A 56,934-nucleotide genomic window follows, 5' to 3' on the forward strand; every position below is an offset into this window, starting at 1 on the left:
CGCGGTTGCTTGAGGGTTGCAGTTCGGTGACGGTATATCCTGCACCTGATGCTCCAGGGCTAGCCGAGCAAACCCCCTATCGCCTGCTGCTTGAAAGCCGAGACGGCCATCCTGTGGCTCTGCGACACGTGAATCCGGCACTGCTGCGCGGTTTAGACGTGCTCTACGCAGGGCGCCTCTGGCATGGTACGTTGCAGTTTGGTACGCATGTAGGCCGCACGGACTTTGTTGTGTGGCATAATGAACGGCCGCACTTGTGCCTTGAAGTCGAGGTGTTCCCAACGCGCATCACCTACCGAGCCGACTATGAGGCAATGCTGGCCGACCTAGAGGCGTTTGCTTCCGAGTTGGCCTTGCGCTATGGGTCTGGATTCTGGAAGCGTGGCCAGCCCGAGCCGGATCGGACTGTTCTAGGGACCTCCGGATGGGTCGCCTTGCTTCAGGCGCACCTTGAGGCCTTGGCGCAGGCCTTTGCCCATATCCGGCGTCGCCCACTGACCAGCATGGTGCGCATGCGTACGTGGCAGCCGCTAGAGGTGGTGCGATACCCTGATCCTATGCTGCACCGCAGCCTAGTCGCCCGAGGGGGCCAAGGAGCTGAAACGCAGCTCTTGGGTTATCGGGTGCGCCGTTGGCACAGCGTCCCGCATTCCACAACGACGACCGACACGCCTGAAAACCGCTGGCTGACCTGGCAGCTGATCCAAACGCATCACCTGCTTGAGCAGGTGAGGGCACACCTGGCTTTTCGAAGTGCACCTGCACGGCAACAGGCATTGCATGCCCTAGGTGAACGGCTTGATCAGCTGCGCGCCTATTTACCCCCAGCGAGCATACGTGCTACACCTCCACCGCCTACGCAACGGCTGTTCCGCGCAGAAGGGTATCGGCAAGCTTATCGGATTTTCCAGCAACTTCGGCGGGGATTATCGTTACTCGAGGGCCTGCTTCAGTTTGAAGTCGGGCAGGTCCATGAGCTTTACGAGTATTGGTGCTACCTGACGCTGCTTCGGCAGCTAAGCCGACAAACGGGTTGTCCCATTTCTTGGCAGAGCTTGTTGAAAGAAGGGGCAACCGGGCTAGACTTGCGCTTGTGGCGAAGGCGAGGGCTCAGCTTCCCCTTACCTGGGGGAGGGCGGATTCGGGTGGTTTACAATCCGCGTTGGAGCGCACGTAAGTTGCTCGTGCCCCAGCAGCCCGACCTACTGCTGTCGTGCTACCGTCCTGGCCGGTGCACGGTGCACTACGTGCTAGATGCCAAATATCGGGTCGAGACCTCACCCGGCTACGTGCGCCGTTACGGTGTGCCTGGCCCACCCGCTGAAGCCCTAAATGACCTGCATCGCTACCGCGATGCGCTCTCCGCGTACTTTATGCAGCGGGATGGGAGCTATGTAGCACAGGCGCTGGTGCTTTACCCGTATCGAGAGGGCGAGGCAGGCACTTTTGCTGGAAGTCGGCTAGCACGGGCCGCCTTTGAAGAAGCTGTCGGTGCGCTGCCCCTCTTGCCTGGCTTTACGGTGTACCTCGAGGCTTGGCTTGAGCGCGTACTGCGCCAAGATCAAGGGGTGCACCGAACCGTATCTAGCGGGACCAAGTAGGCTGCCCCTGGGGAGGCTTCGCGGGGTACCCCAATCAAGGCAAACGCCCCATGCAGGCTTAATGCAGCGCCAAAGGCTTTTTCTCCTGGATCGATACGTCGCCAAAAGCACCAGCCTTCGGCAGCGCGTGCAAAGACGTATACGACGCGGTCGACGTTGAAGTCCAGTCCCAGCTGTTCGTCAAAGCCAGAAACGAGCACGCGCTTACCGTCGAAGGCCAACGTGGCGCCGAACCCTCCGCTTGGATAGGGCTGGGGTGGGTCGAGCGTTTCGACCAGCACCCAATGACCTTCGCCTCGGCGTTGGTAGTGACGGATGCGGCCACCACTGTGCCGTCCGCCTAGGCGTTCTCCGACCAGCAGGTCTTGCCCCTGAAGTGCCAGGGCTGGGTTAAAGTCGCGAATGCCGCCCAAAGTCGCTTCGTGTCGCCAGTTGCCGTTCACTTGCCGGCTAAAAATCAGCACGGCACTGGAGCGGTCGTAGCGGTACGAAGGGGCTGCAAGCGCAATGATCCCGTCCGAGAGCGCGACGGCACCGCCCGGCCAAGGGCCCTCGGGCGGTGCCGTCGCTGTCAAGGTGGCGACAAGTTGCCAGTTGCTGCTGTTGATGTGTTCAAACACGTAAGCCGCACCGGCAAGCCGACGGCCAGGATCACCCCAAGTACTTACAACGGCCCGTTCGCCTTCGAGGGCTACAGCCGCCCCAAAGGCTCCAGTCTGCGCCTCTGGTGGGGCCGTCAAACGCGCTGTTTGACGCCAACTGCCATCGGATTGACGGACAAACACATAGGCTGCATCGGTATGTTCGGTCCGGTAGGGCTCACCGGCAGCTGCAACGAGCACGCGCTCGCCATCAAGGGCTACGGCACGTCCAAAAAACCGACCTGGTGCGCAGTCGTTGGGTTGTAGCGTAGCTTCTAGCGTCCAAGAGCCATCCGGCAAGCGCCTGTACACATAGGCAGCACCCGAGGCCGGACCGCAACTTCGAGCGCCTCCGGCCCCAACCACGGCGTACTGGTCCCCAAGGGCTACGGCTGCTCCAAAGGCATTATCCGCTGTGGTGTCGGGGGACGGTAGCGGCCAAAGCGGTACCAGCTGGGCATAGGCCGGGAGGCTCAGCCAGGCTAAGCCAAGGCCTAGCCATCGAGGTATCCGGTTCACCTTTACTGCGTTTAGCCGTTGCTGTAGCCCGCGCATGTATCTAGCCGAAGGCGCTGCACCCCAGGATGCAGGGGTTATATCCAGCGACGGACGCTGCGGGCGTAAGTTTCATACGCCTCTCCAAACTTTTGTCTTAACGCTCGCTCTTCGGGCTTGATTTGGAAGCGCGTCAGATAGACGGCAAAAAGCCAGACGTAAACCAAAGCCAGTAGATGCGCTAGCCAAACCGCCCAGGCGAGCAAGCAGCAGAGCATGCCCAGATAAATCGGATTTCGGCTGTAGCGGTAAACACCGGTTGTAACCAGCCAACGGGTGGTGTGCGGCGCAAGCGGATTGGGTGTCGTACGGGCTTGGTAAAGTGCAAAGACGCCCGCGCCCATGATCCCTATCCCCACCAAAGCTAGGACGGCAGCCAGCACAAGCTGCAGCGGTAATGGGGCGCGCTCTATGGCCAGCTTAGGTACGCTTTGGGCCGTCAGGTACATCAATAGCGCGCAGAGGCCCCACACGACCGCGGGAGGGAGCTTGAGCTCTAGCCAGGAAAGCATGGTTCTTTTCAACATTTGCCAGAAAGGACGTTTTATGCCTCCTCTTCGTCTTCGTCAAGCAGCGCTTCTTCTTCGTCGGTTGCCAACAGGTCCAAGTCGATGAGCTCTTCCTCGGCCCCATTGGCAAATGCGGTTGTGCGGGCGAGTTCTTTGCGTAAGAAACGTCCCGTTGGGGTGTCTTGCTGCGCCAGCGCCTCGGGTGTGCCTGCAAACAGGATGTGGCCACCGGCTTCGCCGCCTTCGGGACCCAGGTCGATCACGTGGTCGGCTACCTTAATCACGTCCAGGTTGTGTTCGATGACCAGCACTGTATTACCCTTATGCACGAGGGCTCGGAGCACAGCCAGTAGATGGCGGATGTCTTCGAAGTGCAGGCCTGTGGTGGGTTCGTCTAGAATATAGAGCGTGTTGCCTGTGCCGGGACGCGACAGCTCACGTGCCAATTTAATCCGCTGCGCTTCGCCTCCTGAGAGCGTCGTAGCCGGCTGCCCTAAGCGGATGTAGCCTAGTCCGACGGCCTGGAGCGTGCGTAGCTTTCGAGCAACGTGAGGAAGATGTTCGAAGAACGCTAGGGCTTCGTCGACGGTTAGCTCCAGCACTTCAGCGATGTTTTTGCCTTTGTAGCGTACCTCAAGCGTTTCAGCATTGTAGCGATGTCCTTTGCAGCTTTCGCAGGTCACATAGACGTCGGGCAAGAAGTTCATCTCCAGCTTAACAACGCCGGCCCCTTTGCAGGTCTCACAGCGACCTCCCTTAACGTTAAAGGAAAAACGGCCCGCTTTGTAGCCCCGCAGTTGTGCTTCCGGAAGTTGAGCGAACAGGTCGCGGATATAACCAAAAAGGCCTGTGTAGGTAGCTGGGTTAGAACGTGGAGTGCGCCCGATAGGGTTTTGATCGATCGCAATCACCTTGTCGAGATGCTCCAGCCCTTCAATGCGCTCATAAGGCAGCGGAATGAGGCGGGCATTGTGGAAATGACGCGCCAAGATCGGGTACAGCGTCTGGTTAATGAGGCTTGACTTGCCTGAGCCCGAAACGCCTGTAATGCAAATGAACGTGCCTAGGGGCAACACGAGTGGATCGCCTTTCAGGTTATGGCCCCGGGCTCCATAGAGCACCAGCTGGCGACCATTCCCTGACCGCCGCTCGCGGGGTACTGGGATGAACCGCTCGCCGTTCAGGTAGGCAGCTGTCAGGCTATGCCGACCGTTAAGGGGCACCAACCGATGGGGTGGGCCAACCGCTACCACATAGCCTCCCTGCTCACCTGCACCTGGACCCAAGTCGACCACGTAATCGGCGGCCTCGATCATTTCGCGATCATGCTCGACGACCAGGATCGAGTTGCCTTGATTGCGAAGTTGTTTGAGGGTGTCGATGAGCCGATGATGATCGCGTGGATGCAGTCCAATTGACGGCTCGTCAAGGACGTAGAGCACGCCTGTGAGCTGCGCCCCAAGCTGAGACGCCAGCCGGATGCGTTGGCTTTCGCCGCCTGAAAGCGTCCGGGCTGGACGGTCCAGCGTCAGATAACCTACCCCTACGCTAATCAAAAAGTCCAAACGCTCGAGGATTTCTTTAAGGATAGGTCGGGCAATGAGTGCTTTTTGGCCTTCAAACTGCAGCTGGCCTAAAAACTGGCGCAGCGTGTAAAGGTCCATACGCGCCAGTTCAGCAATGTTCTTGCCCGCAATGCGAAAGGCAAGACTTTCGGGCTTCAGGCGGGCACCCCCACAGGCACGGCAAGTCGTCTCCCGCATAAAAGCTTCGGCCCATTGGCGCTGCGCTGCTGAACCGGCTTGCGCTTGCGCGTGCTGCAAGTACTCAAAAAGCCCTCCAAAGCGATGTTGGTAGCGCAGCTCACGGTCTTTATAGCGATAGGTAATCTCAAAAAGGCGGTCGCCCGCGCCTTCAAACAGTACTTGACGCTGCTTTTCGGTGAGCGTCCCCAGGGGCGTGTCGAAATCAAAGCCGTAGGCTTCGGCTACTGCCCGAAGCTGGCTAAAAATCCAGATGTCACGTGGCTTTCCCAGCGGGGCTAAGCCCCCTTCATTGATCGACTTTGAGGGATCCGGGATTACCAGTTCGGGGTCGATTTCTAGCCGGGTGCCCAGCCCATTACACACGGGGCAGGCACCGTAGGGCGAGTTGAACGAAAAGGTATTCGGCGAAGGATCGTTGTACGACACGCCGTCTTCAGGACAGTAAAGGTGGCGGCTAAAGACGTGGTCGGTGCCCGAGCCGTCAGCATGGAGCACGTGGGCAATGAGCACGCCATGGCCCAGGCTAAGGGCAATTTGAACGGACTCGTGCACCCGAGCACGAATGTCGGGACGCACCACAATGCGGTCAACCACCACCTCAATGTCGTGTGTTTTGTAGCGGTCGAGCTTCATGCCTGAGGAAATCTCGCACAGCTCGCCATCGACGCGTACGCGCTCGAAGCCCTGACGGGCGATTTGCTCAAACAGTTCTCGGTAGTGGCCTTTGCGGCCGCGCACGACTGGGGCCAAGATGAGCAGCCGCGTACCCTCAGGAAAGCCTAAAAGGTTGTTAATGATCTCGTCCTCGGTCTGCCGGCGCATAGGGCGACCCGAGAGGTGTGAGTAGGCGGTGGCCACGCGCGCATAGAGCAGCCGCAAAAAATCGTAAACTTCTGTTACGGTACCTACTGTCGAACGGGGATTTTGACCTACGGTTTTCTGCTCAATGGCAACCACGGGCGAAAGGCCGTCGATGAAGTCCACATCGGGTCGCTCGAGCATGCCCAGAAACTGGCGGGCATAAGCGGAAAGACTTTCCAGGTAGCGCCGTTGCCCTTCAGCGTAAATCGTGTCGAAGACTAGGCTTGATTTGCCTGACCCAGAAAGACCAGTAATGACCACCAGCCGCTCTCGGGGAATGTCCAAATCGATATTTTTAAGGTTGTGCTCCCGAGCTCCGCGAATCGTGATAACTTCCTGCATAGGCCCGACTTGCCAGGCACCCGTTCAAACATGCTCCAACAGCAGGCGCAACGCTTCGTTCCAGACGTTTTTTGCTTCACGCGAAGGAACGAAGGCTGCTGCCGCGCTTTGGGTCCAAGACGTAACTCAGGTTTGCAAATGAACGCCTACATTGAAGCCTTTTTGCCGCTTTTTGTCGCGATCAACCTGCCAGGTATTCTGCCCTTTTTTATCGCGCTTACCGAAAAACTTTCGGCCGCTGATCGGCGACGGCTACTGATGCGGGCTGTGGTGACCGCCTTTGTTGTGGCGGTGCTCATTCTTTTTGCTGGCCAGTTTATCTTTCAGACGCTGGGCATTACGCTGAACGATCTGCGCGTTGGGGGTGGCTTAATTTTGCTGGTGCTGAGCATTACAGACTTGGTTTTTGCGGATTACCGGCGTCGCAATCCTTCAGCAGAGCAAGACGCGGCTGATGTGGGCGTGGTACCCCTAGGCATTCCGCTCATTGTAGGCCCCGCAGCGATCACGACAATTTTGGTCGCGCAGCAAACCTATGGCTATTTGCCTACCCTGGTGTCGCTTACAGCGAATTTGTTGCTGGTAGCTGTAGTGTTTTCTATTGGTCCTTGGTTGATTCGTACCCTGCGACCAGTGGCGGTGCGCGCCATTGCCAAAGTGGCTAGCCTCTTTTTGGCAGCGATTGCTGTAGCCATGATCCGAGCCGGCATTACCGGCATGCTTGGGGGATCTTAAGCAAAGGAACCTTCCGTAAAGCCTTGCATTTATGTGCTTCCGCACGCCAACCCTACCTAATGGATCGGATTATGGCGCTGAAGACGCTCGACATTGACGCGCTGGCTGCAAAGACCGGTAACCTTTACGAGACCGTTGCCATTCTCTCAAAGCGGGCCCGCCAGATTGCCACGCAGCTCAAGCAGGAGCTCGATGAAAAGCTTTCTTACTTTGAAGGTCTAGGACCGGAGTTTGAGGATCCCCGGCACCAGGAAGAGCAAGCCCGCATTTCTATTGAGTATGAAATGAAACCGGAGCCCACAGAAATCGCCATTGAAGAGATGCTCCGGGGGGAGATCTATTACCGCGACGCTTCCAAAGAGCGTACAGAAGAAGAGCTGTCCTGAAGCTTTTAGCGCTTTAGGTAGAGCGTTAGGGTGACCGGGTGATGGGCTTTCAGTTGGAGTTGCGCTTCGGTTGGGGTTTGGAGGGGGAGGGGTGTCCCATCAGCTAGCGTTAGGGCTTCAAGGCCTCGGCGCACGCGTAACGTAAGCGACTGGTCTTTTCTAGCGTTTAGGGTTACTTCAAGACGCCGTGCAGGGAGATCCCAGTGCAGTCGGTCTATTTGCAGCTGGGTGCGTGCTTGTGCGCCACGCAACGTGCCACGAGGTAGCCGTTCGTCTATGGCCGGCAAGAGCTCCAGCAGTCCTGGCCGGCTGTAGATCAGCATCTCAATCACAATGGCTGGGAGGCTGTTGATTAGGTCGGCGTTGTAGACGTTGCCTGGGTAGTGGAGCGAAAACAAGCTCGGCAGGAGGTATCCGTTGCGTAGCAGGTCGCGCAAGCTGCGGTAGGCTAGCTCTGGGTCTTTAAGGCGAGCGCCGATGAGGGCCAAGTGCACCAGGCCATGGGCTGAGTCGTTTTCGTGGCCCCGTAGGTAAGCTGCGTTGCGGGCAGCTGCAAACAGCTCGGGCGTTGCTTCAGGGGTGATTTCATGTCCGGGCCAGACCGGATAGAGGTGGGATAGATGCCGGTGATTGTAGTGGTCGGTTAGGCCCTCATGAGCCCATTCCTTGAGTGCTCCGTCTTCATTAATCAGGTAGGGAGGCAGTTGGCGGAGCAGGGCCTTCCAAGAGGGTAGGTTTTCGGTTTCCAGGCCTCGGGTTTCGCACAAGGCGATGAGTGTTGAAAGCACCTCGCGACAAACGGCAATGTCCATGGTCGCGTTGATGCTGCCCGGTGTATCGAGGTTTCCTGGGTGGTTTTCTGGGGAGTAAGAGGGGACAAAGACCACGTGGCCTGCGGTGTCGGTGACGGTTAGAAAATCTTTATAGAAGTGAGCGATTTCTTTGAGGTAGGGCAGTAAGTGCTGGTGCACGTAGGTTTCGTCGCCGTAAACGTCCACGTATTCGTGCATCGGATGGGCGAGCCAGCCGGCGCCTGCTGTCCAGAAATGCAGCGGATAGTCTGCATTGAAGTGGGTGTGCCAGCCGCAGCGACCATCGGTCCGAGACCCCGAAAGCACGCCACCGCAGCCGTAAAGTTGGCGGGCATTGTCGCGCCAGTCGTCCAGCAGCCCTTCAATGAGTCGGGTAAAACTAGCGACGGCTTCGGGTAGTGCACCGATATTGGCAGCGGCCATCTGCAGGTTTAAGTTGGCGTCGAGCGTGAAGTCGCCTGACCACGGCGGTCGCCATTCGCCTGTCCAGAGCGCAACCAGGTTGGGAGGCCAGTGGCCGCAGGAGCTTATCAGCACATAGCGGCCCATGTCGAAGAGCTTTTCCAGCAGCGCGGGAAGGATGTGGTCTTGGGCCTGCTGTTTGGCTAAGAGTGTTTCGCTGCTTTGTTGGCGATCTTCGCCCCCTTCAAGGTCTAAGGCCATGCGGTGAAACAGGCTGCCGTGGGCTGCGGCATGTGGGGCAAGCAGGGTTTCGTAGTCTGCAGGTAGGGTCGCCAACGCGGCGCGTTCGGCTTCTCGTCGTGGGGTAGCCGCGTTATCGAGCGGCCACACGCGAGCCAGCAAGAGCACCCGTTGTGCTCCTTGGATGAGCAGGCGGCCGTTTTGGAGGGTTTGCGTGCCACCTGTAGGCACAACGCGCACCAGCCCTTCGTAGCCGCGGTGCGTGTGCACGTAGGCACACCGGTAGTACAGCCAGCCGGGTTCAGCAGTGATTTCGGGGGGATGGTAGCCCTCGCGTTGCTCTGGGGGTCGCAGGTCCTGCACTTCCAAGTGCATGGAGACCAGCGGAAGCACCCCGGTTTCGGCCGCCAGCTCAAGGACCACCACACCATCGGTGCGTGAGACGAACGCCCGGCGGGTGTAGACGCCGGTCTCGGTTTGCCAAAAAACGCCGATCTCTCCGGTGTCGAAAGCCGTGCGTCGCAGGTAGTCCAGTGGTGTTGCTGGCGGCATTTCCATCACAAGCGCAAAGGCAGGATGGTAGGGGTCCGTCCAGAGCATCCCTGGCCAGCCTTCGCGCTGCGCCATTTCTAGGGAGTAATGCACGGCCTCGCGATAGCGTCCTTCCAGCAAAAGTGCACGGATGTGCGGCAGATAGGGGGCTAAGTGGGGTGGCGGTACGCGCTCATCGCGGAGCGGCTCGTAGAGCAGTTCATGGTTGAAGATGATGCGTTCTCGGAAAGGATCGCCGTAGACCAGGATGCCCAGCGTGCCGTTGCCAGCCACGAGCGCTTCTTCCCAGCGTGTGGCTGGACGCAGACTGTACATGCCTCGTTGAGGTATTCGGGCGCTCACAAAAGGCGAACGTGCAACAGCGGCTTCGCCGAACGTCTGCCGAAACCAGAATGGCCCAGCTGCCAGCGCCAACCCTGTGCATTTTAGAAAATCTCGGCGATCCATGCGTTTTTAGGACTTAGCATAAAACAAAACCGGACCGTCTTTTCGAAAAGACACGGTCCGGCTTGCTGCACCCTATTTTACCGCTCACGCCAGTTGATTTCAGGTTCGGGTTTATTGGCGAGGATGGTTTCAATGCGCTCCAGAACGTCTGGGGTCAGGCGGGCAGCTACTTCCAAGGCTTGCATATTTTGCTGCACTTGCTCGGGTCGCGAAGCCCCAGTGATGACGGTGCTTACGTTGGGGTTCTTTAGGCACCAAGCAATGGCTAGCTGCGCCATGGTACACCCCAGGGCTTCAGCAATGGGCATAAGCTGCCGCACTTTTTCGCGTTGTTGCTTCCCCTCCTCGCTTTCCAGCCGTTTGCGCAACCACTCGTAGCCCGGAAGCGCCATACGGCTACCAGCTGGAATGCCGTCGTTGTACTTGCCTGTCAGTATACCACTGGCCAGTGGACTCCAGGTTGTTAGCCCTAGGCCATAGTCTCGGTACAAGGGCACATATTCGCGCTCAACGCGCGCCCGGTGAAACATGTTGTATTGGGGCTGTTCCATCGTGGGCGGAATGAGGTGTTCACGGCGCGCAAACTCGTAGGCATACCGAAGCTGTTCGGCACTCCACTCACTGGTGCCCCAGTAAAGGGCCCAGCCCTGATCCAGTACGTAGTTCATTGCCCATACGGTCTCTTCGATTGGCGTCTCGGGATCGGGACGGTGGCAGAAGATTAAGTCGACGTAGTCGAGCTGTAGCCGTTCAAGGGCTGCCTTGGTGCCTTCAATGATATGTTTGCGCGAAAGACCCACATCATTAGGTCCCTTGCCGCCCCAGAAGATCTTCGTGGAAATGACCAAGTCCGAACGTTTCCAGCCAGAGCGCTTGAGGATGTTCCCCATCATGATCTCGGCTTTGCCTCCGGCGTAGGCTTCAGCATTGTCAAAAAAATTCACCCCGGCTTCGTAGGCAGCGTGCATGCAGGCTTCGGCCAGTCCCTCATCGATTTGGTCGCCAAAGGTTACCCAAGCACCGTAGGACAAAGCCGACACTTTTAGCCCAGAGCGTCCTAGATGTCGATATTCCATAGCCATACGTACAACGAAAGGTTAAGTGAACCTAGGGAAGATGGTCTTGAAGTTTGCAACAGGTAGCGTATTTACGCAACCTGTAGTTTCGGCAAGGGGCTGTTTGTAACGGTAAGTTCAAGAAGCGTACGTAGCGTTTGGAGCAAACGGTAGCGAATAGGCTGTGCTTCGCGTGCAAACTGGGCTTGGCGCTCGCGGTACTGATGCCGCCCTTGGGGAGTTTCGATGGGGATTGGCTCTAGGCCGTAGGCGCGCAAGTCGTAAGGGCTGGCCTGCATATCCAGCACCCGGATGCGGTAGGCCAGAAGGAAGGCATCGGCGATCAGGTCGCTACCTACCCAGGGGTAGAATTTGTAGGCCCAGCGGTAAAGATCCATATTCGCATGCAAGCAGCCCGGTTGTTCCAGTGCAAGCATGGTGTCTCGGGTAGGCTGAAATCGATTGCGCGGGCGGGCGGCCTCGGTGAAAAAACGAAAAGCCTCGAAGTGGGTACAAGCTATAGGCCTTGATTCCACAAAAGCGTCCAGTGCGTCTGGAGTCATGCGGAGTGGAACGTGTGCATGGCGTGGGCGGTCGGCTCGGTAAAGCATTGCCCACTCATGCAGGCCATAGCAGCCCAAGTGTGGAGGGCGCGCGGCGGTTTGTTCCAGCAATGCCACCACCCATTGTAGGGAAGGCACGCGATGGGCTGGAAAGCGGCTGGGATCTACTGTTACCCCTTTGGTAGTTTCTACAAAGTCCGGATCTGCTAGCCATTTGCGGGCTTCGCGACCTTGTACGGCTATGCCAAGCCCTGGCCGCCAGCGCAAAAGCCGACTGGGTCGAAATGTGTAGTACTCAAAAAGGAAGTCGACCACCGGATGCTTGGCGCCGCGCCGCCGCGCTTGCAGATAAGGCTCGAGCAGGGGCCGCAAGCGAGCTGCATGCGCCGCAGCCCGCTGCCGCGCTTCGGCTTCGGTAAGAATGGTGTGGATGTAGCGCATGGGGTCCCCCAAAATCGCGGTGGTACAATGCACAAGCTTTCCTGCGCGTTCCGCGAATCCGAACGCCTGGCTTTGCGTTGCTTAAAGCAGCCTTGCCTTGTGCTAAAGGTATGCTCCAGATGCGCCGCTTTGCACGCGCCTTACTGCTTTCGGTGATCACCACCAGCCTGCTGGCCTGGATAGTGCATTGGCTCCGACGAGGAATACCAGCACGGCGGACTTTCACGGTGGATGCCGATCGGCTTTTGCCCGAGGTGCAACAGCGACTACTAGATGAACTTGATCGGCTTCTCTAATCGGAAGCGCTTGCAATTGGTGGGTCAATTATTAACTTTGAGTTGTAGTAGGGCTACAACTTAGCGGCCTATTGCCACGTATGCTGCAACACCCACTTAGCCTGTAAGAAGCTATGCGTCAGCGAAAATCCCTTGTCATTGTGCTGGGGCTGCTGTTTTGCAGCCCATTGCTCGCTTTTGGGCAGGCGACGTCAGATAACCCTGCACTGCCCGTTGAAATCCCTTACCAGAAGTTTGTGCTCGATAATGGGTTAACGCTCATTGTCAGTGAAGACCATAAGGCCCCCATTGTAGCTGTTAACATCTGGTATCATGTGGGCTCAAAGAACGAAAAGCCTGGCCGTACAGGTTTTGCCCACCTGTTCGAACACCTGATGTTCAATGGGTCCGAGCACTTCAATGATGATTGGTTTCAAGCTCTAGAGCGCGTAGGCGCTACTGATCTGAACGGCACGACAAACCGTGACCGGACAAACTACTTTCAGAATGTACCGGTCAATGCCCTTGACCTGGTACTGTGGCTTGAGTCGGATCGCATGGGGCACTTGCTTGGGGCTATCGACCAAGCCAAGCTCGACGAACAACGGGGCGTGGTGCAAAACGAAAAACGCCAGGGAGAAAACCAGCCCTATGGCAAGGTCTGGAGTCTGATTGCACAGCATACCTATCCCGAAGGGCATCCTTACTCCTGGCCAGTGATCGGTTACATGGAAGACCTAGACGCGGCCACGCTCGAAGATGTGCATGAATGGTTCAAGACCTACTATGGTCCCAACAACGCTACTATTGTTATTGCTGGTGCTATTGATGCCCAGACGGCTCTGGAGAAGGTAAAGCAATATTTTGGCGCCATTCCACCGGGGCCACCGCTGGCGAAACCCAAAGCTTGGGTGGCTAAGCGTACAGGCGAGCAGCGCCTAACCATGGAAGATCGCGTCCCACAAGCTCGCCTCTACAAGGTTTGGAATGTGCCCGAGTGGGGCAACCCGGAACGGGATTACCTCGAGCTAGCTGCAAATGTGCTTGCGGGTAGCAAAACGTCGCGCCTTTACCGCCGTCTGGTCTACACCGACCAAATAGCCACAGATGTAAATGCGTTTGTGTCTACTGGCGAAATTGGCAGCCAGTTCATCATTGTTGCCACTGCAAAGCCGAACGTGCCCCTCCCTCAGGTAGAGCAAGCTGTCGATGAAGAGCTGGCGCGCTTTCTTCAGGAAGGTCCCACACCTGAGGAATTGGATCGGGTGAAAACAGACTACATTGCTAGCTTTGTGCGTGGCGTAGAACGCATTGGGGGCTTTGGTGGCAAAAGCGACATCCTGGCTCAATATGAGGTCTATGGTGGCGACCCTGGGCTGTACAAAGTGACCTTGCAGCGCATGCAGCAGGCCACAACGGCTCAGGTGCTTGCCGCTGCGCAGGCCTGGCTGAGCGATGGCGTCTTTGTGCTGGAAGTGCATCCTTATCCCCAGCTTCGGGCTACGGGCCAGGATGTTGATCGTTCGCGGCTGCCAGACGTAGGCACGCCTCCAGTAGCCGTTTTTCCTGAAGTGCAGCAGGCTACACTGTCGAACGGTTTGAGGGTACTTCTTGTCGAGCGCCACGCCATCCCGGTGGTCAACTTTCGGCTTTTGCTGGATGCGGGCTATGCCGCCGACCAGTTTGCACACCCCGGTACGGCCATGCTGGCCATGAACATGCTCGATGAAGGAACCACGACGCGTTCGGCGCTAGAGATCAGTGATGCACTAGACCGACTGGGTGCCCGTCTAAGTACCGGCTCGGATCTGGACGTTTCGTACGTCTCTTTCTCTGCATTACGCGATCGGCTAGATCCGTCCCTGGAACTGTTTGCCGATGTGGTGTTGAACCCTGCCTTCCCCGAAGCCGACTTTCAGCGGCTGAAGCAACAACAACTCATCGCCATCCAGCGGGAAAAAGTTACGCCTATGCAGATGGCCTTACGCGTCTTCCCGCGTTTGCTCTATGGCGAAGGGCATGCTTATGGGCTGCCGTTGACCGGCTCGGGTACGGAGGCCTCTGTTGCCCAAATCACCCGTGAGGATTTGGTGCGTTTCCACCAGACCTGGTTTAAACCCAACCATGCCACGCTGGTGGTTGTGGGTGCTATCTCGATGGAAGAGCTCTTGCCCAGGCTGGAACGCCTGTTTGCGGGTTGGAAATCTGGAGACATTCCTAGCAAAAACATTCGTGAGGTAACACACAAAGAGGCCTCGGTGGTCTACCTTATTGATCGTCCTGGATCCGAGCAGTCCATTATCTTTGCTGGGCACGTAGCCCCTCCCGAAGCCAACCCGCACAAGCTGGCCATCGAGGTAATGAACACGATTTTAGGCGGCACCTTTACCTCACGGATTAACATGAACCTGCGGGAGGATAAAGGCTGGTCCTATGGGTCCCGCAGCATGCTGATGAGCGCCCGTGGCCCCAGGCCGTTTATCGTCTATGCACCTGTGCAAACCGATAAGACGGCTCCGGCCATGATGGAAATCAAAAAAGAGCTTGAAGGCATCGTAAACGGCCAAAAGCCTATTTCTCTGGAAGAGCTCGACAAGGTGCAGCGTAACTTAACGCTGCGCTTGCCTGGTCGCTGGGAAACGGCCAATGCGATTTTGAATGACCTGAGCTACGTGGTTCAGTTTGGATTGCCGCTGGACTACTGGCGCAGCTATCCAGAAGCCGTGCGTTCCCTTAGCCTGGCTGACGTATCCAGTGCCGCCAGTACTGTGCTGCACCCTGACCGGCTGGTGTGGGTGGTGGTAGGCGACCGTAGCCGTATTGAAGGCGAAATCCGTCAGCTTGGCTTCGGTCCCGTTCACGTTATTGATACCGAAGGCAACCTGCTGGCTGTACGCCCCGAATAAAACCGGGCACCCGATAGCCGAAGTCGAGTAAAACAAAAAGATAAAAAAATCACTCTAGCCTGCGTGTGCCATGTCGCTTTGGGTTCGATTCAAACGCTGGGTGCGTTCGCTCTTTGGTGGCGCTATTGCTGCTTTAGAAGATCCACGCCTGATTTTAGAGCAAAACATTCGGGAGCTGAACGATCAGGTCCCGAAGATGAATGAAAACATTGCCACGGTGAAAGCAAACGTGCTGCTTTTACAAAAAGAAGTACGGCGCAATGAACAAGAAGTCGGGCAGCTGGTGGCCCGTATCAAGGCAGCTATTCAAGCCGGCCGCGACGACATTGCCCAGCAGTACGCCGTTCAGCTCGAACGAACCCGAGAAACGCTGGCACGCACCAAAGAGCAGCTTCAGTATGCCGAAGCGGCTTATGAAAAAGCCCTCCAGGTGAAGCAGGCCTTTTTACGCGAAAAAGAACGCAAAATTCAGGAAGCCAAAGAGGCACTGCGGGCGCACGAACGGGCCAAATGGCAGGCCAAAGTGGCCGATGCGCTGGAGCAGTTTGAAGTTGGCGGGCTAGACCAGACGCATGAAGAGATGATTCAACGGCTGCGCGAAGAAACGGCCCGAAGCGAAGCGCGGCTAGAACTGGCACTCGATAGCGTGGACCTGGAAGCCCTGAAGATCGAAAAGGATGCGGAGGCCCTACGAGCGGCAGAGCTAGTACGGCAGTTTAAGCTTGAAATGGGGCTACTTGAGCCAGAACCCCGGCCGGCACTGGAAGCCCCTGCACCGGAGAAAACAGTAGAACCTGCTCGCGAAGGCGAGGAAACCAAAACAATAGGTCGGCAGCGAACACGCTGAAGGCTATGGATGCGGAATCCTACCAGCGGCTTAAGGAGGCCGAAAAAGAACACTTGCGCGCGCTGCGTCGCTTAAAGGAAGCCGTTCGGTTACTTAAGCGGCGCAGTGCGCTAGATCAGGCGCTTGAACGCTTGACCACCCAAACGCAGGCGGCACTGGAGGCCCATGCTGAAGCACTTGAGCGACTAAAGCTGGAGACGGCGTATCAAGAAGCCCGTCTGGAGCTAGCGCTCGAGCATCGTACGCCATCGCCCACGGTGCTGTCCGATACGACCCAACCCCCTCTTCGGGTACAGGACGTACGCGAGCCGCGGCCGTGCGACCCTGAGACGGAGACCGCGGCCCAAGCGCCCGTTCCTGAAAAAACGTTGGGACGGTTTCGCCCAGCCGGAGCCTAACAGATACAGCTGGCATGAACGAGCGACCAATTAACTACACGCGCGAAGCCTTTCTGCACCCTTGGAACCTCACGTTCCTCATTGCTGCGTTGGGCATGGCGTTGGGTGTTAGTTTTGCTGGCAGCCCTTCGTGGCTGTTTGAGACGGTATTGTTGTTTACGGCCGCGCTAGAGCTGCTCTACCTAGGCATCATGCCTCGCCAAGAGCGGTTTCGCCGAGCTGTTCGCGCACGCCGCGCAACAGAACATGCCCGGCCACCTTCCCAAAAAGAACTGTTTCAGCTTCTTAGCCGAACTAGCCAGCGCCGCTACATCCGCCTGCGAAACCTGGAACAGCAAATCCGAACCAACTACCATAAACTCAGCTATGCCTCGCAAGGACTGCTCGAAAGCCACTTGCATAAGATCGACAACTTGCTGCGCTCCTACCTAAATCTGCTGTATCAAAAAGAGCGCTACGAGCAATACTTGAGCAACACCAGCGAGGACCGACTTGCTGAGGCGCTTCAACTGCTCCAACAAGACATGGCCGACGATGCGCCGCGCGTGCGGGCCATCAAAGAACGGCGCAAGCGCATTCTGGAGCAGCGATTGGAGCGCATCAAGAAAGCCCGCGAAAACCTGGAAATCATCGAGGCGCAGCTCGACACCATCGACGACGTCATCCAGTACATCCATGAGCAGTCCCTAACGTTGCGCAACCCCGAAGAAATCACCTTCCAGCTTGACACCCTACTTAGCGAAGTGGAAGAAACCGAATCAACGGTGGCCCAAATCGAAGACATTTTTACAGCCCCTATGGCCTTGGCCGGTGAGCTGGATGCCTTAGCCCTAGAATCCTCACGCTTGACATCTGAAACCCCCGAGGCACCCGAGCAGCCCCCGCCCGAACCCTTGCGTCGGCAGCGGCTCCGGTCTTGAGCTGTATGGTTTCTGAGGAAGCTGCCGCCTAAAACGTGCTGCAGATGCACGATTTTCGGGGGCTTCACTACACGCCCTGTTGCCCGGGATCAATGAGGTGACCGTTTATGGCAGGGATTGCTGCAGACGGTCGGCAGTGTGCTTGTCCGTTAAACCCCTAGCAACTTCCCCCACAGGTTTATGAGTCGTGAACCAGAAGCAAGCTCAGCACAGACCGTTCGCTACGAGGTGGATAGCGAAGGCATTGCGCTCATCACGATCCACCGGCCAGAAAAACATAACGCACTAAACCGGCAAGTGCTGGCCGAACTGGACCGGTATTTCTGGCAGGCTCGCCAGGACGAAGACGTGAAGGGAATTATCCTGACGGGTGCGGGCGACAAAAGCTTCTGCGCAGGCGCTGACGTGCAGCAGTTTACGGAGCTGGATGCTTATAGCGGCCATCGCTTTGCCCTTTACGGTCAGGCGGTCTTCAATCGGGTAGAAGAAATGCCTAAACCGGTCGTTGCCGCGGTAAATGGATATGCCCTGGGGGGAGGCTTTGAACTGGCGATGGCGTGCCATCTGCGCGTAGCTGCCGACCATGCAGTGTTTGGGCTGCCGGAAGTGAGCCTAGGATTGATCCCTGGTTTTGGGGGAACGCAACGACTGCCGCGGCTCATTGGACGCGGGTTGGCTACGGAGCTCATCCTAACAGCCGAGCGCATCAGCGCGCGCCGCGCTTTTGAAATCGGCCTGGTGAATCGGGTTGTGCCCATTGAGCACCTGCTCGACAGTGCCCGTGAGCTAGTGCATGCGATTGTTAGCAAGGCCCCGGTGGCGGTTGCACTAGCCCTGGAAGCCCTACGGCAGAGTGATTTACCGTTGCGACAGGGATTGCGCCTGGAAGCGGCGTTGTTTGGTCAAGCCTGCGCAACAGCAGATTTCCGCGAAGGCGTATCGGCCTTTTTAGAACGGCGTAAAGCTTCATTTAAAGGACGCTAATGTCGCTTTTGTGGCTTATTGGAGCGCTCTTGCTGGCAGCCTTTTTCACGGCAACGGAGGCTGCGCTCACTGCTGCTAACCGGCTACGCCTGGAGGTGATTGCGCGTCAGGGTAGCCGCAGTGCGCAGATTGCCCGCGCGCTACTGGAACGGCCCGCACGGGTACTAACCACAACGCTTGCGGGGCTGGTCTTGGCCCAAGTGCTGTTTGCCTTAGGCCTCAGCGAACCCCTGCTCGCTAGAACGACGCAAGCCATGACGACCTGGACGCAGGTCGTGGGCACGGTGCTTTTGCTGGGGCTACTGGTGCTCTTGGGGGGTATGGCCTTTTTCTTGGGCGGTATCCTGCTTCCTATGGCCGTGGCCCGTGAGCAAGCGAATCGACTAGCTCAGCCGATGGCCGGCTTGCTTAATGTAGCCCGCTATGTGCTCGCTCCGCTTATCGGGCCAGCACGGTGGCTTTCGGAGCGTCTGGCACGTCGACTAAGCGTCAGCGCCGACACCGTAACCCTCCTGATGCAGCGTGACTGGGAGCGGCGCGTGCAGGAACTCGAGGCAGAAAGCGCTCCAACACGCGATCTTGACGAAACCGAAAGTCGACTGCTCGCCAACGCCCTGGCGTTTGAGTCGCTCCGGGTGCGCGACTGCATGGTCCCACGCACCGACATCGTGGCCATAGAGGAAAAAACAGACCTTGAAACGCTACGCCAGCAGTTTATCGAAAGCGGCTACTCAAAGCTTCCTGTCTATCGGGAACACATCGACCAGATCGTCGGCGTCGTGTTTGCCTATGATCTGTTTCTGGAGCCTCGCTCCTTAGCCGAAATGCTCCGTCCAATTCGCTTTGTGCCTGAATCCAAACCCGCACATCTTTTGCTGAAAGAGTTTTTGCGGACCAACACCTCGATTGCCATTGTTATCGATGAGTACGGCGGTACGGCAGGACTGGTCACCCGTGAAGATCTGCTTGAGGAACTGTTAGGCGACATCCAAGACGAGTACGACGAAGAAGAGGACGAAGAATATCTGCTGCGCCGCTTAGACGAACGAACATTTGTCGTGAGCGGGCGCGTAGAAATCGAAGAACTGCGCGAAGCAGGCATTACGCTTCCCGAAGGCAACTACGATACAGTAGCCGGTTACCTATTGGAACACCTGGCTACAATCCCAGCACCTCAGGAAGAATACGAGCTCGACGGATACCGCTTTACCATCCTTAAGGCAACTCCAAACCGCATCGAACTGGTGCGTATTACCCGTCTTTAAAAGTAGCCTTATCTCCGTGCTTCAAGGGGGAGTACCGAACGCTCAGCTGGACCCACGTAACGGCTGAGCGGCCGAATAATTCGGTTATGGGCAAGTTGTTCAATAACATGCGCCGACCAACCTGCAACGCGGCTCATCACGAAAATCGGCGTGTAGGTTTCGATGTCAAAACCCATCATGTAGTAAGCTGGACCGGTCGGATAGTCCAGGTTGGGATAAATGCCTTTTTGTTGCACGACGACTTCCTGAAGGGCATCGTAAATCGCCATAAGCTCTCGATGGCCTAAGCGTTCGGCTAACTGGCGCGTGTAGCGCTCCATAATAGGCACACGGGAGTCGCCATAGCGATAGACGCGGTGTCCAAAACCCATGATTTTCTCCTTGCGGGCTAGGGCATCCTCTGCCCATCGCCGGGCCTCTTCAGCCGAGCGAAACCGCTGCAGCATGCGCATTACCGCTTCGTTTGCACCCCCGTGCAGCGGCCCTTTAAGCGCACCAATAGCACCCGTGATGGCGCTGTAGTAGTCCGAAAGCGTTGAAACAATCACCCGGGCTGCAAATGTGGAAGCATTGAAGCTGTGCTCGGCATAGAGAATGAGCGATACGTCAAAAGCTTTGATGACTTCGGCACTGGGTACTTCGCCAAAGTACATGTGAAAAAAGTTTTCGGCAAAGGTCAGGTCTTCGCGGGGTGGGATAATGTTGAGTCCTTGCCGTCGTCGTCGATCGGCGGCTACAATCGTGGGCAGCTTGGCCAGGAGCCCGATGCTTTTGCGCCGAATAGCTTCCAGGTCGGTACTAGAAGCATCGGGATCATTCGCTCCAATTAGGCTAACAGCCGTGCGCAACACGTCCATTGGGGCTGCATCGGACCGAATTAACGCAAGCAGATGCCTTACCGAGGCATCGAGATTGCGCTGGCGTCGCTCTTCCTGCGCGAAAGCTTCAAGCTGCGCTTGGGTAGGCAGCTCGCCGTAGAGTAGGAGGTAGGCCACTTCTTCAAAGCGACACTGCTCGGCCAACGCATGGACTGGGTAGCCTCGATAGTAAAGCGCACGCTTTTCGGGAATAACGTTCGAAATGGCCGACTCATCGGCTATGACGCCTTCCAGTCCTTTTCTAACTTCGGGGGTTTCAGCCATGGCTTAGCCGTTTTCAGATTCGGTTTCGATACGGAAGTTATACAGATCTTGGTCAAAAATCGTATAGCGTTCGTATTGAAGTAGTTCATAGAGCGCTTTACGGGTCTGCATGCGGTCGAGCAGGGCTTCTTGGGATCCGGTCTGAAGGAGCTGCCGGAAGCCTTCTTCGACAGCCTTCATGGCCAGGCGTAGGCCCGTAACGGGGTAAATCACCAGGTTATAGCCTAAGGCCTCAAGGCGCTCGGCCGAAAGCAAGGGTGACTTGCCAAACTCTGTCATGTTGGCTAGCAGTGGCACACCGGGTAAAGCCGCCCGGAAGGCAGCAAACTCGGCTTCGGATTGCAATGCCTCGGGGAAAATCATATCAGCACCCGCGGCTACGTAAGCGCGTGCCCGAGCAATAGCCGCTTCGAGGCCTTCGACTCCCCGAGCATCGGTACGGGCAATGATCAAAAAGTTTGGATCCCTGCGGGCCTGCACCGCCGCCTGCACTTTGCGTTCCATAGCTGCGACAGGCACAAGCATCTTGTGGTCCAGATGGCCGCAGCGTTTGGGATTCACCTGATCCTCCAGGTGGCAGCCGGCTAGGCCTAGTTCTTCGAGCTCTTGAATGGTGCGGGCTACGTTCAGCACCTCACCAAAGCCAGTGTCGATGTCTACAATGGCCGGCAGATTGGTAACACGGGCGATTTGGCGGCTGCGCCAGGCTACTTCGCTCAGTGTGGTGAGCCCAACATCGGGCAGACCCAGGTCGGCCGAAAGTACTGCCCCCGAGATGTACACGCCGTCAAAACCCAAACGCTCGATGAGCATTGCCACCAGCGGCGAAAAGGCGCCTGGAAAACGCAGTAGCCTGCCGTGCTGCAACGCTTTGCGCAGCGCTCGACGCTTTTCTTCCGGAGAGGTTGTGGCAAATAGCATGGCCTGCTCTATGCTGTGTGCCTTTAAGCTAAACGAATCCCTGGAGAAATGCTTCCTGGAAAAACAATTTCACGTAATGCGATAACGCTGAGGTTTTTTATAGATTGCGCATAGGTATGCCAAGCCTTTTGTAAGAAGCTAAGCGGTCAGCTGCACATGGCCTGGGGTAGCAGTTCCTGATAGCGAGCCAGGAATGTCTTTAAGTGTAGTCCTTGGGCTACGGCAGCGGCAGCTTCTTCGGCCGACGTGATCGTTGGGCGTTGCGGTACGCAACCCAGAACAGGAGTGCGGCACATTTCTTCAATCATGGCTGGGTTGGTTTGTGCGGCTAGGTCGGGTTGTGCGGGATAGCCACAGATCACCACACCGATAACGGTGAGACCGCAGCTCCGTGCGTAGTGGATGGTCAAAAAGGTGTGGTTGAGGGTTCCCAGGCCAGGGCGTGCTACCACGAGCACGGGCAGCTTCCAACGAGCAGCCAGTCCGGCATAGTCGAGCGTGTCCGTCAGCGGTACCGAGAGGCCGCCGGCGGTTTCAACCAGCACCCAGTCGCGATCTTGAAGGCGCTCCCAGGCGGCTTCGATGCGGTCGAGCGCTACAGGCTGGCCCGCCCGGCGCGCAGCTACCAATGGCGCCAGGGGCTCTGCGTAGACGCACGGGGCCACATGCTCGGGCAGATCTTCCACGCGCGCAGCTTGGGCCAGCATCTGTGCATCTGGAGGCCAGCTTCCTCGAGGCCCATCCCAGCCGGTCTCAACCGGTTTGAGCACACCTACCCGGTAGCCTGCTTCCCAAAGCAGGCGGGCCAGTCCAGCAGCTACAACGGTTTTCCCTACACCCGTATCGGTGCCGGTAACAAGCAGTGCATTCATACGTTTGGTTGCAGATTTTGCGCCAGCCTTTCCAGTTCTGGCAGTGCGTCTTCAAACGCTGCCTTGAGAATGGTGGTCATCTCTTCAAGCTCGGCCTCGGTGGCTGCCAGCGGCGGCATGAAGATGAGTACCGAACCGATCGGCCGTACGAGCATTCCCCGCCGGCGGGCATGCCGAGCCACGATAAACCCAACCTGAGCTCCATAAGGAAAGGGCGTGCGCCTAGCGCGATCGGCCACAATCTCGATGCCTACCATGAAGCCGGCTTGCCGGAGTTCGGCCACAAAAGGGTGTTCGCTTAGGGGCGCAAGATGCGCGCGTAAGCGTTCGACCTTGGCCGGAAGGGAAGGAAGCCGTTGCAGGAGCAATTCCAAGCTTGCTAGGGCTACAGCACAGCCCAGGGGATTGCCCGTGTAAGAGTGGCCGTGGAAAAACGTCTTGCGTTCTTCCACTTCTCCCAAAAAAGCCTCAAAGACGCGCTCGGTAGTTAATGTAGCGGCCAGCGGCAGATATCCTCCCGTAAGTCCTTTTCCCAAGCAGAGCAAGTCCGGTGAAATGCCTTCTGCTTCACAAGCAAACAGTCGACCTGTGCGCCCAAAACCGGTAGCGACTTCATCGATGATCAGGAGTACCTGGTAACGATCACATAACGTGCGCAGCGCGCGCAGAAAGCCGGCTGGTGCAGGCAATATGCCTCCAGCGCCCTCAACAGGTTCTACAATCAGGGCTGCCAGTTCATGGTGGCGCGTACGTAGCACGTGCTCGACGGCCTCAAGACTTTCCGCCAGCCGGTCGTGTGGGTAAGGATAGGGTGCGCGGGGATGCCCGGGCAATAAGTCCAGAAAGGGCCAGTGAAACAGGGGGTCTGGTGCTACCCCAACAGCCCCGAGCGTGTCGCCATGGTAGTTGTTCGTAAAGCCTAAAATGTAGCGTTTGCTGCGCCAACCTTGGTTGGCCCAAAACTGAATGGCCATCTTGAGCGCGATTTCGACAGCAGTTGCCCCGCTGTCGGAGTAAAACACGCGCTGCAACCCGGGCGGCGCTACCTCAATCAGACGTTTGGCCAATGCAACAGCAGGAACGTTTGCCTGGCCGAGCATGGTCGCATGTGCTATGCGCCGAAGCTGCGCCTCTAGGGCTGCGTTCAGCTCAGGTACGTTGTGGCCGTGCACGTTGAGCCAAATAGACGAAGTGCCATCGTAGTACCAGTTGCCATGAATGTCTTCTAGCTTTACCCCCTGTCCGCGGCGGATGATGACTGGCTCGCTAGCCAGATACTGCTTCATGGGGGTAAAGGGGTGCCAGACGTACGTTTTGTCCCACGCAATGAGGGTTTCAGGGGATAGCGTATCGAGGGCATCAATCAAGTTGGGTTGTGGGTGCATAGCAAGGCGCGATCCATTTACCATCGAAGTAACACAGCGGCAGCCAGGAGTCCTGCCCCTACGGCTGTGCAAAGCAACAGGTCACCTGGTTGGAAGCGGTGGGCTTCAAGCGCCAGTACTAGCGGAATCGTGGCTGCTGAGCTGTTACCCAAACGATCGACCAGGTTGAGTGTGCGGGCTTGAGGGAAGCCCAGCTGGCGGCGTGCTTCTTCAATCAAACGATGGTTGGCTTGATGTGGAATCCACCAGGAGACGGCATCCATAGGCACATTGGCTTGTGCAAGCACGCGGCGCGCGGCTTCGGCCATGCCTAGGGCAGCTCGGCGAAAGAGCGCCTGTCCGTTGCGCATTTCCATCAGGTGTTCCCCCCGGGCTACGCGTTCCGGGGTAAGTGGCAGGCGACTTCCACCGGCGGGGATGTAGAGAGCATCCCAGCAGGAACCATCGGCGCCAAGCCAATAGGCAACGATGCCGCTTGGGCCTTCCGAGGGGCCAAGCACGACAGCCCCGGCGCCGTCGGCAAAGAGCGCTGAAGTTTTGGGATCATTGGGATTGATGCGGCGGCTGAGCACGTTGGCTGCCACGACGAGCGCATACGTGTGGTGCAGGCGCACGTAGCTATCAGCCAACGCTAGCGCATACAAAAAGCCACTGCAAGCACCGGCCAGGTCGATTGCCCCGGCTCGGGAGAGTCCCAGCCGATGGGCGACGACAGGGGCCGTTGGGGGCAGCAAGTGATCGGGTGTGCTTGTAGCCAGGAGCAGCAAACCGATGGCTTCAGCGGGCAGACCCGCTTGGGCTAAGGCAGCCGCGCTGGCCCTGGTGGCCAAGTCGCTTGTCGCTTCGTCGGGTGCTGCCAGCGGGCGTTCTCGGATGCCCGTGCGCTCGAGAATCCACCCTGGAGGCAAGCCCAGTCGGCGCTCGGCCTCTGCGCTGGGTTCACGCTGCGCAGGTAGCGCAGCGCCCAGGCCCAACACGACGCTCCGTTGCACGGGAACGACGCGGCCCACGTGTTTTTCAACAAGCGGTTTAGTCGGCATGATGTGCCCACACTTCAGCTCTGGGAAAAGCGGCCAGTGCAGCCTCGATATCCTCATCGGTATGCGTGGCCATAGGCGCCAGCCGGATACGGCTCGTACCGGGCGGTACCGTAGGTGGACGAATTGCTCCGACCAGCACCCCTTGGGCTTCTAGATAGGTGGCGAGCTGCATGGCCGCTTCTGGGGTTCCAACCAGCACAGCTAGCATGGGCGCTGGCGCTTCGTGCCGAACGATATAGCCTTGGGCCTCAAGGCCGGCTTTAAGTCGGGCAACAAGCCGCTGTTGCTGCCTGCGCCGACGCTCGCCTTCTTCTGTGCGGATAATCCGAACAGCTTCCAAAGCTGCTGCAGCCAGCACGGGCGCCAGCCCGGTACTATAAATAAACGCCCGTGCGCGATGAAGGAGGTAATCGATCAGCAGCGCGGAGCCAATCGCTGCACCCCCCTGCACGCCTAAAGCCTTAGAGAGGGTGGCAATCTGCAGCGGAATACGGGAGGCGACGCCCAAATAGTGGGCCGTGCCGCGACCCTCGGGTCCAACAATGCCTGTGCCGTGTGCGTCGTCGACAACAAGCAGCGCATCGTAACGCTCGGCCAGCACGACCAGCTCGTTTAGGGGCGCTAGGGTGCCGTCCATGCTGAAGATCGCGTCTGTCACGATAAAGCGCCGCCCTCCTGGCCGGGGCCCCGGGCCTTCTAGCAGGCGTTGAAGTTGCTCCAGGTCGCGGTGACGATAGTACCGAAAGCTGGCACGGCTTAGGCGAGCGCCATCGTTTAGGCTGGCGTGGTTAAGCGCATCCGCAAAGATCTGATCGCGAGGGCCAGCTAGCGCCGAAAGTACGCCTACGTTGGTTGCATAGCCGCTTGGAAAAACCAGCGCAGCTTCGGCTTCTTTGAGGTCGGCCAGAGCCGCTTCCAGCGCTTCATGTACAGGACGGTTGCCAACCACCAGCCGCGCTGCACCGGTGCCCACCCCCCAGCGCTCCAGCGCTTCCCGAGCCGCAGTAACCAACCGGGGATCGGTACTCAAGCCAAGGTAATCGTTTGAGGCCAGATTCAACAAGCGACGGCCCTTGTAGGTCACATGTGGACCACTACAGGGCAATGGCCGGAGTTGCCGGCGCAGGCCTTTAGACGCAAGCTGCTGAAGCTGTTGGGCAAGCCACCTCATGGGGTCGGCGGGGTTGGGGAGTTTCTGGGACAAAGCCCAAGTCCTCAATCATCTGCCAGTCGGCTTCAGCTGCCTGTCCTTTTTCGGTCAAATAGTCCCCTAAAAACAGGCTATTGGCCACCATAAGCGCCAGTGGTTGCAGGCTGCGCAGATGCAACTCACGTCCAGCCGAAGCCCGAAGCTCAGCTTTAGGATGCACGAACCGGAACAGAGACAGGTAGCGCAAGCAGGCCCAGGGGGTAAGATGCCGCACAGTCTGCCCATCCCCTAGCGGCGTGCCTTTGATCGGAATAAGAAAATTGACGGGAATGGAGTTGGCCCCAGCCTCACGCAGCGCGTAGGCCATGTCGAGTACGTCTTCATCGGTTTCGCCCATGCCAAGAATAACGCCCGTGCAGGTCTGAAGTCCTGCTTTCAGTGCCGTCTGCACGGTTCGGACCCGGTCTTCGAAGGTGTGCGTGGTGCAGATCTGCTCATAGTGACCTGGGCTGGTATTCAGGTTGTGGTTGTAGGCGTCTACGCCGGCTTCCTTAAGCAGGCGGGCCTGCGCTTCGTCTAGGATGCCCATGCAGGCGCAGATTTCTAAGGGCAGCTCTGCCTTGATGCGGCGCGTGGCCTCTACCACCGTTTCTAGCTCCCGTCGGTGCGGACCGCGACCTGAGGTCACGATGCAAAAGCGTTGTGCACCCGCTGCATGGGCCTTGCGAGCACGGTCAAGGATTTCGTCGACCGAGAGCATGCGGTAACGCGGGATGGGAGCTTTCGAGATGCGAGACTGTGCGCAATAGTGGCAGTCTTCTGGGCAGAGGCCACTTTGCGCATTGAGCAGCACGTTTACCTTAACCCGGTTACCAAAAAAGTGGCGTCGCACGCGCCAGGCGGCCTCCACAAGGCGTAGGGTCTCCGCATCTGGAAGCTGAAGCAATGTGCGGGCTACGCTGCGCGCAGGCGGCCGATCTTCGAGCGCATCGGCCACAAGTCGATCCCAGTCTAAATGCATAGCATTATCCAACAGGTGGAAAGTTTTCGGAAACAGCTTGTAGCAGGGCAACATCGCCAGCCGAGACAGTGCGCCGCGTGCCATCCGGCAAACGAACGCGCAGAGCACCACTGGCCTCTACGTCCTCGGCAATGCCTTCGATGGGTCCACTAGGCGTTTCAATGCGGACCCTACGCCCCAGCGTACCGCTGTGCTGACGCCAGGCGGCAAGGACAGTCTCGGCCTCAGCCAATCGGTCGTACCAGAATTCCAACCGCTCCAGCAACGTGGCCAGTAAAGTCGCGCGCCGCACCCCCGGACGGTAGGCTTCCAGGTAGGCGGCTTCTGGCGGCAGCTCAGCCCGATGCACGTTGAGCCCAATGCCAAGGAGCACGTAGCGCACTTCTTCGCCCCGTAGGTCAGCTTCTAGCAAAACGCCAGCTAGCTTGCGGCCGTTGGGAGCCAAGAGGTCGTTAGGCCATTTGAGCTGACCGACTTCGGTCGCTTCGGCCAAGGCAATCCCCGCCGTTAGCGATAGACGAAGCAGCTCGGTTAGCGGCAATCGTGGACGTAAAAGCACCGAAAAATACAGACCAGTCCCCGCAGGACTTACCCAAACGCGCCCTCTGCGGCCTCTTCCATGCGTCTGCTGCTCGGCAAGCACCACAGCACCTTCAGGCGCGCCGGCTTCAGCCCAGGTGCGCAACGCGTCTTGCGTGCTTGTCGTGCAACCCAAGTAACGGTAGCTCTGCCCGAAACGACCCTTTAAGAGGGGTTGCAGCAGATGAGGCGCTGGCGTACCTGGCTGCAGCCGGTAGCCTTGGCCATGCACGATCTCAATCGGGTAGCCAGCTTGCTGAAGCCGATGCGCATGCTTCCAAACGGCTACGCGACTTAACCGCAGCCGCCGCGCCAATACGGACCCGCTCGTGAACGTCTCGTCCAGCACAAAAAGCAGCGCTGTATCTTTCATGTTAACCAAAATAGGCCATAGCAGTTAACATCGCAATAGCCCTAGGACGCTAAAAGGGCTTGACGGACGATGGGCCATAATGTAAGCTTCCTGTTGCAAAACCTTATAAAGGAACCATGCGACTCCTGCATTTAGGCTTTCTCGGTTTTTTGGTAGCCTGCTCGTTGTTTGAAAGCAAAGAGAAGTCTGAAGCTGCTGCGTGCGTTGTGCCCAATTGGGAGTTGGTCTGGTCTGACGAGTTTGACTACAGCGGCCTTCCTGATCCTCAAAAATGGGACTACGACGTAGGTGGACATGGGTGGGGGAATCGGGAAGCTCAGTACTATACGCGCGCGCGGCTTGAGAATGCCCGTGTAGAAAACGGCCTTCTGGTGATCGAAGCGCGCCGGGAGGCTGAGCCGTATCAAGGGCATAGCTTTACGTCAGCACGGCTGGTGACGCGGGGGAAAGCTTCTTGGACCTATGCCCGGGTTGAAGTGCGGGCCCAGCTGCCTTCGGGTCGGGGAACCTGGCCGGCCATTTGGATGCTCCCCGATCGCCAGACTTATGGCAGTGCCTACTGGCCAGATAATGGCGAGATCGATATTATGGAGCACGTCGGCTTTGATCCCGACGTGGTGCACGCCTCAATCCATACCCAGGCCTATAACCACATTCAGGGGACGCAAAAGACTGCGCGCATTCATGTGCCCACGGCGCGCACCGCGTTTCACGTCTATGCTGTAGAATGGACGCCGGAGGCGATTCGGGCTTTTGTGGATGATTCGCTCTACTTTACCTTCCCCAATGAACGCTTAACCCGTTCTGGAGCCGATTGGCGACAGTGGCCTTTTGATCAGCCTTTTCATCTCATCTTAAACATCGCTGTAGGCGGTAACTGGGGAGGTATGCAGGGGATTGACTCAACCGCTTTCCCTGCCCGGATGCTGGTGGATTACGTGCGTGTCTACCGCTGCGTGGAAGGTCAGTAACCTTTGATAAAGCGTTCTTCGGCCAGTGCCAAGGCACCCAAGACGCCAGCCCGATCGCCAAGCATAGGCGGTACAATGAGGGTGTCGGGGTTTGGCAGCGATACGTACCCGTTAAGGTAGTGGACTACGTATTGTCGAATGCGGGGAAAAAGGTGCATTTGTTGCATTACACCACCGCCCAGAATAAGTCGCTGGGGAGAGAGCGTTAGAATTAGGTTGACTAAGCCCATGGCCAGATAGCGGGCTTCTTGCTCCCAGGCCACATGATCTGGGGGAAGTTCGGGAGCAGGCCGTCCCCAACGTGCCTGCAGGGCAGGTCCAGAAGCCAGGCCTTCCAGGCAGTCGCCGTGAAAAGGGCAGCAGCCGGGGCGATCGTCCCCGGGAAGGCGTGGGACAAGCAAATGGCCGATTTCAGGGTGCTGGTGCCCATGATGCCGGCGGCCGCCTGCAATGATGCCACCACCGATGCCGGTTCCAATCGTCAGGTAAACGAACGTGTGCAGGCCGCGTCCGGCTCCCCAGCGGTGTTCGCCCAGCGCAGCGGCATTGACGTCGGTATCGAAGGCTACAGGCACGTTGAGCGCACGGTGTAGCGTCCCCGCTACATCGATATGCGCCCAGCCGGGTTTAGGGGTAGTGGTGATGTAGCCATAGGTAGGAGAGCTAGGGTTGGGATCTACAGGGCCAAACGAGCCCACACCCAAGGCCGCAATTGGTTCAGGATGGCGTTGAAAAAAGTCGATAACGCGGCCGAGCGTTTCTTCAGGTGTGGTGGTCGGGAAACGTTCCAGGACGCGCACGTCGTCTGGTCCGGTCCCGATGGCGCAGACGAATTTGGTCCCGCCCGCTTCTATGGCGCCAAAAAGCAGGGGCTTGCTGCTAGGCATAGTCGGTTAGGGTTAATACCAGTAATAGCTGATGCGGTCCATTAAGCGCTGGGCGGTTTGTACGTTTTGCTGTGCGATCTGTTGGCGACGCGCTGAAGAAACCGATAGCGGCAGCGCAGCATCGTGCAGGGTGGGCGTTAGGGAGCAACCCAGCCGTTGTTCCCAATCGATGCGCCAGTCAATGGGCAGGCGATCTGGGAGCGGCAGGTCCTGCAAGATCAGATAGAGCAAGGTCCAAACGCGTACCGTGGCATCGAAGTCGTAGCCCCCGCCCAGCGTAAAGAGAGCACGGCCCCCAGTATGTTCGGCAGCCAGCGCTTTGAGTCGGCGGAAGATGTGTTCATAGGCATGGGTTGTAAGGAGCAGATCGCCCAGCGGGTCTTGAAAGTGGGCATCGGCGCCACACTGGACCACAAGCACATCGGGCCGAAACATCACAAGTGCATGCGGCAAAACCCGCTCGAACGTTTCAAGGTAACTCTGATCATCGGTGAAGGGCTGGAGCGGTACGTTGAGCGAAAACCCTTGCCCGCGGCCCTCGCCGATTTCATCGATAAAGCCGGTGCCTGGAAAGAGGTAATGGCCGCTTTCATGTAAACTGAGGGTCAGCACCGAGTCTTCGTCGTAGTGTATGGCTTGCACGCCGTCGCCATGATGCACATCGATGTCGATGTAGGCTACACGCAGCCCAGCGTCTGTAAGGGCCCGAATGGCGATCGACAGGTCGTTATAAATACAAAAGCCTGATGCGCGGCTGGGATGGGCATGGTGAAAACCGCCGCCAAGCTGAAGCACGCTTAAAGCTTGGCCGCTTGCGATGAGGCGGGCAGCATGCAGCGTGCCGCCGACAAGCGTTCGGGCAGCCGGGTCCATACCCAAAAAAATAGGGACATCGGGGGTGTCGAGCCCAAAGGCTTCGGCATCGGGTAGAGGTTCGCCCCGCGAAGTGGCTTCAACGTGGGCGACGTACGCTTCGGTATGCACGCGCAGCACGTCTGCACGGGTAGCCATAGGAGGGCGCAAAGGATCCGGAGCGTAGCCCAGGGCTTCCAGCAGCGTCCAGAGCATTTCAAGGCGGAGCGGGCTAAACGGGTGCGCTGGGCCAAAGTTATAGCTTAAATAGTCGGGGTGGTAGACGACAGGGACCACGGCTTTGGGGGGCCAGATCACATCAAAATCTTCGCGGCGCAAGAGCGGATGCGCACCGTTGTGGTGGGCAGCAATCGCTATGGTAGTTCGGTGGCTGGGCAAGGGAGCCCATTGCACTTCGATCCATTCGCTGAGTTGATCGGCTCCAGTCAGATGCAGCCGTGACGATACCGATCAACACTCGGCCTTTACGCAGTAGCTGCCTCACGTGGATAGCTTCTTCCTTGGGAGCAAAGCGTGTGGTTTCGCCTGGATGAGGCATGACGTCTTGAATCTACATCGCTAAGCGGCAAGTTTACGTTAACCGCATGCAGTTGCGCAACGTGAACCTCTGCCTCGAAAAAACGTAGCAGTTGCAACTCCTGCACTGATGCTACGCTTATGAAAAAAGGTGCTGGACTCTGGGTGCTCTGGGTGGGTCTAACCGCACTCGTTGCTGCACGAAGCCCACTTCCCGGTGCTCCTGAAGTGAGCCCCCCAGATACAACGCAGGCGACACCACGCATCGTCGAGGGTCGAGCCAGTTATTACGGCTGGGAGCGTGCGGGATGGATGACAGCCAGTGGCGAGCGTTTTGATCCCGAGGCGTTTACGGCAGCACATCCGACGCTTCCTTTTGGGGCTTACGTGCGAATCACCAATTTGCGCAACGGTCGCTCGGTCGTGGTACGGGTTAATGACCGAGGACCCCATGTGCCCGGCCGCGTGATCGATGTGTCGTATGCTGCAGCGCGTGCGTTGGGCATGATTCGTAGTGGTACAGCGCCCGTGCGGATTGAGTGGCTGCCCGAGGCCGTGCAGGATTAACGGATGACCAATCGATCCGGCAAATCATTGCGTTGTGGCGCTGGGTTGAGTAGGGGGCCTGTCAGCGGGGTTTCTAAGGCCGTTACGAAAGGGGCCAGCGTGGCAAAAAGAAAGTCTTGTTGGAATTCAAAAAAGTCATCATCAAACCCTGCCCGATCGCCTTCGTGGCCAAGGATGTCGACAAACAGAAGCCGCGGCCAATCCGGGAAGCGCTCCTGGGCTTGGCGTAGCAGGGAAAACAGCATCTGGGCGGCGTCCTCAAACGTATCTTCAGGTTTCACAATGTGATAGATGGAGACAGTGTTGTCAAAGTTCATCCAAATGCCCGGGCGCTCGGGACGGTTGTAGGCAGGCACAAAGACGGGTTCTTCCATAGCAACGCCTCATAGGGCATACAGACGAGGCACAAACGCTTACCAGGCGCCAGGGGTTCTTAAAAGTTAGGTAAGCACGCTCAGGCGGCTTAGCACCTCCACCAGCGCGCGCCCTACACTTTCGGCAGAAGCAGGATTTTGGCCCGTTACGATGCGGTCATCCACCTCTACGTGTGCGGTAAAGTTCTTCACAGAAACGTGAATGGCGCCCAGCTCCTTAAGGCGCGTCTCTAGCAGGAACGGTACTACCTTGTCTAGCTGTACCGCCTGTTCTTCCTCGTTGGTAAACGAGTTAATGCGCCGGCCTGCAACCAAAGGACGTCCGTTGGAAAGTCGAATGGGAAGGAGCCCCGCTGGGCCGTGACAAACAGCGCCGATCGCCCCACCCCGTTCATAGATGCTGGCCGCAAGACGCGCGAGCGCTTGGTTTTCGGGAAAATCCCACATGGTGCCGTGGCCTCCAGCGTAAAACATCGCTACGTAGCGTGAAGGATCGACCTGCTCAGGAGATAGCGTTTCTTGAAGGCGCCGGCCATGGGTTTCCCAGAAAGCCTTGTTGCGTGGATCTTCAAGTTTATAGCTCTTAGGATCCATGGGGGCAAGCCCGCCTTTGGGACTCACAAAGTCGATCTCGTAGCCAGCCTCATGCAATACCTGAAAGGGATGCGCAACCTCCGAGAGGTAATAGCCCGTTTGCTGACCAGTACTGCCCAATACGCCATGGCTGGTAACTACGAACAATACGCGTCCCATAGTTTTTCCCAAAGGGTTAGACCAGATCACGTTCTGGATAGGTAATGGACCAGAGGCGAAGAGGTTTGGCCCGCTTTTTAACAAATTCGCAACAGATCGATCTGAATAAACAAAAGCGCCCGACCTTGTGAGCCGGGCGCTTTGGCGTTGTCGCGTCGCGGTATGCTTAAAACAACTTGGCCGACCGCGAAAGGCGTTCGACGTTTGTTGCGCTAAGCCCCTTTGGGGTGCGCTCGACTTCGTAGGAAACCTCTTCGCCTTCGCGCAGGCCTTCGTCCCAACCCAGGCCGGGCACGTTGTTGCGATGCACGAATACGTCCTTGCTGCCGTCGTTGGGTTCAATAAAGCCGTAGCCTTTGTCCACGTTGAACCACTTGACGCGTCCTCGTTGAGCCATGATACCTTGTGTGTTGTGTCGCCTCACACGGGCTTAACCCTAAGCGGAGCACCGAAAAGCGCAACCCCAAAAGCAGCTAAAACCGTCAGAGGTGACGTCGTGTAAAGTAACGTTAACGCTTTCTCTAACAGCACCCGCTTTTTAGGGTTCCGTTGATCCTGAAAAAAATTTTTCGCCTGTCGCTTGAAGGGCTGTAAAGCGGCGTCAAAAAGTAAGGTATGCCGAGGCAAGAGGGTTTTTTCGCAGGGAATCGGGCATATTGCATGAAAATGATATGGGCAGCATATTGGAAGGGTATTCTTCATGAAAATCAAGCTGGGCTATGCTACGTGGCACAACGCTTTGTTTGCTATGGATACTGCTGGGGAGTGTATCGACTCAAGCCCAGCAGCGGCGTCTTCCCGTTGATACCGCAGTGGTCACGCATCATACCGTGACCATCAAAGGGGTGCCCATTCCGTACCGGGCAGTTGCTGGTACGCAGCCGGTCTGGGATGCACATGGACGCCCGATTGCTGCGCTGTTTTATGTGTACTATGAGCGGGAGGATGTGCAGGATCGATCGCAGCGGCCGTTAGTGTTTTCGTTTAACGGCGGTCCGGGTTCATCTTCGGTCTGGATGCATATTGGCTATACTGGACCGCGTCGGGTTCGGGTTGATGCTGAAGGCTTCCCTATGCAACCGTACGGGATCGAGGAAAATCCGTATTCCCTCTTAGACGTGGCCGATCTGGTGTATGTGGACCCCCTCAACACGGGTTTTTCTCGGACGCTAAGCGATACGGTAAAAGTGCAGCGGTTTTTTGGGGTGAATGAAGACGTGGCGTATCTGGCCGACTGGATTGCCACCTGGGTGAGTCGCCATGGGCGTTGGCACTCCCCGAAGTTTCTAATTGGAGAAAGCTATGGCACAACCCGCGTGGCGGGATTGGCTGGGGCATTGCAGGAACGGCATTGGATGTATATCAATGGGGTGATTTTGGTCTCGCCAACTGGGCTTGGCATCAAGCGGGATGGACCTGTAGCTCAGGCCCTATTGCTACCGTACTATACTGCGGCCGCTTGGTATCACCAACGACTGGCCCCAGAGCTGCAGCAACGCGACCTGGAGGTATTGCTTGCAGAAGTAGAGAACTACGCTATTGACGTATACCTGCCAGCACTGGTGCGCGGCAATGCATTAACCCCGGAGCAACGCCAGGAGATCGCGCATCGCGTGGCCCTGTATGCTGGCCTATCCACAACCGAAGTGTTGCAATACAACCTTTCGGTACCCCGAAACGTGTTTTGGAAGGCGCTGCTGCGCGACGAAGGGTTTACGATCGGCCGGTTGGACTCGCGCTACCGCGGCATCGACCGTCAGGCTGCTGGAGAGCAGTTTGACCATGACCCCGCCCTCAGTGCCTGGAATCATGCCTTCAGTCCAGCGATCAATGACTACCTGCGCAAGGTGCTGGGCTTTCAGACCGACCTCGAATACTGGGTGTTACGGGCGATCCGTCCATGGAATTTTGAGAATGACCAAACCGGCGAGCAGCTTCGGCGGGCCATGGCGCAAAACCCCTATTTGCATGTGTTTGTTCAGGCTGGGTACTTTGATGGCGGGACTGATTATTTTTCGGCTAAGTATACGCTCTGGCAACTGGACCCCAGTGGGAAGCTGAGCGACCGCCTCTTTTTCAAGGGGTACCGTAGCGGCCACATGATGTATCTCCGATTGGAAGACCTAGCGGTGGCCAACGATGATCTGCGCAGGTTCATTCAACAAGCCTTAGAAGCTGCACAGCAGCCTGCCCGATACTAAAATCCTAACCTGACAAATGAAAACAATGCGGCGAAAGCTCTTTTGGTTTTTCTGGCTGCTTATGGGTTGGACGCCAGCGCTTCGGGCCCAAGACCAAGCGGCCTGTCGCGTGACGCTGCCCGCAGCCGAGCGTATTGCGGCCGTAGAGGCCTACATTCACAAAAGCTGGGATAGCCTGACGCGCTCGCATCGCGACCTGCTTCAGGCCGTGCAAGATCCTAAGCTCGAGCACGCACCGGGCACGCCTTGGGTGCTTTACATTGCGGCTACAGAAGACAGCCTGGCCGTGTGGAACCAGCTCCAGCAAGCATTGCCCGATACCGGGCTTCGGCAAATCACGCTTCGTGTGCTTCCGAAAGATCCGATAGCCCAGCTAGACGTCATCAGGCCGCATGGGTTACTCTATTTGCCTGAGCCATACGTTGTGCCCGGAGGGCGTTTCAATGAAATGTACGGCTGGGATAGCTATTTCATCGTGATAGGATTACTTCACTCAGGACGCGTCGACTTGGCCAAAGCGATGACCGATAACCACCTCTATCAGGTGCGCCACTACGGTAAAGTGCTCAATGCCAACCGAACTTATTACTTGACGCGTTCCCAGCCGCCTTTTTTGAGCGCAATGGTGCTGGCCGTCTACGAGCACACACGCGACCGCGACTGGCTGGCTGCAGCCGTTCCGCTTGTGGAACGCTACTATGCCTATTGGACCCAACCGCCCCACTTGGCCGGAGAGACCGGTCTTTCGCGCTATTACGACTTAGGCGAAGGCCCAGCCCCTGAAGTGGTCTCCGGCGAGCGCGACGTGCAGGGCCGCACACACTACGACCGGGTCCGCGAATACTTCCGCACACATGAGGTAACTGCCTATGAGGTATCGCTGTACTATGTGGCCGAGACTGATTCGCTGACACCCCTTTTCTACAAAGGGGACCGGTCAATGCGCGAGTCGGGCTTCGATCCGTCAAACCGCTACGGCCCCTTTAGCGTGGACATCATTCACTACGCTCCGGTGGATCTCAACGCGCTGCTGTACCGCATGGAGCAGGACGTTGCGCGTATGCATGCGCTGTTGGGCGATAGTGCCGCAGCTCGCCAGTGGCACAACCGGGCCGAGGTGCGGCGTGCACGGGTAGATCGTTACCTCTGGGATCCAGAAAAAGGCCTGTATTTTGATTACAACTTCCGCACCGGTCGCCGCAGCGATTATGTGTTTGCGACCACGTTTTATCCGCTTTGGGTAGGCATGGCTTCGCCAGAGCAAGCTGCCCGCGTAGCCGCTAACCTTTACCTTCTGGAAGCCCCTGGCGGGTTGCTTACCAGCACCCACATCAGTGGGAGTCAGTGGGACGCGCCCTACGGCTGGGCACCGCTTTATCTCATCGCGGTCGAAGGGCTGCGTCGCTATGGTTACCACGAAGCCGCCGATCGTCTGACGGCCAAGTTTGTGTCGATGGTCACAGAAGATTTTGAGCGCACGGGAGTGCTCTTGGAGAAGTACGACGTAGTACAGCGTCGTTCGGATGTAGCCCTGCGCTTTGGCTATACATCAAATGAAATTGGCTTTGGCTGGACAAATGCGGTCTTTTTAGCATTACTAGCCCAAATGGATTAAGCGGCAGCAATGGACGCAAAAGCGCACTGGGAGCGGGTTTACGCAACTACACCCCTAGAACAGGTAGGTTGGTACCGACCGCATTTGGATACTTCTCTGGCGTGGATTCAAGCGCTTTCGCTACCCCCATCGGCCCGCATTTTAGATGTAGGCGGTGGCGCTTCGACGCTAGTGGACGATTTACTTGCGTTGGGCTTTACAAACCTCACAGTACTGGACCTCTCGGCTGTGGCGTTGACCCATGCGCAGCAGCGGTTAGGAAAGCAGGCCGCTGCGGTTAGCTGGATCGAGGCGGATATTACGGAAGCTTCGCTACCTAAAGCCTTCTATGACCTGTGGCACGACCGAGCGGTATTTCACTTTCTGACGACAGCCAAGGCTCAGAGGCGCTATGTCGAGCAAATGCAACAGGCCCTGCGCCCCGGCGGATATGCGATTTTAGCTACCTTTTCGCTTGAGGCACCACCACGTTGCAGCGGTCTGCCGGTGGTGCGCTACGACCTGGAAGCGCTGGTGCATACGTTAGGCCCAAAGTTTCGACTGCTGCGCCAAGGCAGAGAACACCACGTCACGCCCAGCGGCGTGGCACAGCCATATCTGTACGCCTGCTTTCAATACATCCCTTAACGCTATGGCCGTTTCAATCCCGACCACGATGCGGGCTATGGTGCTTGAAGCCCCAGGTCAGCCGCTTGTTTTGCGTGAGCTCCCGGTGCCTGAGCCCAAAAGAGGCGAAGTGCTTTTGCAGGTAGAAGCTTGCGGGGTGTGCCGCACCGATTTGCACATTGTCGATGGCGAGCTACCTGAACCTAAGCTACCGCTTATTCTGGGGCATCAGATCGTTGGACGGGTGGTGCGACTTGGTGAAGGGGTGCAGCGTTTCCAGGAAGGGGACCGGGTGGGTGTGCCCTGGCTAGCTGAAACGTGCGGTAGGTGTCGTTACTGCCGTCGTGGACAAGAAAACCTATGCCCTCAGGCCCAATTTACGGGCTATACGCGCGATGGCGGCTTTGCCGAATTCACAACAGCCCGTGCGGATTATTGCTATCCATTGCCCGATGAAGTGTACGACGCGCCCCACGCTGCGCCGCTGCTCTGTGCAGGGTTGATTGGCTACCGTACCTATCGGCTAGCTGGAGCACACGTCGAACGTCTGGGGCTTTACGGTTTTGGGGCGGCGGCCCACCTGATTATCCAGCTTGCTGTGGCCCGTGGGCAGCAGGTGTATGCGTTTACGCGGCCAGGCGATACCGCAGCCCAGGAATTTGCCCGAAAACTAGGGGCGGTTTGGGCTGGGGCCTCAAACGAACGCCCCCCCGAGCCGCTCGACGCTGCGCTGATCTTCGCGCCTGTGGGATCCCTGGTCGTTGAAGCGCTGCGCGTGGTGGATCGGGGAGGAATTGTGGTGTGTGGGGGCATCCACATGAGCGACATTCCCACGTTCCCTTATCGTCTGCTTTGGGAGGAGCGCGTCATCCGCTCGGTGGCTAACCTAACGCGGCAAGATGGGGAAGAATTTCTTCGGCTAGCTCCTACGATTCCGATACGTACGGAGGTGACGTGTTTCCCGCTAGAAAAAGCGAACGAAGCGCTTCGGCGCCTTCGGGAAGGACAGCTTCAGGGAGCGGCTGTACTGGTGATGACCACCAGTTAGGGTGTTAGGAGGGCCATGTAAGCTTGGCGGTCGTGTAGGAGTGCTGCTGCCCGAGCGATAAGCGGATCTTCTTGCAGGCGATACCGCATCTGCTCGCTAGCCGGCAGATAGCGTGCCAGCAGCTCCAAGCGCAACTGTCGCTTTAGAGCATCGGCTTCGCGCTCAAAGGCTGCCTGCTTCGCTTGCGCTAGCGCGGTTTGCAAAGGCTGCAAGGCCTTGAGTGCTTCCTGGTGGTTAGCAGCCTCCAACTGGCTTTGTAGGGTACTCAAGGTATATTCGGCTGGGAGACGATAGGTAAACGACTGTTTTTCGAGCCATTGCTCGAACGCTTTGAGCACAGCCGGTGAAATGTCGACGTTAGGGGTAGGAGGCTGAGGATGCTGAGCCACATAGTAGTTGGCGAAAAAGAAGAAAGCCGCTTGGCGACGCAGGGCTGCTTCAAGGGGACCGGGCTCTGGAGGTGATAGGCGCACGTCGGGTTCGATCCCGTGCCCGTCGTGTACCGTGCGTCCGCGTTGCGTGTAAAACGTGCGGCGTAGGGAATCAGGAATCAGGGTACCATTACCATCATGCCGGCTGTAGTCAATCGCTTGGATGCTGCGTCCACTGGGCGTATAGTAGGCAGCTGTGGTGATTTTGAGCGCGGTATTGTAGGGAAGTGGACGAATGACTTGGACGAGCCCTTTGCCGTAGGTATTGGTCCCCACCACTACACCACGGTCTAGGTCCTGAATGGCGCCGGCCACAATTTCGCTGGCCGAAGCGCTAAGCTCGTTAACCAGCACAACCAGCGGCACGTCGGGGGCTAAGGGCACTGTGGTGTTGCGATAGGTGCGGTTGCGGTCGGGCGTACGTCCACGGGTAGAAACAATCGGAGCGCCTTGGGGCAGAAACAACCCGGCAACATCAACCGCTGCTTCTAAAAGACCGCCTGGATTATCGCGCAGGTCCAAAATTAGCCCTTGAAGCTTGCCAGAGGCCATCAGCCGTTCTAGTGCTTGGCGCACCTCATCGCCGGCGCCTAGCGCAAAACGCTCCAAACGGATGTAGGCTATTCCTGCGGTGGTATCGTCGTTAAGAAATCCAGCATACGTAACGTTTTTCAACTGCACTTCTTCGCGCGTCAGTACAAACTTCAAGGGAGCTGGTTCGCCTTCCCGCACCACAGTTAGAGAAACTGTCGTGCCAGGTTGACCACGCAGCAGGTGTTGCACGGTTTCTAGCGATAGCCCCTCAGTCGGCTGGCCATCAATGTGGGTGATGATGTCGCCTGTGCGCAGTCCTTGTCGATAGCCCGCTGTTCCCTCAATAGGAGCCAAAACCGTGAGCTTGCCGTTGCGCAGGCCAACGTTGAGGCCCACGCCCCCATAGCGTCCCCGTGTCAGTAGTTCAATTTCGCTCCGATCGGCTTCGTCAAAAAACGTGGTATAAGGATCGAGTTCGGCCAGCATGGCCTCGATCCCTTTGCGCATCAGGCGACCAGGGTCAACTGGGTCAATATAGTCGGTAACGAGCGTTTCGTAGAGGGCACCGAAGATGCGAAAATGCTTCTGCAGGGCAAAAAACGTATTGTCCTGAACAGCAAAAAACCCCACCCCGACGCCTAGCGTCAGAATAAGCAGCAAAACAAGTCCGCTACGGCGCAGCAAATACATGATACCTACGAGTAAAGCGCCTGGCGCAGTTGTTCTTCCCGGCGGCGATCTACAAAGCTTGCTATATGTATCGACAATTCATAAAGCAGAAAAAGCGGAACGGCCACAAGCACTTGGGATATTGGATCAGGGGGCGTAAAGATGGCTCCCAGAATAAGCACAACAATCAGTGCATAGCGACGTCCTTTCCGCAGTATTTGACCCGAGAGTATGCCTAGTTTGGCCAAAAAGTACACAATAACCGGCAGTTCAAACAAAATCCCCACCCCTAAGGCCCAGGTGGTGATCATGCTAAAATACTTCGTAATGTCGAACTGGTTGATAATCTGTTCGGAGATCGTATAGTTGGCAAAAAACTGCAAGGCCAGGGGAGTAATGATGAGATAGCCGAACATCACGCCCAAGATAAAAAAGCCGGTTGCAAAAGCAGCTGCAAAGCGCATGCCTTGTTTTTCATGAGGATACAAGCCTGGCTCGACAAACTTCCACAGTTGATAAATGAAAACAGGAGCGCCAATGATAACGCCAACAAATAAAATGGTCCCCAAATGGGCAAAAAATTGTCCAGTGATCGTCCGATTGAGAAGCTCTAAGGGTTTAGCTTCAACCCCAAAGAGCCGGTACATAAAGAAGTCTGGTTTCGCTGGTCCAAGCAGAATGTGGTCGATAATCCACTTGCTGAAGAAGCTGCAAAGGATAGTGGAGACTAAAATTCCCGATAGGCCCTTAATCAGCCTCCAGCGTAATTCCTCAAGGTGATCCAGGAAGGACATTTCGGCCATGTCGGCCGAAGGGACAGCTTCTTGCACTGCCCCGTCGCCTTGTGGGGATGGGGCAGGAAGTGAAGGAGGTGCGGGGTTACGCGTTCCAAACAACTTCATTGCTGCTTCTGCACCGCGTTGTCATAGGGAATCCGAAGTACTGTGGGGACCATCCCGCAAGTTTAGATCCAGCAGAGCATCTACCCAGAGCCCTTCGGCTTCCAGGCGGGCACGTCCGTTACTCCAAGTAAAATTAAACAAGGTGAGCACGCCGCAAACGTGAAAGCCATCGCTGCGCAGCAGTGCAAGCGCCCGGGCTGCACTTCGACCGCTGTTAAGGATATCGTCGAGCAGCACAACAGGCTGCTGGCGGTCTAAGGGGCCTTCGACTAGGCGACGCCGACCGTACGGCTTGCGCTGCTCTCGAATAAAGCCACCACGCAGCTCGGGAGCACCTGGGGGAGGGGGAGCGGCCAAAGCGGCACATACCAGTGCGTAAGCCCCAAAGCCAAACCCGGCCAACTGCACTACGCCACGGGCACGCACCCGCTCAGCCAATAGTCGGCCTACTTCGCGAAACGTGTCCCCTTCGAGCATGGGGATGCGGGTGTCTAGTAGCCACCCGATCGGCTGTCCGCGGGGGTCGGTAATAGGTTCTTGCTCGCGGCGTACCAAAGCTCGGGCGTAGAGCTTACGCCCCAGAGCCACCAGGTCGGCATACGCAGAAGGGCTTAGCGCATGGGCTGCCATGGCATAAGTAACCGGCCAGCACGAAGCATGTCGTGGGGTGTTATTCGACGTAAACCCCTAAACGTTCCTGACTATGCAACAACAAAATCGTACAGCGGATATTGTTGGCAGAGCGCTTCTACCTCCTGGCGAATGCGGTGGCGCAGCTGCTCATCACCCGGATGACTGAGCACTTGGTCAATCCATGCGACCACTTGTCGAAACTCCTCTTCCTTGAAGCCTCGCGTGGTCATGGCTGGTGTACCGATGCGGATGCCACTGGTCACCAACGGGCTCTGCTCGTCGTAAGGTACCATATTCTTGTTTACCGTGATGCCGGCCTCTCCCAACAAGGTTTCAGCCTCCTTCCCGGTAAGTCCCTTATTGCGCAGATCAATCAGGATCAAGTGGTTGTCGGTGCCCCCAGAAACCAAGTGATAGCCCCGTTCCAGAAAGGCCTGCGCCATGGCCTTGGCGTTGCGTACGATCTGCTGAGCGTAGGTCTTAAACTCGGGTTTAAGGGCTTCTCCGAAGGCTACGGCTTTGGCAGCAATAACGTGCATGAGTGGCCCACCCTGCGTTCCCGGAAAGACGGCCGCATCGAGCAGCTCACTCATTTTTTTAAGTCGTCCGCTTTTGGGCGCTGTGATCCCAAAGGGGTTATCAAAGTCACGACCAATTAAGATCATCCCACCGCGCGGCCCTCGCAGCGTCTTATGGGTGGTGGTGGTTACAATATGGGCATAAGGCATAGGATCGTTCAGCACCCCCGCAGCAATAAGGCCTGCCGTGTGGGCCATGTCCATCCACAGCAGTGCGCCTACTTCGTCAGCAATCTCACGAAACGTTTTGTAGTCAAAATCCCGGGGATATGCACTGGCGCCAATAGAAATTAGCTTGGGCCGAATTTTTCGGGCTTTGTCCCGCACCTTGTCCATATCAATGCGACCGGCCAGGGGCCCCTCCTTTTCGACACCGTAGTACTCCGCGTGGTACAAGATGCCTGAAAAGTTGACCGGACTGCCATGGGTCAAATGGCCGCCATGGGCCAAGTTTAATCCTAAAAAGGTATCCCCTGGCTTAAGCGTAGCCAGGTAGACGGCCGCGTTGGCTTGGGCTCCCGAGTGGGGCTGGACGTTGACCCATTCACACCGAAACAGCTTGCGGGCACGTTCGCGGGCCAGTTCTTCGACCAGATCGACATATTCACATCCGCCGTAGTAGCGCCGGCCAGGTAGCCCTTCGGCGTATTTGTTGGTGAGCGGCGATCCCATTGCCTCCAAAACCGCCCGCGAAACGAAATTCTCTGAAGCAATCAGTTCCAAGCCATTGTTTTGGCGTGCTACCTCAAGCTGAATGGCTTGAAAAACTTCCGGGTCTTGAATTTCTAGGACCGACATGCGCAAAACCATCTCGATTGCAGAAAGCAATCCTTAAGATACGAAAAGCGAAGCGGGGTTTGTACGAAAAGTCGTTTATCGGATAGGCTGGGCAATCATGAAAAATCGACCTCCAATGCCCAGGAAACGCCAGTAATCCCGCTCGCCATCGGGCCCATCCGGATCCACCGTGTAAATGCTCCACAAGTAGTAATTGTCGCGATGGGTAACCTTGCGGGCAAGTGCTGCGGTCAAGGTTCCACCACTTTCGGCAAAAGCCCGACCAACAGGTGAAGTGCCTAATTCTCGATGCAGGTGTTCGCTCACCCGGTTTTCTAAATAGGCTTCAAAAGCGCCAGGGTCTGGATTGTATCCATACAAGACCCCTGCCACAGCCAACAGCAGCATCCATCCTACACGCATGGCAACCTCCTTATGTTGGGGGTTTAAGACGCGTTAGCGCATACACCAAGATGTTCGTGCCCATTTGCAAGGCAGCTTCCCGTTTTTCCGGTGGATCGCCGTGCACAGAAGGCGATTCCCATCCGTCACTAATGTTGGTCTCGTAGGTATAAAACACCACAAGTTGGCCGTTATGAAACAGCCCAAAGCCTTGCGGCGGCTTCCCGTCGTGTTCGTGGATTTTGGGCAAGCCGTTGGGGAACTCAAAATGAACGTGATAAATGGGGTGGTTGAAAGGCAGCTCTACAAATTCCTGTTCTGGAAAGACCTTTTTCATCTCCCGGCGGATGTAGCGGTCCAGTCCATAATCGTCGTCGATGTAGAGGAACCCGCCATTTTCAAGATAGCGCCGCAGCCGGCGGGCTTCTTCGTCGGTAAGCACAATGTTCCCATGGCCGCTAAGGAATAAAAACGGGTAGGTAAATAGGCGATCGCTGCTGAGTTCAACCACATCCGCCTGGGGCGCTACGTCAATGTTGGTGTGCTCACGTACGTAGCGTAGTAGGTTGGGCAACGGGGTTACTGCCTGATACCAGTCGCCGCCCCCTCCGTACTTTACGGCCGCGATCCGAAACGTGTAGGTCTCTTGGGCCCAAAGTGGCCAAGCCAGCAGGAGGCCCCCGATCATCCATAGCGTGCGCATTGTGCTTATGCTGCGTTTGCTGGTTGTACGAAAACGTTCGGGGTACGCAAAGGTTTAGCTGGATTTTTTAGGCCCAGATCCCGATCTTGCTATAACGTCGTGAGCCTTATTTAGCAAAAACAGGACCATAACGATGAAAGGCTGGTGCATTTCTTGGCCCTTGCTGCTGCGCATGAGCTGTTTAGGGCTTGGATTGGTTTTGCTGCCTGGGCGGCCTGCGGGCGAGCATGCCCCTTTAGTGGCGACTTTTTCCATCGTAGGGTACGATTCGGAAACCGGTGAGCTAGGGGTAGCGGTCCAGTCTAAGTTTCCCAACGTGCGGCCTATTGTCCCATGGGCGCAAGCTGGCGTTGGCGCGGTAGCTACGCAGAGCTATGCCGAGCTGGATTATGCACTCAAAGGGTTGGCGCTTATGGCTAACGGGGCCACAGCCGAAGAGGCGCTGCGCATTGTCCTGCGTGAAGATGCTGGGCGAGAGCTTCGCCAGGTGGGTATCGTGGATGCTCAAGGTAACGCTGCAAGTTGGACCGGCACGGCGTGTTTTCCCTGGGCCGGGGGTCGCGTAGGTCAGCAGGAAGGAAACGCTAAGGCGGCCACACCAGGCATGGTAGTAACGGGCTATGGCTATACCGCCCAGGGTAATATCCTGGTTTCAGAAGAGACGGTTGTGGCCATGGCACGGGCCTTTGAAGCAACCCAGGGCCCGCTGGCCGAGCGCCTGCTGGCTGCGCTAAAAGCAGGCCAAGAAGCAGGTGGCGATCGACGCGGGCAGCAAAGCGCTGCCTTGCTGGTCGTGCGCAAAGGCGCTGGCTACGACGGGCTTGACAACTATATCGACCTTTCCGTTTATGATCACCCTCGGCCTATTGAGGAGCTCATGCGTCTTTATGAGCTAAACAAACTCTACTTTTCTCCTGGTCGGCCTGAAGACCTAATCCCAGTTACCCCAGAAATTGCCCGTGAACTTCAGCAAATATGGAAAGAGCGTGGCTTTTACGACGGCCCTGTCAACGGCGTGGTCGACGCGACCTTCCAGCGCATCTTGATTGACTTTATGGGGTGGGAAAACTACGACATGCGCATCCCGGCTGTTGAAGCGGTGAATCTTGCCGCAGGCGACACGCTCAAAATCGACCGCGTGATGCTAGAACACATCCGCCAAGTGCATCGTGAAGGACGCTGGATACCGCGTTAAAGGGAAAGCTCCTGGAGCGATGCTCGAAGCACAGCGGCTGAGCGATGAAGGCCCTCTTGTTCCTCGGGCGCTAGTTCGGGCAAGACGCGACCTTCAATGCCTTCTAGGCCGACAACGCAAGGAATGCTTAGGCAAACGTCGCGTAAGCCGTATTCGCCCTCAAGTCGCACGCTTACCGGCAGTACGCTTTTCTCATCATCTAATATCGCCTCGACTAGGCGCGCAATTACCACGCCAATGGCCGTGTTGGTGTAGCCTTTGCGTTCGATGATGGCATAGGCGGCTGTCCGGGCTTCTTCGAAGATGCGCTGCATGTGCTGCGGATCAAACGGCCGGCCAAGCACGGTCCGGTTTAGGATGCGCTGGCCACCAATGGCCACCTGGCTCCAAATGGGAACCTCTGAATCGCCGTGCTCCCCTAAGATATAGGCATGGACCGAACGGGGATCAACCCCATAGTACTGCCCCAGCAGAGCCCGAAAACGTGCAGTGTCGAGTAAGGTACCTGTGCCAATGATACGCTCGGCGGGGCGTTGGCTAAGCCGCTGGGCTACATAGGTTAGGATGTCGACCGGATTGGTGGCGACGATCAGGATGGCTCCGGGCGCGTAGCGATCCAGCTCGCCCATAATCTCTCGGAACACTTCCGTGTTGCGATTAAGCAGGGCCAGCCGGCTTTCTCCGGGGCGCTGCGCTACGCCAGCGCTGATAATCACAATCTGCGCGTTTTGCAGGTCAGCATACGTGCCCGCGCGCACGGCCATGCTGCCCACCAGCGACTGGCCATGCATCAAGTCCATGGCCTCGCCTTCTGCTCGGCGGGTATCTTTGTCGATCAAGATAAGTTCGCTGGCAAGCCCTTTGATGAACAGGGCGTAGGCTGCAGCCACGCCTACGTGGCCGGTACCTACGAGGCCCACAACGCGGCGCTGTAACATCGCTGCTCAGATGGATAGGTTGCAAAGTCTAGCTACAGCTAAAATAAACCCCCTATGTCGAGACGATTGAAACGCTCTGGTTGAAGAAGCGCTAACAAAAAACCCGGTCTCCCGAGGAGACCGGGCAGCACATCCGCAAGTTGGCTACTTAGGGTACTTGTAGATTGGTACCGTAGGCCGCATTGATGGCGGCTGCGGCTTCCTGGGCGATCAGTCGGTGCGCAGCACTGCTGGGGTGTACGCCGTCGAGGCTAAAGTACGGCCCAAAGGGTTCGCTGGAGGTAACGTTGGGGAAGATAGGGACTTGTCCCTGAGCGCGCAGTTCGCTAAGACGGACATTAGGATCTAGATAAGCCCATCCCAGTCGGCCAGCTTGCTGCTGAATAAAGCTGTTGTACTGTTGCACAGTTTGTATAATCACCGCTGTTTCTTCGGGTGAAAGCAGGCGCGGATCGTTGACGCAGTCTAGCGTAACGCTTTGTCCGCGGGCTGCTTGGGCGAGCAGGGTCCCAAAACCATAAGAAAACGGAACCAAAGCAGTGGCACCGGTGGTAGCGCAGTTTTCTGCTACCTGGAAGGTTGGCGGAAAGGCGCCGGCTTGCTTTGCTTGGGCATAGGCAATTCCGGGCGAGAAATGCGGGATGACGGTCACGTTAGCCACCCCGATGAGCAGCCCGCCTTGCACGCCCATTGCCTGAAGCTCACTGAGCATTTGCGTGTAGCGTTGCTGAAAATGATTTACCGGCGTGATCAGGCTGGTAGTGCCGGCAAGCGCTGCTCCGAGCACATCGTTGTTCCCGATCCATACCGAGACAAACGTGGGCCGGGCTTGAGCAGCTGCCTCCAGCTGCGTGCGTCCACCCAAAAGCAGCAGCGTGAGTGTGTTGGCTGAAGTGCCTTCTCCAAGATTGGTCAGCACGTCAAGTACCTTAGCGCCGGGGACAGCTACGTTGTTGAGGATGCGGGGTGGAGGCGTTTGGCGGTAAGCACAAAAGTCACTCGGCAGCCCACCCAAGCGTTGGCCTGTGAGTACGTTGGTTAAGGGAGGAGGGCAACCAGGGTCGCGCAGGAGGGGAAGGTTAAATGGTGTGCCCATCGCTTGAGCCAGCAGTACAGGATAGGCTTGCTGCTGGAGTGTGGCGTTGATGCCGCCGGATTGATATCCAGCGGTAATGCTATTGCCAATGGCTACGTACCGGGCAAAGAGAGCGCCCCCAGTAGGCTCAGGGGGGAGCAAGGCTTCGTCACGGCATCCCAGTGTGAAAAGCAGCACGCCGAGCGTGCTCCATTGCAATGCCCGTACCCAAAAGGTTACAAAAGGGTGCATCATGGCAGTGTTTATGGCTAAACGTTACAGGGCAACACTTACAGAAATCGAAGCCACGTGGCCAGAGAGCCGGTACAGACCGCTGTTGAGCGCTGTAGAAGGTTCCATCCCTGGAGCCGGGTCGACCACGCGGCCGCGCCGATCATCCTGCCGCACGTACTGGTAGGCTATGTCAAGCATCACGCCTGACCCCAGCTTCCAGCCCATACCCAGCGTAAGGTGATTGCGGTTGGACTCGGGAAGCAGCGGGGTGACCGTTTTCGAAGGGGCTGCGTGTTGACTGTAGCTGTATCCCATACGCACTTCCATCACGTCGCTGGTCTGAAGGGCTAAACCCACGCGCACCGTGCTGGTATTGCGGTAATCCTGGATGCGAACGATCGGTGTACCGTTTTGCGGACGAATCTCTAGCCGATCAAAACGTGACCACTCGGTCCATTGGTAATCAAGCAGCAAGGTTACGCCAGGCCAAACTTCCCAACCCAAACCCGCAGCCAGCTGGGCAGGGAGTGTAAGTTCGGTTTTGGCCTCGCGATCGGCTAGGGGTCCGTTAGGCGCAAAAATGCCCAAGCTTGCCAGAATGACGTCGAGGGGTGTACCAGCAGGAATTTGCTGCCCCCCCAGGCTTACGGCAGCCGGAATAACCAGGCCCGTCGACAGTGGACTAAAGCGAATGTGTCCTGTGTAGCTTAGCTTAACCGGCGTTAGGTAGCGCAACCCAAAATGCAGCTGATCTGTCACGCGCAGACGCATGCCCAAATGCGCTCCTAAGCCATAAGCCTCTTGGCTTTCCAGCTTGGCATTGGCAAAGGCTGTTCCCGCAGGAATGCCCAATGCCCCAAAAGGAACATTAGGAAGCGCTTGCTGCTGCGCCAAGTCCAATTGGTGCCAAAGACTTACTGTACTGATGGTCAGAAGGGGACCAACGCCAAGCTGCAAACGATTGCCCCAGGCATAGGCCAGGGTAGGTTGAACGTAGACGGCTTGCAGCCGGGTGCGATAGCCCACAAAACTCCCTTCGAATTGACGAGGCCAGCGGGTCTCTAGACCGTAAGGCCCATAAATGCCCAGGCCTACAGCCCATGAGGTGTTTACCCGTGCTCCAGCAAAGAGATGCGGAAGCAGCATCGGACGGGTTTCCATATGGGTTTCCCGCTGGGTGTAGTCGTCGGTAAACCCCCCTCGGATAAAATGCAACGTGGCCCCAGAAGTCACCACCAACTGAGAAATTTCAGCTATTCCTGCTGGATTGGTCGCCAAAGCTGAGCCGTCGCTGCAAGGCAACGCGACCCCTGTTCCCCCACGACCTAAGGTGCAGGTGCCTGCAGGGTTGAGATTGAAACCTTGGCCCCAGGCTGGCACGCTAAGCAGGACTCCAAGCCATACGGTTAGGAAGCGCTTCCTGGCGCTAAACGATGCATACCCTAGGCGCATAGTGCATGACGGGAGAAAGTGAACGATTGTTTATTGTCTGCCTAACAATAATAATTTCCCGCAAAGAATTCAAAGCCTATGAGCCGAACAGTGTAATTGCTGAGGCTTTTGGTTGGGAGCCAAAGGTTGGCTGTGCTCGTTGGAAGCGTCTTTGAGCAAAAGTGGGTGTTGGCTTGCAGGCTATGCGTATTGGGTTGGTATACGATCTTTTTGAGGACTATCCTTGGGAGGCAGGCGATCCGGCGGATGCCGATGCCGAAAATGAACCACCGGAGACGATAGATGTGCTGGTGGCGGCCATTCGAAGGTTGGGTCATACGCCCGTGCGCATCGGGACTGCTTATGACCTGTTGGTCGAATTGCCCGACTTGCGTATCGATTGTGGTTTGAGCATTGCCGAAGGCACGCGCGGTCGTATGCGTGAGGCTTATGCAGCCACACTTTTTGAACTGGCCGGCATCCCTTACCTTGGGTCTGACCCCCTCACGCTCTCACTGAGTCTCGACAAAGCGTGGACCAAAGATCTGGTGGCTGCAGCCGGTGTTCCCACACCACCGTATCGGGTCTACACCGGTCCTGAAGCCATCAACCCCGAGGATCTGCCAGGTCCGTTCCCGCTTTTTGTGAAGCCGCGATATGAAGGCTCTTCGAAAGGCATTGTGGCCTCCAGCAAGGTCTACACGCTCGAGGCTCTTCAGGCACAGGTTGCGCGGGTGACCGCTGCCTATCGCCAGGAAGTAATTGTCGAGCCTTTCATCGAAGGCGGCGAATTTACAGTAGCGGTGATCGGCAATGCACCCCCTGAGCCGCTTCCTGTTTTACAACGGGCTGTCGATGCAGCAACTGGGATTGGCCTGCATGCGCTAGAGCACCGGGGGATCAGGCCGGTTGCGCCTCTTCAACCGGCGCCTTATGTGCCGCTGACGGATGAACTAGAGACCCAGCTGCAGGCGCTTGCGGTGCGCGTTTACGAAAAGCTGCAATGTCGTGATTTTGCCCGACTGGATTTTCGCGTGGATCGGGAGGGGCAGCCCTGGTTCTTGGAAATCAATCCGCTTCCCACGTTTGCCCCTGATGGAACGTTTGCCATTATAGCGGAATTGATGCATCGTCCGTACGTAGACTTTCTGGCCGAAGTGCTGCAGCGTGGATTGCGGCGCTTAAAGCTTGCCTGAGGGGAGGACAATGCGCCACGACCAACAACGGCCTCTGGATCATTCCCATCCACAATGGCGGGACTGGCGCTGGCAAATGCGCCACCGTATCCATTCGGTAGACACACTGGCCCAGTGGATCCAGCTCACCGATGCCGAACGTCAGGCGATCGAGGCAACGCAAGGTATCTTTCGGTGGAACATTACGCCCTACTACGCCAGCCTTATGGATCCAGAGGACCCCAACTGTCCCATTCGGCGACAAGTCGTGCCGCGCCTGGAGGAACTGGCGCCAGACCTCATCGATAGCCTGGATCCCCTGGAAGAAGTGGCACATTCGCCCGTTAAAAACCTAATCCACAACTATCGGGATCGGGTGGCTTTTTGCGTAACCAGCGAGTGCGCAATCTACTGCCGCTACTGCTTACGCAAGCGCATGGTTGGCGATGCGGCCTTTATGATGCGCAAAGCGGAACTGGAAGCTGCGATCAGTTACATTGCTGCCCATCCCGAAATCCGGGACGTGCTGCTAACGGGCGGCGATCCGCTAACGCTAAGCGAAGCGCACCTGGCCTGGATTCTTGAGCGGCTGCGGGCCATTCCGCATGTCGAGATTATCCGTATCGGTACGCGTATGCCGGTTAAGTTGCCCTATCGCATTACGCCCGAACTTTGCGCTTTGCTAGAGCGCTTCCATCCCCTATGGATTAACACGCATTTTAATCACCCAAAGGAACTGACCCCTGATGCAGCAGAAGCCGTGGATCGGTTGCTTCGGGCCGGGATCCCCGTAGGTAATCAAACGGTGCTGCTACGCGGCATTAACGACGACATCGATACGATGAAAGCACTCTGCGAAGGGCTTGTCCGAATACGGGTGCGGCCCTACTATCTGTATCAGGCGCAACTGATTGGGGGAACAGCGCACTTCCGCACGCCCATTGAAACAGGCATGGCCCTGATGCGCGCATTGCAAGGGAATACAACCGGATTTGCGATTCCCAAATATGTGCTCGATACCCCTTATGGCAAGGTGCCTTTGGACGGAACCTATGTCAAGGGACGTTCAGGGGACTACGTCATCGTCGAAACACCACGGGGCGTGTTGTGGGCTGAACCTAATCCCATCCCCCCTGGAGAAACCCTATCTTTTCGGTTGCCTGAAATCCCATGGCCTGAAGGTGTAGCTACGTTACCGCTGGCAACAAGTTGACTTTGCCCGATGGCCGGAATAGATTGCTACATTTGTAGTGCTCGGTATCACGTTGTATGTCTTCAGCGGGTGGACGTGTTTCCATGATGCAAACGATGCTCTGGCTGCTTTCTATGGTGAAAATACTCTTAGGCTTTGTGTTAGAAAAGCCTTGGCTGTATGCAGCTGGAGCTGTTTTGCTGCTTATTTTGCTGGCGCTTGCGCTAAGCAGCTGGTTGCGACGACATCGAAAAAAAGCGCCTGTGTTTGTGCCCCCTCCTCCTCCGCCGCCAACTTCGCCTGAAGAGGAGCTGAGAAGCTTGGGTATTTTGGAGATTCGTCCTCGGCCCCGCACTGCCGTAAATGCCCCTCGCGAGACGGAGTCCCCACCATCGCCACCTTCCCCAAAACCAGCGTCTGCTCCGCTTGAAGCGCCACCGGTACCGTTGACGGGCGTTGTTGAGCGTGATCCCGTGCTTACCCCATTGCTAGAGTCCTTGCGCGCTGCACTGGAAGCACAAACAGTGGCTTTGCTGGTTCAGGAGGACGTAGCCTTAGAATACCGAATTTTAGCCATAAGCTCAACCGTTTCTTCAGTAAGGCAGGCGGGGACTTTCCGTAGCTCGGTGCCCTTGTTGGTACCAACCATGGTTGAGCGCTCGGTTACGGTGCGCGAGATGACCCCTGAGCTTTACAAAGCGTTGGGCTATTATGGTGAAACACCTCCCAAAGTGGCCGAGCTGGCTTTGGCGCCGGTCCCCTATAGCCGCGAAGGGGCTTTGTATTTCCTGGTAGCTGATGCAGATGCGTCCGGACGTTTTGATCAACTCTTGGCGCATACCTTGCTTGTGGAATTTGGGCAGCTTTTGGTTGCCTTGTTGGAAGGCCGGCGAGCGGGGGTGTCAGAGGCACTTGCTGCACAGCGGCCGCGCCGTGAAATCATTGCTGAAGAGATGGAATGGGCACGGCGCGAGGGCAAACCACTAGCTCTAGCCCTGGTTCACCTAAACCGAGCCGACGCCGTAGCCGCTGAAGGTCCCGCCGTATTGGCTGCCGCTGAAAAGGCACTCAAAGCAGCATTGTACGAGAGTGCCCCAGATCAACGGATTGAGCGTTTTGGAGAGCTGATCTATGGGGTGTTTTACCGAGCACCTGTACCTGAAGTTGAAGCTTGGGCTGCACGGTTGCAATCCAAACTAGCTCAGTCCGGCGGATGGCTCGAAGGCGGCGTGAGCATTGGGGTAGCGGTTTTGCAAGACCGTCACCAGACGCCTGATCAGTTTCGGGCAGATGCCACCGAGGCGCTTCGTGAAGCTTATGAGAGCGGGAGCTGTACGATTTTGGAATAAACAGCAGATCGCGATCGTGCTAATCTATGTCTCGTCTAAAGCAGCTCGTTCGACTTTGGGGACGTGCCCAAGAAGGCGATCGATGGCTAGCCGACCCCAGACCTAAAGAGAGTTTTTGGCGTCGCCTTTCTCCACCTCAACTGTTTGTGGGGTCGTTTCTGCTGCTCATTTTGCTTGGGACGATAGGGCTTAAGACGTTACCCGGGCTTTACACCGGTACGCCACTATCTTGGCTGGATGCCTTGTTTACAGCTACCAGTGCGGTTTGTGTAACAGGCCTTACTGTTGTCGATACCGCCACCTACTTTACCCCGTGGGGACAAGCCTTTATTCTCCTCCTGATTCAACTAGGCGGGCTGGGCATTATTACGTTCACTACGGTGCTCATCGTGGCGCTGGGACGGCGGCTTTCCCTACGGCAGCAAGCATTGGCCGTTAGTGTAGCCGAAGCAGCTCCGCATGTCGATTACCGCCAGCTGGCCCGCGATGTGGTACGCTTTACGTTTTTGATCGAAGCCATTGGGGCATTGTTACTGTACCTAGGTTTTGGGCTCAAGCTGGGTTGGGAGGCCGCCCTATGGCCTGCCGTGTTTCATGCCATCAGTGCATTTTGCAATGCCGGCTTTTCAGTGTTCTCCGATTCCCTCACGGGGTTTCGTACCGATCCGCTCGTCCTTGTGCCGGTGATGCTACTCATTGTAGCTGGAGGCCTTGGCTTTCTAACCCTGGAGGAATTGTATCTGTGGCGCAAATCTATCCGAGTGCGTCGGCGCTTTCGGCTTTCTTTGCACTCTCGCTTGGTTTTGGTCACAACTGCTGCACTGCTCGCTATTGGGAGCGTTTTTTTTGTGGTCTTTGAATGGCATGTAACCTTGAGAGCCCTCCCTTTGGAGGCTAAGTTGCTTAACAGCCTTTTTATGAGTGTTACGGCGCGCACCGCTGGCTTCAATACCATAGACTACGGTCAAGCAACTGAACAGACCAACGTTTTAACCATTTTACTGATGTTTGTGGGCGGCTCTCCAGGCTCTACGGCAGGTGGTGTAAAGACGACCACGCTAGCCTTGCTGGTTTTGCTGGCCTTGTCGCGTTTGCGGGGACAAGAGATCCCAAGCTGTTGGAGCCGTTCGGTGCCGCATGAAGTGGTGCAGCGGGCTGTAGGGCTGTTTGTAGTGGCTGTGGCTGTGCTGATGCTGGCGAGCTTTGCCCTTACTGCCAGCGAGATCGAGCATGGCGTATCGGCGCCCGGCGGATTCCTAAAATATCTTTTTGAGGCCTACAGTGCTTTTGGAACCGTAGGCCTTTCGATGGGCGTCACGCCGTCGCTGACGCCTACAGGACGTTGGATTATTATCCTGTTGATGTTCATTGGTCGTGTAGGTCCACTAACGTTTGCCGCTGCGCTGGTCGTTCGGCGCCGGCGCACGCCTCAGTTTCGTTATGCTTACGAAGACGTGGTGGTTGGATAAATGCCATGAAACGCTTTGTTGTTATTGGGCTCGGTAACTTTGGGGCAAGCGTAGCCGAAGCCCTCTATGCCGAAGGCCATGAAGTGCTGGCTATCGACCTGAACGAACGCGCCGTAGACCGCATTGCCCCCCATGTAACCCGTGCGGTTGTCTGTGATGCACGAGATCTGGAAACGCTCGAGCGTTTGGGCGTGCGTGAAGTAGACGTGGGGATTATCTCTACAGGCGATGATATTACCGCTAGTGTGCTTTCGACGCTAGTGTTGCGGGACTTGGGCGTTGGTGAGATCTACGTCAAAGTGATCTCGCGCGATCACGCCCGTGTCATGAACCGGCTCGGCGTTACAGAAACGATCTTCCCCGAACGGGAATCGGCCCTAAACTTGGCTAGCCGGCTTTCAGGTCGTGCATTGCTGAATTATTTTCGCATTGGTACAGGCTTTGGCATTCAAGAAATGGCTGTCCCTGACGAATGGGAGGGCAAATCACTCCGCGAGCTTCAATTGCGCCAGCACTATGGCCTTTCGGTGGTCGCACTGCGCGATGTGCTCAGCGACCACATCCAGATTCCCCCGGACCCCGATGTGCCGCTACGCGATACCGATACCTTGTTTGTCGCAGGGAAAGAAGAAGATCTGGAACGTGTAGCCCGATTGAAGTAGTAGTGTTGCTGCTGGGCTTGTTGGCCAATCCAGCTGCAGCGCAGTGTTTTAATCTCCTTGGTGGAGGGTTAGGCGGAAGCCACTGGAAAGTAGCCGAAACACCCCATCTACGCGTGGTCTATCCTTCCCATCTGGAAACATTAGCCGACCAGGTTGCTGCAATAGCCGAAGCTAGCCACGCCGCCTTGGGTTCTTGGTTTGGACGGTCGCTTGTGGGCAAACCCCGACTCTACCTCTCCGACGCTGATGACATTACTAACGGACTGGCTGTGCCATTGGGTAAAGGCTACAGCTGCATCTGGGTGTACGGAAACGATCCCTTATTGTGGACAGGCAAGACGCCTTGGCTTTGGCGCGTAGTGCCGCACGAACTGGCTCACCTGTTTCACTATCAGGCCATACGTGAGCAGCCGTTCTGGCTGCAGCAGTTCCTTGCGCGTCCTTTGCCTAGGTTCTGGACAGAAGGCTTGGCCCAGTACACGACAGAAGTTTGGGATGCGCAGCGCGGCGAGCAGTGGCTGCGCACAGCCGTGCTTGAGGATGCGCTGAGCTACACAGACGGCCGTTCTCGCTGGAATGGCCGTCTCCTTTATGCCGTGGGCCATGCCCAAACGCGTTACCTTGCGTGGAAGCTGGGCGACTCAACGTTGGTGCACCTTCTGCGCCACCGCACGCGACAGCTGGGCTTTTTGAAGGTGCACGATTTTTATAAAGCTTTCCAAGCTGCTACGGGGAAGCCCTACGCTGCCTTTGAAGAGGAATGGCGCCGCCACGTCAACGTGTATTACAACACGTTGGCCAGCCAAATGGAAACTGCCGATTCGCTTCAAGGCGAGCGGCTGCAGTTGCCGCTGGCTTACATTGACGACGTAGCCATAAGCCCAGAAACGGCGCACTGGGCGATCCTGGGTATGCCTTCGATGCGCCGTCCACTAACCGCACTCTACGTCGGTCCAAGTGCTCAAGGCCCTTGGCGACGCATAGCTGAAGGAGACATTCGACCTCCCGTGGCCTGGAGCCCCGATGGACGTTGGTTAGCATTTGCCCGCCGCGTACGGGCTCCAGAAGGGGGACTGGTCTACGACTTGTTTCTGGTGCGCGCCGATGGTCAGCAGCTCCGGCGCCTGACCTACGGGTGGCGTGCGGTTGCCCCTGCATTCTCTCCAGAGGGACGCCAAATTGCCTTTGTCGCTTATCGTGAAGGCCGCGCTGGGCTTTATCAGATCGATCTCGATAGTAGAGCTATAACGCCGCTTTACCGTTTTCAAGAGCCTGTTCAAATTGGCACGCTGCGCTGGCATCCAAATGGGCGGCGGCTGCTTTTTGATCGCTTCGTCGAAGGTCAGCGCCGTGATTTGGCTGAACTAGACCTGGAAACCCAAAGCCTGCACATCTACACCGACGGCACGCACGACGATCGCATACCCGTCTGGAGCCCTGACGGACGCCGCGTTGCGTTTACTTCGCTTCGGGATGGGGTTCCCAATGCATTTGTGCTCGACCCGGCAGCGGGCACTGCTTCTCGCATCACCTATCTCGTAACCGGTGCACGCGTGCTGGCCTGGCTACCTGCTACCTCTACTTTCCCGGAAGGCCAGTTGGTTTTGGCCGTCGTGCAGTCGAAAGCCGCAGAACACGTTTATTTGGTGGATGCACGCCGTCGCGTACGTGAGCCATGGGTTCAAATCCCGGCACCCTATGCGGCCTGGACGGCTGAAGGATCTTTAAGCCAACGTCTTTTGGAGGCAGCACCCGACACGCTACCTATAGTGCGGCGCTATGCTTATCGATCTTGGGCGCAACTTACGCCGGCAGCGTCGCTAGTAGCTCCCTACTACTTAGGTCCGTTGAACGCGGGCGTAGGTGGCTTTACGGTTTGGCTAGAGCCTTTAGGCTATCATACCCTAGCAGCAGGAGGGTTGCTTTCAATCACAGCGCCGCGCTACAGTTTAGGCATGCTAAGCTACGCTGGCCAGCGTTCAACTGGCACGCTTGGGATAACCCTCTATCGCCTGCCAGGCCCTGCTGTACGCTACTCCAACGGTACGTATGTCGAGCTGCAGTCGGGTGGAGAGGTGGCCTGGTTTCGGCGGCTGGCAAGCCCACCCTATGGCGAAAGCCACCTTATGGTGCGTTTGCGTTATCGGGACCGACGGGCTTGGGGGCCATCGCATCCCGCGCGCCTTGC

Annotated in this window: 51 protein-coding genes (2 of these 51 running past the window's edge); 23 read left to right on the forward strand and 28 right to left on the reverse strand. The window is 57.1% G+C overall.

From position 1 onward, the window contains the following. Positions 1-1,601 carry the 3' portion of a DUF2357 domain-containing protein gene (locus J8E65_RS02415; protein ID WP_210373783.1) on the forward strand. 88 nt of this gene lie to the left of the window's left edge, so 1,601 of the gene's 1,689 nt are visible here — the last part of the coding sequence; its start codon lies beyond the left edge, outside the window; it ends in the stop codon at positions 1,599-1,601. On the opposite strand, the gene J8E65_RS02420 is transcribed toward J8E65_RS02415, so the two are convergent. The 3 genes from J8E65_RS02420 to uvrA all read right to left on the reverse strand — a co-directional run bounded on the left by J8E65_RS02420 (position 1,562) and on the right by uvrA (position 6,275). Further along, a complete protein-coding gene (locus tag J8E65_RS02420; RefSeq protein ID WP_341481733.1) occupies positions 1,562-2,761 on the reverse strand; it encodes an FG-GAP repeat protein in 1,200 nt (399 codons plus the stop codon). The two genes, J8E65_RS02415 and J8E65_RS02420, sit on opposite strands and share 40 nt — an antisense overlap. A gap of 74 nt (positions 2,762-2,835) precedes the next feature. Then, positions 2,836-3,309, reverse strand: coding sequence for a methyltransferase family protein (locus tag J8E65_RS02425; RefSeq protein WP_210373785.1), 474 nt, complete (start codon positions 3,307-3,309; stop codon positions 2,836-2,838). Between the two features lie 32 nt (positions 3,310-3,341). Further along, positions 3,342-6,275: an excinuclease ABC subunit UvrA gene (uvrA, locus tag J8E65_RS02430; protein WP_210373786.1), complete on the reverse strand. Its 2,934-nt coding sequence runs from the start codon at positions 6,273-6,275 to the stop codon at positions 3,342-3,344. A 138-nt stretch (positions 6,276-6,413) separates the two neighbouring features. Between uvrA and J8E65_RS02435 the strand changes: the two genes are divergently transcribed. Further along, the gene (locus tag J8E65_RS02435; protein WP_210373787.1) at positions 6,414-7,010 is read left to right on the forward strand and encodes a MarC family protein; all 597 of its coding nucleotides are present in this window, start codon (positions 6,414-6,416) and stop codon (positions 7,008-7,010) included. 59 nt (positions 7,011-7,069) lie between these two features. Further along, a complete protein-coding gene (locus J8E65_RS02440) occupies positions 7,070-7,396 on the forward strand; it encodes a DNA-directed RNA polymerase subunit omega (protein ID WP_237181541.1) in 327 nt (108 codons plus the stop codon). A 5-nt stretch (positions 7,397-7,401) separates the two neighbouring features. Here J8E65_RS02440 and J8E65_RS02445 read toward each other — a convergent pair whose 3' ends face one another. From J8E65_RS02445 to J8E65_RS02455, 3 genes are all read right to left on the reverse strand, one after another. Beyond that, complete coding sequence (locus J8E65_RS02445) at positions 7,402-9,849, reverse strand: glycosyl hydrolase family 95 catalytic domain-containing protein (protein ID WP_210373788.1); 2,448 nt, start codon at positions 9,847-9,849, stop codon at positions 7,402-7,404. A 77-nt stretch (positions 9,850-9,926) separates the two neighbouring features. Further along, entirely contained in the window at positions 9,927-10,925 is a 999-nt protein-coding gene (locus J8E65_RS02450) for a potassium channel beta subunit family protein (protein WP_210374051.1), read from the reverse strand. 71 nt (positions 10,926-10,996) lie between these two features. Next, the gene (locus tag J8E65_RS02455) at positions 10,997-11,908 is read right to left on the reverse strand and encodes a 3-methyladenine DNA glycosylase (RefSeq protein ID WP_210374052.1); all 912 of its coding nucleotides are present in this window, start codon (positions 11,906-11,908) and stop codon (positions 10,997-10,999) included. 110 nt (positions 11,909-12,018) lie between these two features. Between J8E65_RS02455 and J8E65_RS02460 the strand changes: the two genes are divergently transcribed. The 7 genes from J8E65_RS02460 to J8E65_RS02490 all read left to right on the forward strand — a co-directional run bounded on the left by J8E65_RS02460 (position 12,019) and on the right by J8E65_RS02490 (position 19,503). Then, positions 12,019-12,204: a hypothetical protein gene (locus J8E65_RS02460; RefSeq protein ID WP_210374076.1), complete on the forward strand. Its 186-nt coding sequence runs from the start codon at positions 12,019-12,021 to the stop codon at positions 12,202-12,204. Positions 12,205-12,317: 113 nt separating this feature from the next. Further along, a complete protein-coding gene (locus J8E65_RS02465; RefSeq protein ID WP_210373789.1) occupies positions 12,318-15,089 on the forward strand; it encodes a M16 family metallopeptidase in 2,772 nt (923 codons plus the stop codon). A 70-nt stretch (positions 15,090-15,159) separates the two neighbouring features. Beyond that, complete coding sequence (locus J8E65_RS02470; RefSeq protein ID WP_210373790.1) at positions 15,160-15,936, forward strand: PspA/IM30 family protein; 777 nt, start codon at positions 15,160-15,162, stop codon at positions 15,934-15,936. A gap of 5 nt (positions 15,937-15,941) precedes the next feature. Further along, the gene (locus tag J8E65_RS12465) at positions 15,942-16,334 is read left to right on the forward strand and encodes a hypothetical protein (protein ID WP_237181544.1); all 393 of its coding nucleotides are present in this window, start codon (positions 15,942-15,944) and stop codon (positions 16,332-16,334) included. Between the two features lie 14 nt (positions 16,335-16,348). Further along, positions 16,349-17,254, forward strand: a complete 906-nt coding sequence (locus J8E65_RS02480; protein ID WP_210373791.1) for a hypothetical protein — start codon at positions 16,349-16,351, stop codon at positions 17,252-17,254. Between the two features lie 180 nt (positions 17,255-17,434). Then, on the forward strand, positions 17,435-18,238 hold the full coding sequence (locus J8E65_RS02485) for an enoyl-CoA hydratase/isomerase family protein (RefSeq protein ID WP_210373792.1): 804 nt from the start codon (positions 17,435-17,437) through the stop codon (positions 18,236-18,238). Continuing rightward, positions 18,238-19,503, forward strand: a complete 1,266-nt coding sequence (locus J8E65_RS02490) for a hemolysin family protein (RefSeq protein ID WP_210373793.1) — start codon at positions 18,238-18,240, stop codon at positions 19,501-19,503. Before J8E65_RS02485 ends, J8E65_RS02490 begins: the two co-directional genes overlap by 1 nt. Positions 19,504-19,511: 8 nt before the next feature. Here J8E65_RS02490 and J8E65_RS02495 read toward each other — a convergent pair whose 3' ends face one another. The 8 genes from J8E65_RS02495 to J8E65_RS02530 form a co-directional block, all read right to left on the reverse strand. Next, positions 19,512-20,645, reverse strand: coding sequence for a bifunctional 2-methylcitrate synthase/citrate synthase (locus J8E65_RS02495; RefSeq protein ID WP_210373794.1), 1,134 nt, complete (start codon positions 20,643-20,645; stop codon positions 19,512-19,514). Positions 20,646-20,648: 3 nt separating this feature from the next. Next, positions 20,649-21,566, reverse strand: coding sequence for a methylisocitrate lyase (gene prpB / locus J8E65_RS02500; protein WP_210373795.1), 918 nt, complete (start codon positions 21,564-21,566; stop codon positions 20,649-20,651). A gap of 146 nt (positions 21,567-21,712) precedes the next feature. Further along, positions 21,713-22,438, reverse strand: coding sequence for a dethiobiotin synthase (gene bioD / locus J8E65_RS02505; protein WP_210373796.1), 726 nt, complete (start codon positions 22,436-22,438; stop codon positions 21,713-21,715). Next, positions 22,435-23,823, reverse strand: coding sequence for an adenosylmethionine--8-amino-7-oxononanoate transaminase (gene bioA / locus J8E65_RS02510; protein ID WP_210373797.1), 1,389 nt, complete (start codon positions 23,821-23,823; stop codon positions 22,435-22,437). The genes bioD and bioA overlap by 4 nt, the downstream gene beginning before the upstream one ends. A 17-nt stretch (positions 23,824-23,840) precedes the next feature. Then, on the reverse strand, positions 23,841-24,863 hold the full coding sequence (locus J8E65_RS02515) for a beta-ketoacyl-ACP synthase 3 (RefSeq protein ID WP_210373798.1): 1,023 nt from the start codon (positions 24,861-24,863) through the stop codon (positions 23,841-23,843). Next, a complete protein-coding gene (gene bioF / locus J8E65_RS02520; protein ID WP_210373799.1) occupies positions 24,853-26,034 on the reverse strand; it encodes an 8-amino-7-oxononanoate synthase in 1,182 nt (393 codons plus the stop codon). The genes J8E65_RS02515 and bioF overlap by 11 nt, the downstream gene beginning before the upstream one ends. Further along, the gene (gene bioB, locus J8E65_RS02525) at positions 25,994-27,034 is read right to left on the reverse strand and encodes a biotin synthase BioB (protein ID WP_210373800.1); all 1,041 of its coding nucleotides are present in this window, start codon (positions 27,032-27,034) and stop codon (positions 25,994-25,996) included. Before bioB ends, bioF begins: the two co-directional genes overlap by 41 nt. Positions 27,035-27,038: 4 nt before the next feature. Beyond that, positions 27,039-27,986, reverse strand: coding sequence for a biotin--[acetyl-CoA-carboxylase] ligase (locus tag J8E65_RS02530; protein WP_210373801.1), 948 nt, complete (start codon positions 27,984-27,986; stop codon positions 27,039-27,041). A gap of 116 nt (positions 27,987-28,102) precedes the next feature. Here J8E65_RS02530 and J8E65_RS02535 point away from each other — a divergent pair, with 116 nt between their 5' ends. After that, complete coding sequence (locus J8E65_RS02535; protein WP_210373802.1) at positions 28,103-28,957, forward strand: glycoside hydrolase family 16 protein; 855 nt, start codon at positions 28,103-28,105, stop codon at positions 28,955-28,957. On the opposite strand, the gene J8E65_RS02540 is transcribed toward J8E65_RS02535, so the two are convergent. Both J8E65_RS02540 and J8E65_RS02545 read right to left on the reverse strand, forming a co-directional pair. Further along, the gene (locus J8E65_RS02540) at positions 28,951-29,844 is read right to left on the reverse strand and encodes an ROK family protein (protein ID WP_210373803.1); all 894 of its coding nucleotides are present in this window, start codon (positions 29,842-29,844) and stop codon (positions 28,951-28,953) included. The genes J8E65_RS02535 and J8E65_RS02540 overlap by 7 nt on opposite strands. A gap of 12 nt (positions 29,845-29,856) precedes the next feature. Next, complete coding sequence (locus tag J8E65_RS02545; RefSeq protein ID WP_210374053.1) at positions 29,857-30,993, reverse strand: acetoin utilization protein AcuC; 1,137 nt, start codon at positions 30,991-30,993, stop codon at positions 29,857-29,859. A 381-nt stretch (positions 30,994-31,374) separates the two neighbouring features. On the opposite strand from J8E65_RS02545, the gene J8E65_RS02550 reads away from it, so the two are divergent. Next, positions 31,375-31,800 carry a septal ring lytic transglycosylase RlpA family protein gene (locus J8E65_RS02550; RefSeq protein ID WP_210373804.1) on the forward strand — a complete coding sequence of 142 codons (426 nt, stop codon included), beginning with the start codon at positions 31,375-31,377 and terminating at the stop codon, positions 31,798-31,800. On the opposite strand, the gene J8E65_RS02555 is transcribed toward J8E65_RS02550, so the two are convergent. The 3 genes from J8E65_RS02555 to J8E65_RS02565 all read right to left on the reverse strand — a co-directional run bounded on the left by J8E65_RS02555 (position 31,797) and on the right by J8E65_RS02565 (position 33,324). Then, a complete protein-coding gene (locus tag J8E65_RS02555; protein WP_210373805.1) occupies positions 31,797-32,174 on the reverse strand; it encodes a hypothetical protein in 378 nt (125 codons plus the stop codon). The genes J8E65_RS02550 and J8E65_RS02555 overlap by 4 nt on opposite strands. 66 nt (positions 32,175-32,240) lie before the next feature. Then, positions 32,241-32,927 (reverse strand): type 1 glutamine amidotransferase domain-containing protein, encoded by a 687-nt coding sequence (locus J8E65_RS02560; protein WP_210373806.1) that lies wholly within the window; start codon positions 32,925-32,927, stop codon positions 32,241-32,243. A 166-nt stretch (positions 32,928-33,093) separates the two neighbouring features. Then, positions 33,094-33,324, reverse strand: coding sequence for a cold-shock protein (locus J8E65_RS02565; RefSeq protein ID WP_210373807.1), 231 nt, complete (start codon positions 33,322-33,324; stop codon positions 33,094-33,096). 322 nt (positions 33,325-33,646) lie between these two features. Here J8E65_RS02565 and J8E65_RS02570 point away from each other — a divergent pair, with 322 nt between their 5' ends. The 4 genes from J8E65_RS02570 to J8E65_RS02585 are packed head-to-tail and all read left to right on the forward strand — an operon-like array spanning position 33,647 to position 38,397. After that, on the forward strand, positions 33,647-35,128 hold the full coding sequence (locus J8E65_RS02570) for a S10 family peptidase (protein WP_210373808.1): 1,482 nt from the start codon (positions 33,647-33,649) through the stop codon (positions 35,126-35,128). Positions 35,129-35,144: 16 nt separating this feature from the next. Beyond that, positions 35,145-36,743 (forward strand): alpha,alpha-trehalase, encoded by a 1,599-nt coding sequence (locus tag J8E65_RS02575; protein WP_237181546.1) that lies wholly within the window; start codon positions 35,145-35,147, stop codon positions 36,741-36,743. A gap of 9 nt (positions 36,744-36,752) precedes the next feature. After that, positions 36,753-37,370: a class I SAM-dependent methyltransferase gene (locus J8E65_RS02580; RefSeq protein ID WP_210373809.1), complete on the forward strand. Its 618-nt coding sequence runs from the start codon at positions 36,753-36,755 to the stop codon at positions 37,368-37,370. Positions 37,371-37,398: 28 nt separating this feature from the next. Further along, on the forward strand, positions 37,399-38,397 hold the full coding sequence (locus J8E65_RS02585; protein ID WP_272491916.1) for a zinc-dependent alcohol dehydrogenase family protein: 999 nt from the start codon (positions 37,399-37,401) through the stop codon (positions 38,395-38,397). Here the strand turns inward: J8E65_RS02585 and J8E65_RS02590 are convergent. From J8E65_RS02590 to J8E65_RS02615, 6 genes are all read right to left on the reverse strand, one after another. Then, the gene (locus J8E65_RS02590) at positions 38,394-40,052 is read right to left on the reverse strand and encodes a S41 family peptidase (protein ID WP_210373811.1); all 1,659 of its coding nucleotides are present in this window, start codon (positions 40,050-40,052) and stop codon (positions 38,394-38,396) included. The genes J8E65_RS02585 and J8E65_RS02590 overlap by 4 nt on opposite strands. Before the next feature lie 5 nt (positions 40,053-40,057). Then, positions 40,058-40,933, reverse strand: a complete 876-nt coding sequence (gene tatC, locus J8E65_RS02595) for a twin-arginine translocase subunit TatC (protein WP_210373812.1) — start codon at positions 40,931-40,933, stop codon at positions 40,058-40,060. A gap of 21 nt (positions 40,934-40,954) precedes the next feature. Then, on the reverse strand, positions 40,955-41,563 hold the full coding sequence (locus J8E65_RS02600) for an orotate phosphoribosyltransferase (protein ID WP_210373813.1): 609 nt from the start codon (positions 41,561-41,563) through the stop codon (positions 40,955-40,957). Between the two features lie 71 nt (positions 41,564-41,634). Beyond that, positions 41,635-42,942, reverse strand: a complete 1,308-nt coding sequence (locus J8E65_RS02605) for a serine hydroxymethyltransferase (protein ID WP_210373814.1) — start codon at positions 42,940-42,942, stop codon at positions 41,635-41,637. A gap of 75 nt (positions 42,943-43,017) precedes the next feature. Next, a complete protein-coding gene (locus J8E65_RS02610) occupies positions 43,018-43,344 on the reverse strand; it encodes a DUF4359 domain-containing protein (RefSeq protein ID WP_210373815.1) in 327 nt (108 codons plus the stop codon). Positions 43,345-43,354: 10 nt separating this feature from the next. Continuing rightward, a complete protein-coding gene (locus J8E65_RS02615; protein WP_210373816.1) occupies positions 43,355-44,026 on the reverse strand; it encodes a DUF4159 domain-containing protein in 672 nt (223 codons plus the stop codon). Positions 44,027-44,198: 172 nt separating this feature from the next. On the opposite strand from J8E65_RS02615, the gene J8E65_RS02620 reads away from it, so the two are divergent. Further along, a complete protein-coding gene (locus J8E65_RS02620) occupies positions 44,199-45,221 on the forward strand; it encodes a DUF1028 domain-containing protein (protein WP_210374055.1) in 1,023 nt (340 codons plus the stop codon). Here J8E65_RS02620 and J8E65_RS02625 read toward each other — a convergent pair. The 3 genes from J8E65_RS02625 to J8E65_RS02635 all read right to left on the reverse strand — a co-directional run bounded on the left by J8E65_RS02625 (position 45,218) and on the right by J8E65_RS02635 (position 48,920). Continuing rightward, complete coding sequence (locus J8E65_RS02625; RefSeq protein ID WP_210373817.1) at positions 45,218-46,159, reverse strand: L-lactate dehydrogenase; 942 nt, start codon at positions 46,157-46,159, stop codon at positions 45,218-45,220. The two genes, J8E65_RS02620 and J8E65_RS02625, sit on opposite strands and share 4 nt — an antisense overlap. A gap of 148 nt (positions 46,160-46,307) precedes the next feature. After that, on the reverse strand, positions 46,308-47,489 hold the full coding sequence (locus J8E65_RS02630) for an SGNH/GDSL hydrolase family protein (protein ID WP_210373818.1): 1,182 nt from the start codon (positions 47,487-47,489) through the stop codon (positions 46,308-46,310). Between the two features lie 21 nt (positions 47,490-47,510). Beyond that, positions 47,511-48,920, reverse strand: a complete 1,410-nt coding sequence (locus J8E65_RS02635) for an OmpP1/FadL family transporter (protein WP_210373819.1) — start codon at positions 48,918-48,920, stop codon at positions 47,511-47,513. A 182-nt stretch (positions 48,921-49,102) separates the two neighbouring features. Between J8E65_RS02635 and J8E65_RS02640 the strand changes: the two genes are divergently transcribed. From J8E65_RS02640 to J8E65_RS02665, 6 genes are all read left to right on the forward strand, one after another. Continuing rightward, positions 49,103-50,095 (forward strand): D-alanine--D-alanine ligase family protein, encoded by a 993-nt coding sequence (locus tag J8E65_RS02640; protein ID WP_210373820.1) that lies wholly within the window; start codon positions 49,103-49,105, stop codon positions 50,093-50,095. Between the two features lie 10 nt (positions 50,096-50,105). Continuing rightward, complete coding sequence (locus J8E65_RS02645; RefSeq protein ID WP_210373821.1) at positions 50,106-51,287, forward strand: KamA family radical SAM protein; 1,182 nt, start codon at positions 50,106-50,108, stop codon at positions 51,285-51,287. Between the two features lie 95 nt (positions 51,288-51,382). Continuing rightward, positions 51,383-52,615: a hypothetical protein gene (locus J8E65_RS02650; RefSeq protein WP_237181549.1), complete on the forward strand. Its 1,233-nt coding sequence runs from the start codon at positions 51,383-51,385 to the stop codon at positions 52,613-52,615. A gap of 26 nt (positions 52,616-52,641) precedes the next feature. Further along, on the forward strand, positions 52,642-54,084 hold the full coding sequence (locus J8E65_RS02655) for a TrkH family potassium uptake protein (protein WP_210373823.1): 1,443 nt from the start codon (positions 52,642-52,644) through the stop codon (positions 54,082-54,084). 5 nt (positions 54,085-54,089) lie between these two features. Then, on the forward strand, positions 54,090-54,746 hold the full coding sequence (locus J8E65_RS02660) for a potassium channel family protein (RefSeq protein WP_210373824.1): 657 nt from the start codon (positions 54,090-54,092) through the stop codon (positions 54,744-54,746). A gap of 2 nt (positions 54,747-54,748) precedes the next feature. Beyond that, positions 54,749-56,934: the 5' portion of a TolB-like translocation protein gene (locus tag J8E65_RS02665; RefSeq protein ID WP_279308395.1), read on the forward strand. 694 nt of this gene lie beyond the right edge of the window; the window shows 2,186 of its 2,880 coding nt (coding positions 1-2,186); its start codon is at positions 54,749-54,751; the stop codon falls past the right edge of the window.

The organism is Rhodothermus bifroesti (genome assembly GCF_017908595.1).
GTDB lineage: Bacteria > Bacteroidota > Rhodothermia > Rhodothermales > Rhodothermaceae > Rhodothermus > Rhodothermus bifroesti.

Bases quoted from the DNA above. Each gene is read 5' to 3' on its own strand.
- J8E65_RS02570 (WP_210373808.1), top strand. From the start codon at position 33,647: ATGCTACGTGGCACAACGCTTTGTTTGCTATGGATACTGCTGGGGAGT.
- J8E65_RS02495 (WP_210373794.1), bottom strand. From the start codon at position 20,645: ATGGCTGAAACCCCCGAAGTTAGAAAAGGACTGGAAGGCGTCATAGCC.
- J8E65_RS02530 (WP_210373801.1), bottom strand. From the start codon at position 27,986: ATGAAAGATACAGCGCTGCTTTTTGTGCTGGACGAGACGTTCACGAGC.
- uvrA (WP_210373786.1), bottom strand. From the start codon at position 6,275: ATGCAGGAAGTTATCACGATTCGCGGAGCTCGGGAGCACAACCTTAAA.
- J8E65_RS02515 (WP_210373798.1), bottom strand. From the start codon at position 24,863: ATGCCGACTAAACCGCTTGTTGAAAAACACGTGGGCCGCGTCGTTCCC.
- J8E65_RS02625 (WP_210373817.1), bottom strand. From the start codon at position 46,159: ATGTTACAGCGCCGCGTTGTGGGCCTCGTAGGTACCGGCCACGTAGGC.
- J8E65_RS02605 (WP_210373814.1), bottom strand. From the start codon at position 42,942: ATGTCGGTCCTAGAAATTCAAGACCCGGAAGTTTTTCAAGCCATTCAG.
- J8E65_RS02425 (WP_210373785.1), bottom strand. From the start codon at position 3,309: ATGCTTTCCTGGCTAGAGCTCAAGCTCCCTCCCGCGGTCGTGTGGGGC.
- J8E65_RS02610 (WP_210373815.1), bottom strand. From the start codon at position 43,344: ATGCGTGTAGGATGGATGCTGCTGTTGGCTGTGGCAGGGGTCTTGTAT.
- J8E65_RS02435 (WP_210373787.1), top strand. From the start codon at position 6,414: ATGAACGCCTACATTGAAGCCTTTTTGCCGCTTTTTGTCGCGATCAAC.
- J8E65_RS02620 (WP_210374055.1), top strand. From the start codon at position 44,199: ATGAGCTGTTTAGGGCTTGGATTGGTTTTGCTGCCTGGGCGGCCTGCG.
- tatC (WP_210373812.1), bottom strand. From the start codon at position 40,933: ATGAAGTTGTTTGGAACGCGTAACCCCGCACCTCCTTCACTTCCTGCC.
- J8E65_RS02490 (WP_210373793.1), top strand. From the start codon at position 18,238: ATGTCGCTTTTGTGGCTTATTGGAGCGCTCTTGCTGGCAGCCTTTTTC.
- J8E65_RS02645 (WP_210373821.1), top strand. From the start codon at position 50,106: ATGCGCCACGACCAACAACGGCCTCTGGATCATTCCCATCCACAATGG.
- J8E65_RS02560 (WP_210373806.1), bottom strand. From the start codon at position 32,927: ATGGGACGCGTATTGTTCGTAGTTACCAGCCATGGCGTATTGGGCAGT.
- J8E65_RS02635 (WP_210373819.1), bottom strand. From the start codon at position 48,920: ATGCGCCTAGGGTATGCATCGTTTAGCGCCAGGAAGCGCTTCCTAACC.
- J8E65_RS02660 (WP_210373824.1), top strand. From the start codon at position 54,090: ATGAAACGCTTTGTTGTTATTGGGCTCGGTAACTTTGGGGCAAGCGTA.
- J8E65_RS02565 (WP_210373807.1), bottom strand. From the start codon at position 33,324: ATGGCTCAACGAGGACGCGTCAAGTGGTTCAACGTGGACAAAGGCTAC.
- J8E65_RS02630 (WP_210373818.1), bottom strand. From the start codon at position 47,489: ATGATGCACCCTTTTGTAACCTTTTGGGTACGGGCATTGCAATGGAGC.
- J8E65_RS02655 (WP_210373823.1), top strand. From the start codon at position 52,642: ATGTCTCGTCTAAAGCAGCTCGTTCGACTTTGGGGACGTGCCCAAGAA.
- J8E65_RS02590 (WP_210373811.1), bottom strand. From the start codon at position 40,052: ATGTATTTGCTGCGCCGTAGCGGACTTGTTTTGCTGCTTATTCTGACG.
- J8E65_RS02640 (WP_210373820.1), top strand. From the start codon at position 49,103: ATGCGTATTGGGTTGGTATACGATCTTTTTGAGGACTATCCTTGGGAG.
- J8E65_RS02535 (WP_210373802.1), top strand. From the start codon at position 28,103: ATGCGACTCCTGCATTTAGGCTTTCTCGGTTTTTTGGTAGCCTGCTCG.
- J8E65_RS02450 (WP_210374051.1), bottom strand. From the start codon at position 10,925: ATGGAATATCGACATCTAGGACGCTCTGGGCTAAAAGTGTCGGCTTTG.
- bioA (WP_210373797.1), bottom strand. From the start codon at position 23,823: ATGCACCCACAACCCAACTTGATTGATGCCCTCGATACGCTATCCCCT.
- J8E65_RS02440 (WP_237181541.1), top strand. From the start codon at position 7,070: ATGGATCGGATTATGGCGCTGAAGACGCTCGACATTGACGCGCTGGCT.
- J8E65_RS02460 (WP_210374076.1), top strand. From the start codon at position 12,019: ATGCTCCAGATGCGCCGCTTTGCACGCGCCTTACTGCTTTCGGTGATC.
- J8E65_RS02540 (WP_210373803.1), bottom strand. From the start codon at position 29,844: ATGCCTAGCAGCAAGCCCCTGCTTTTTGGCGCCATAGAAGCGGGCGGG.
- prpB (WP_210373795.1), bottom strand. From the start codon at position 21,566: ATGCTATTTGCCACAACCTCTCCGGAAGAAAAGCGTCGAGCGCTGCGC.
- J8E65_RS02580 (WP_210373809.1), top strand. From the start codon at position 36,753: ATGGACGCAAAAGCGCACTGGGAGCGGGTTTACGCAACTACACCCCTA.
- J8E65_RS02575 (WP_237181546.1), top strand. From the start codon at position 35,145: ATGAAAACAATGCGGCGAAAGCTCTTTTGGTTTTTCTGGCTGCTTATG.
- J8E65_RS12465 (WP_237181544.1), top strand. From the start codon at position 15,942: ATGGATGCGGAATCCTACCAGCGGCTTAAGGAGGCCGAAAAAGAACAC.
- J8E65_RS02480 (WP_210373791.1), top strand. From the start codon at position 16,349: ATGAACGAGCGACCAATTAACTACACGCGCGAAGCCTTTCTGCACCCT.
- J8E65_RS02615 (WP_210373816.1), bottom strand. From the start codon at position 44,026: ATGCGCACGCTATGGATGATCGGGGGCCTCCTGCTGGCTTGGCCACTT.
- J8E65_RS02600 (WP_210373813.1), bottom strand. From the start codon at position 41,563: ATGGCAGCCCATGCGCTAAGCCCTTCTGCGTATGCCGACCTGGTGGCT.
- J8E65_RS02455 (WP_210374052.1), bottom strand. From the start codon at position 11,908: ATGCGCTACATCCACACCATTCTTACCGAAGCCGAAGCGCGGCAGCGG.
- J8E65_RS02550 (WP_210373804.1), top strand. From the start codon at position 31,375: ATGAAAAAAGGTGCTGGACTCTGGGTGCTCTGGGTGGGTCTAACCGCA.
- bioD (WP_210373796.1), bottom strand. From the start codon at position 22,438: ATGAATGCACTGCTTGTTACCGGCACCGATACGGGTGTAGGGAAAACC.
- bioB (WP_210373800.1), bottom strand. From the start codon at position 27,034: ATGCATTTAGACTGGGATCGACTTGTGGCCGATGCGCTCGAAGATCGG.
- J8E65_RS02650 (WP_237181549.1), top strand. From the start codon at position 51,383: ATGCTCTGGCTGCTTTCTATGGTGAAAATACTCTTAGGCTTTGTGTTA.
- J8E65_RS02485 (WP_210373792.1), top strand. From the start codon at position 17,435: ATGAGTCGTGAACCAGAAGCAAGCTCAGCACAGACCGTTCGCTACGAG.
- J8E65_RS02445 (WP_210373788.1), bottom strand. From the start codon at position 9,849: ATGGATCGCCGAGATTTTCTAAAATGCACAGGGTTGGCGCTGGCAGCT.
- J8E65_RS02555 (WP_210373805.1), bottom strand. From the start codon at position 32,174: ATGGAAGAACCCGTCTTTGTGCCTGCCTACAACCGTCCCGAGCGCCCG.
- J8E65_RS02465 (WP_210373789.1), top strand. From the start codon at position 12,318: ATGCGTCAGCGAAAATCCCTTGTCATTGTGCTGGGGCTGCTGTTTTGC.
- bioF (WP_210373799.1), bottom strand. From the start codon at position 26,034: ATGAGGTGGCTTGCCCAACAGCTTCAGCAGCTTGCGTCTAAAGGCCTG.
- J8E65_RS02585 (WP_272491916.1), top strand. From the start codon at position 37,399: ATGCGGGCTATGGTGCTTGAAGCCCCAGGTCAGCCGCTTGTTTTGCGT.
- J8E65_RS02470 (WP_210373790.1), top strand. From the start codon at position 15,160: ATGTCGCTTTGGGTTCGATTCAAACGCTGGGTGCGTTCGCTCTTTGGT.